The following is a 57,671-nucleotide window of genomic DNA, read 5'->3' on the forward strand; positions in this document are numbered from 1 at the left end:
TGGAGGGCCGGCCCTACCAGGGCGAAGGCGCTCTTCGCCCTGACCGCGCGCGGGTGATCAGATCTCGCCCTGGTCCGCCGGCGAGACCAGCAGCTTGTCGATGCGCCGGCCGTCGAGGTCGATCACCTCGAAGCGCCAGCCGTCGGCGATGAAGCTCTCGCCGAGCTCGGGGATATGCTTCAGCACGTCGATGACGAACCCGGCAACCGTCGTATAGTCCGGGTCTTCCTCCACGCGGACGCGCACATGATCGACGAATTCGTCGATCGGCATCCAGCCGGAAACGAGGAAGGAACCGTCGTCGCGCTTGACGATCGCGCGTTCCTCGGTTTCGTCCTCCAGGAAAGCGCCCATGATCGCCTCCAGGATGTCGCCCGAGGTGATGATGCCTTCGAAATGGCCGTTCTCGTCGTAGACCAGAACCATGTGAGGCGCCGCCTTGCGCATCGCCGCGATGATGTCGATTGCGCTCGAGAAATCGGAGACGATCGGCACTTGAGTGATGATCGACCGCAGGTCGAAATCCTCGCCTTCGGCGATCACGGCGTTGTAGAAATCCTTGACGAAGAGAACGCCGATGATCTCGTCCGACGTGCCGTCGCGCACCGGCAGGCGCGAATGCTGGGTGTGACGAAGATGTTCGCGGATTTCCTCGATGCTGTCTTCGAGGTCGAGAACCTCGACGTCGCGGCGTGGCGTCATCAGCCCGCGGGCGGTCCGGTCGGCGAGGCGCATGACACCGGAGATCATCGCTGATTCCTCGGTTTCGATGACACCGGCGCTCTGGGCCTCGGCGAGAACCGACTTGATCTCCTCGTCCGTCACAGTGCCGGCGGCCATTTCCTTCTGGCCGAGCAGGCTCAGAACCAGCCGGCCGGAATTGTCGAGCAGCCAGACGAGCGGCGCCGAAACCTTGGAAAGCACCAGCATCGGGCGGGCGATCCGCGCGGCCATCATTTCGGGATTGTGAAGGGCGATCTGCTTCGGCACGAGTTCGCCGACGATCAGCGACAGGTAGGTGATGAGGACGACGACCGAACCGACGCCGATGGCGTCGGAAAAGGCCGGCGACACACCCTGCGACAAGAGCCAGCCCGCGAGCCGGTTGCCGAGCGTCGCGCCCGAAAAGGCACCGGACAGCACCCCGACCAGCGTGATTCCGATCTGCACCGTCGACAGGAAGCGACCCGGTTCCTCGGCCAGCCGTATGGCGACGGTCGCGCCGTGATTGCCTTGTTCGGAGAGCACCTTGAGCCGCGCGGGGCGGGAGGAAACGACCGCCATTTCCGACATTGCGAGGACGCCGTTCAGGACGGTGAGCAAAATCACGATGATGATTTCTATGGCCAAGGCAGTTCGAGAGCTCCGTTGATCGACGCACCGCGAGGGCGCATCAGCGAACCACTAGCATACATTGAAGACGCTTTTCAAAATACCGTAGGAAAATTGAGCGTTTCCGAAGAAGGGCAAATGCGGTGAAGGGGAAAAAATTCCCTCAGCAGGTCCTGAGACCGAAACCCTGCATGAGCCGCCGGGTGGAAAAATCGGGATTGCCGGAGGTGAATACGGCAAAATCATACTGTTCCGGGTGTTCCGCATCGAGCGCCGGCGGCACCAGACGCCGCGCCTGCCGCGCGATCGCTTCCGCCGGATCCAGCCAGTCGACGGGCCAGGGCGCGAGGCGGCGGAAGATGTTTGCAAGGAACGGATAGTGCGTGCAGGCGAGCACGACGATGTCGGTGCGCCGACCGTCCATCTCGACGAAACACGGCATGATCTCCGAGAGCACGAGCTCGTCGGAGATCGATTCGCCACGAATATAGGCTTCCGCCATGCCGGCAAGGTTCTGCGAGCCGACGAGCCGGACGTGGCACTGGCCGGCGAAGGACTGGATCAGGTCACGGGTATAGGCGCGCTTGACGGTTCCCGGCGTCGCGAGCACCGAAACGAGGCCGGAGCGGGTGCGCTCCGCCGCCGGCTTGATCGCCGGCACCGTGCCGACGAAACGCATGTCGGGAAAGCGGGCGCGAAGATCGGCGCCGGCGAGCGTGAAGGCGGTATTGCAGGCGACGATCACCGCCTCCGGCTCATAGGTTTCGATGAGTTCGGCCATCAGGTCGAGGATGCGCGACTTCAGCGGCCCTTCCTCCCATGCGCCATAGGGAAAGCCGGCATCGTCGGCGACATAGACGAAGCCCCTTTCGGGCATCAGCACGCGCGCCTCGCGCAGCACGGTTAGCCCGCCAATACCGGAATCGAAGACCAGTACGGGTTTCAGATCAGTCCGTGTCGCCGCCATCGTCGCTTGTGTCCCCAGCCGTTTCCCGCCATCCGCCGCGCGGGTTCTGGCGGCTGTAACGGTCGAATGTGGCGAAAACCCCGCGCAGCACGCTGATTTCCGGCTCCGTGAAGGCGCGCCGCGACAGCACGGCCCGCAGGTTCTCCACCATGCGCGGCTTTTTGCCTGCCGGGCGGAAATAGCCCCGCGCGTCCAGCGCCTCCTCGACCTGATCGAACAGGCCGAAAAGCTGCTCCTTGGTCGCGGGCCGTTGTTCGACCGCCTGGAAGCGCGTCTCCGACACATCCTCCATGCCGGACTTCATCCACTCGTAGGACATCAGCAATACGGCCTGGGCGATGTTCAGAGAGGCGAAGGCTGGATTGACCGGGAAGGTCACCACTTCGTCAGCCAGCGCCACTTCTTCGTTGGTAAGGCCCCAGCGCTCGCGGCCAAACAGGATGCCGGTCTTCTCGCCCGCCCCGAATTTCGTCCTGAGCGTTGCGGCAGCATCCATGGGCGCACGCACCGGCTTGAAGCCGTCGCGCTCGCGTGCCGTGGTCGCATAGAGGAAATTGAGGTCGGCGACGGCCTCCTCCAGCGTATCGAACACGCACGTCGCATCGATCACGTGGTCGGCCTTCGATGCCGCCGAACGCGCCTTCTCGCTCGGCCAGCCGTCACGCGGCTTGACGAGGCGCAGTTCGGAGAGGCCGAAGTTCGCCATCGCGCGCGCCACCATGCCGATGTTCTCGCCGAGTTGCGGCTCGACCAGAACGATCGCCGGCCCCTCCGCCAAAAGTTCGCGCTCGCTGTTGGTGCCTGCCATCTCGTACCCTTCCAAGGAATTCGGCGTTTCCTTGGCACAAAATCGGGCGGAGGCAAAGACCGTGGCTATTCGGGAGGGAACCGGCTCGTCAGCATGTCGTCGACATACCGCTTGGCAAGCGCTGCGAACTTCGCCTTGACCGAGGTCTCGAGCCGGCCGCCGTCATAGTCGCTGTTCCAGAAGTTGTCGATGACGTAGCGGCCGTTCTCCGAGACGACGTGGACGGTCAGGGACGGCTGATCGAGGTGCGGATCGTTCCCCCAGCAGGACGAGACGTCGAAATAGACGTCGACCGGCGTCACCTTGTCCTTCGCCGGTCGGGGAACGATCTTGAGTTCCTTCATCTCGCAAGGGTCCTGGCTGACGACGACTTCGTCCTGGCCGGTCATCTCCCCTTGCAGATCGAGCAACTGGTCGCCGAGCACTGCCATCCGATAGACCTGGGCGAAGCTCGCGCTGTAGATGGACGTCAGGAGAACCTCGCCGAAATAGTCACTCGCCTCGCTGTTGCCTTCGATGCCGTCGGCGACAGCCATCAGGGCGACGACCGGATCCTGCGGTTCGTTTGCGAAGGTGGAGCCGGCGCTCGCGACAAGGAGCGCCATGGAAAGAACAGCGGCCCTCCTCACTTCGCCAGCTCCTGGAGCTCGACGCGCAGCGGCACGTCGTTCGCGAAATGGATGTCGTCGATCACGAAGCGCTTTTCACCCGTTTCGTCGCCCTCCTCGACGAGGCGATAGGTCACCTGGGTGACCTCTTCCTTGGTCTCGGCGTCACCCTCGTAGCACCAGCTGCGCTTGAAGCCGACAAGCACCTCGGTGACGGCGCCCTTCGTCTCCGGCTTGCCGTAGGTGACGTCCTTGGGCGCGCAACCGTCCTGACCGCCGATCACCGGATCCCAGTCGATCAGGACCTGGCTGCCTCCTTCCTTCTGCTTGAGAAGGGCAGTGGTGAAGTCGCGAACGAAGCCGTCGCTGAAATACATGAGCAGCATGCCCGGCGCGAAATAGTCGGCATAGACTGCGTTCGGGCCGGGCTCGACGGCGGCGTTGCTGGCAGCCATATCCATCAGCGCCTTCACCGGCTCGTCGGCGTCGGCGGCGAAGGCCCCGCCGGCGAGCAGCGACATATATGTGGCAACAACAATTCTCTTCATTTCGATGTCTCCCTTCCGGCGTTACTGCGCGGCAATTTCCTTGAGCTCGTCCTTCAGGGACTTGCCCGACTGCCCGTCCTCGACGCGGTACATGTCGTCGATCACCGCGCGCCCCTGCTCCTCGACCACATGGAAGATCAGGACCGTGTCCTCCTTGTAGGCTGGATCGTCCCCGAGGCACTTGCGGTTGTTGAAAAGCGCCGTCACCTGGCCTTCGCCATCGTCCTCGACGCGGATGTTCTCGAAGGCGCAGCCCTCCTGGCCCCCGGCGATCGGATCGTAATCGAACGGGCTCCCGGTCGTTTCGCCTTCCGGTGGATCGTAGGCAGGGTGCTTCGACGCCTCGCGATAGGTTTTCGCGAAGTCGGCGCTGAAAAACTGTCCGAGACGCTCCTTGTCGAAGACATCGTTTGCAGTCGGACTGGTCTCCGACCAGTTGCCGGCGGCAACCTCGATGATGGTCTTGACCGGGACGGTCGGGTCGGCGGCGAACGCAACGACAGGCGCACCAGCCAGCAGGGCCAGCAGCAAGAGGGATTTGGGTGTCTTCATTGAACATGTTCCAAGGGAAGGAAAAGCCCCGCCACTCTATCTCGCAGATGACGGACGGCAATCGGCGAACCCTCGGGAATCGTGGGATATGTGCGTCCAACTTTGGTGATAAAAGCCCCGATATTCTTAGGCCCGCGCCTTTGCCTGACGAGCGCACAATGCTATAGCGCTCCGGATTTTCGCTTTAACCACCCTCAGGATTTCGATCCGCAGCGCTCAAGAGGCATTCATGAAGAAGATCAAGGTTGCAAACCCGGTCGTCGATCTCGACGGCGACGAGATGACCCGCATCATCTGGCAGTTCATCAAGGAAAAGCTGATCCTGCCCTACCTCGATCTTCCGATCGAATACTACGACCTCTCCGTCGAAAACCGCGATGCGACCAACGACCAGGTGACCATCGACGCCGCCAACGCCATCAAGAAGCATGGCGTCGGCATCAAGTGCGCCACGATCACCCCGGACGAAGCCCGCGTGAAGGAATTCGGCCTCAAGGAAATGTGGAAGAGCCCGAACGGCACCATCCGCAACATCCTCGGCGGCGTGATCTTCCGCGAGCCGATCATCTGCAAGAACGTGCCGCGTCTCGTTCCGGGCTGGACCAAGCCGATCGTCGTCGGCCGTCACGCCTTCGGCGACCAGTACAAGGCGACCGACTTCAAGTTCCCGGGCAAGGGCACGCTGACCATCAAGTTCGTCGGCGAAGACGGCCAGGTCATCGAGAAGGAAGTCTACCAGGCTCCCGGCGCCGGCGTCGCCATGGCGATGTACAACCTCGACGAGTCGATCCGCGAGTTCGCCCGCGCCTCGATGATGTACGGCCTGATGCGCAAATGGCCGGTCTATCTCTCGACCAAGAACACCATCCTCAAGGCCTATGACGGCCGCTTCAAGGACATCTTCCAGGAAGTCTACGAGGCCGAGTTCAAGGCGCAGTTCGACGAAGCCGGAATCACCTACGAGCACCGCCTGATCGACGACATGGTCGCCTCGGCACTGAAGTGGTCCGGCGGCTATGTCTGGGCCTGCAAGAACTACGACGGCGACGTGCAGTCCGACACCGTCGCGCAGGGCTTCGGCTCGCTGGGCCTGATGACCTCGGTGCTGCTCACCCCCGACGGCAAGACGGTGGAAGCCGAAGCCGCCCACGGCACGGTCACCCGTCACTACCGCCAGCACCAGAAGGGCCAGGAAACCTCGACGAACTCGATCGCCTCGATCTTCGCCTGGACCCGCGGCCTCGCACATCGCGCCAAGCTCGACGACAATGCCGAACTGGCCAAGTTCGCGACGACGCTCGAAAAGGTCTGCGTCGACACCGTCGAAAGCGGCTTCATGACCAAGGACCTGGCGCTGCTCATCGGTCCCGACCAGCCGTGGCTCTCCACAACGGCCTTCCTCGACAAGGTCGACGAGAACCTCAAGAAGGCCATGGCCGCCTGAGCCATCGGCACCGGAAAATGACGAAAACCCGGCCTCGTGCCGGGTTTTTTGTTGCGTGTGCTCGCGTTGAGCGCTCAACTTCCGTCCACGCGAAACCGCGATATCAGCACAGAGGAGGATTGCGCATGACGGAACTGACCTTCTACACCAATCCGATGTCGCGCGGACGCATCGTCCGCTGGATGCTGGAGGAGACCGGGCAACCGTACCGGACCGAGATCGTGCCCTTCGGCGCACCGATGAAGTCGCCCGAATATCGCGCCGTCAACCCGATGGGCAAGGTGCCTTCGATCCGCCACGGCGAGACGGTGGTCACCGAATGCGCGGCCATCTGCGTCTATCTCGCCGACGCCTTCCCGGACGCGGGTCTCGCGCCGCCGGCGAACAAGCGCGGCAGCTACTATCGCTGGCTCTTCTTCGCGGCAGGTCCGCTGGAGGCTGCAACGTCCAACCGCGCCCTCGGCTTCGAGGTTCCCGCTGACAGGCGGGGCATGATCGGTTACGGCTCCTTCGAGGACGTGATGGACACGCTCGAATATGCCGTTTCTCGAACGCCCTTCGTCGCCGGCGACCGCTTTACCGCCGCCGATGTCTATGTCGGATCTCAAATCGGCTGGGGTCTGCATATGGGGTCGATCGAACGGCGTCCCGCCTTCGCGGCCTACCTTGCACACGTGACCGATCGGCCGGCCGCCGCCCGCGCCGCGGCGCTCGACGAGGCTGCCATGCAGGCCATGCAGAAGGCCTGATCCGCAACGGATATCGAGTCGCCGTCGATCAGGAAGACGCCTGATGCTCCGCAGACGATGTGCTGGTCTGGCAGGCCGCCTCCGCTGGCCCGACGCGCGGGAGAAGCTCACCCTGTCCTTCCGAACCATCGGCAAATGCGATCCGGTTGCGGCCGTTTCGCTTTGCTGCGTAGAGCGCGCGGTCGGCCAGGCCGAGCACGACGCCGAGATCGACGCCGGCGGGAACATCCCCACAAAGGCCGATACTGACGGTCAACGTGAGCCGGTTCCCCTTCCAGTCGACGGGAAGGGCCTCCGCCGCCCGCCGAAGCCGCTCGCAGACGGCATGGGCCTCGCCCCGATTGCGCGCCGGCAGGTAGACCGCGAACTCCTCGCCACCCAGCCTCCCGAAGACCGCATCCTGCGGCAGGATGTCCTGAACCATCGCGACGAAGGCGCAGAGCACCTTGTCGCCCGCACCATGGCCGTAGGTGTCGTTGACGCGCTTGAAGTGGTCGAGATCGAGAAGTGCGATCGCGCCTCCCACGCCGCGACGGCGGCAACCATCGACGTGGTCGCTGAAGGCACGGCGATTGAAGACTCCCGTCAGCGCGTCGATCTGGGATGCCCGCTTGTATTCCGCCGTCACCCGCTCGCGGCCGAGCGAAAAGAGCGCCATTCCGCAGAAGAGTGTGTTGACGACGATCTCAAAGGTGAAGACGCCGTGCCAGGCGGAAAGGGCAATGCCTCCCTGTTCCATGACCGGGGCGACCACCACCAGCGGCAATCGGACGGCGTTGATCACGCCGTGCACGGCCATTGTGCCCATCACCAGTTTGCGGGAGGGCAGCGGCTCGATCGCCTCACCCTGCCACATGCTGCGGATGAACATCACGCTGAAAACAATGATGATGACCGAAACGAGCGCTATTCGGGCGTTCACATCCTCACGGAAACCCGGCCAGAACAGGAACGCGCCGAACCAGATGACAGTCGGAACGACCGGTACCCAGAACTTGAGCGAGAGGCCGTCGAACGCCCGAATCCCGAGCCACGCAAGCCCTGTCGCCAGGATGAGCAGGCCGTTTCCGAGCCCGATCGTGAACCCCTCCGGCAAGATCGTCCGCAGCGACAAGAACAGGGCGCCGAGGGCGCCGAGCCAGAAGCCGACACTCCAGATCGCCAGTTCCGGACGCTGCCGTTCCAGAGACCAGGCCATCGTCAGCAATACGGCGAAGACCACCCAGATCGCCAGCAGGCAGGCCATCAATGTCGGCACGTGAAAGAGAGTGGCCACGGCATCCCCAATTCGTCTCGACCGCCTTATACGGCAAGCATGAAGATTTCGAAAATGCCGAGCCGATTTGCGCCCGTGACGCCGCCGCCTTACGCGGCGAGGGCCTTTTCGACGGCGGCGATCGCAGCATCCGCTTTTTCGCCATCCGGGCCGCCGGCCTGGGCCATGTCGGCGCGGCCGCCACCGCCCTTGCCGCCGACGGCAGCAGAGGCGAGGCGCACGAGTTCGACTGCGCTGTAGCGGCCGGTGAGATCATCGGTAACACCGACGACGACGCTCGCCTTGCCATCCTCGGAGACGGCAATCAGCGTCACGACACCGGAACCGAGACCTGCCTTGCTCTCGTCGACGAGCCCCTTCAGGTCCTTGGCTTCGACGCCCTTGAGCACGCGACCGAGGAACTTCACACCGCCGATCTCGCGGGCTCCCTCATCGGCGGCAGCCTGACCACCGCCGCCCATGGCGAGCTTGCGCTTGGCATCGGCAAGCTCGCGTTCCAGCTTGCGGCGCTCCTCGACAAGCTGCTCGACGCGCGTGACCACGTCCGCTGGCTGTACCTTCAGCGCCGTCGCGACCTGCTTCACGCGCTCGTCCTGCTCGGAGAGATAGGCACGCGCCGCCTCGCCGGTCACCGCCTCGATGCGGCGAACGCCTGCACCGACCGCGCTTTCCGAAAGGATGCGCACGAGGCCGATGTCGCCGGTGGCGGAGACATGCGTGCCGCCGCAGAGCTCGACCGAATAGGGCTTTCCGGCCTTCGGGCCGTGGATCGCAGTCCCCATCGACACGACGCGGACCTCGTCGCCGTACTTTTCACCGAACAGCGCCATCGCACCCTCGGCGATCGCATCGTCGACGCTCATCAGGCGGGTGGTCACCGGCGTGTTCTGGGTGACGATCTCGTTCGCCATCGCCTCGACGACCTTCAACTCCTCGGCCGACATCGGCTTTGGATGCGACACGTCGAAACGCAGGCGCTCCGGCGCGACCAGCGAGCCCTTCTGCGCGACATGGGTGCCGAGTACCTCGCGCAGCGCCTCATGGATGAGGTGCGTCGCCGAGTGGTTTGCGCGCAGCCGCGAGCGGCGGGCATGGTCGACGGTCATCACCACGGCATCGCCCGCGCGCAGCGTGCCTTCGGTCACCGTCGCGGTATGGACGAAGAGACCTTCGCCCTTCTTCTGCGTCTCGGAAACTTCGAGCTTCGCGTTGTCGCCGGCAATCACACCGGTGTCGCCGACCTGACCACCCGATTCACCGTAGAACGGCGTCTGGTTGACGACCACCTGCACGGTTTCGCCCTTGGAGGCACTATCGACGACCGCGCCATCCTTGACGATGGCCTGTACCTCGGCCTCCGCACTTTCGGAGGAATAGCCGAGGAATTCGGTCGCGCCGAACTTCTCCTTGAGCTCGAACCAGACGGCCTCGGTCGCCTTGTCGCCGGAACCCGCCCAGTGGGCGCGGGCTTCCGCCTTCTGGCGCTGCATCGCGTCGTTGAAGCCGGTGAGATCGACGCCGATGCCGCGGTTGCGCAGCGCGTCCTGCGTGAGATCGAGCGGGAAGCCGTAGGTATCATAGAGCTTGAAGGCGGTTTCGCCGTCGAGACTGTCGCCCTTCGAAAGATCGGCCGTGGCCTCCGACAGCAGGCTGAGGCCGCGCTCCAGCGTCTTGCGGAAGCGGGTTTCCTCGAGCTTCAGCGTCTCGGAAATGAGCGCCTCGGCGCGTGCGAGTTCGGGATAGGCCCGGCCCATCTGCTGCACGAGCACGGGTAGGAGCTTGTAGATGACCGGTTCGCGGGCACCGAGAAGCTCCGCGTGGCGCATGGCGCGGCGCATGATGCGACGAAGCACGTAGCCACGGCCCTCGTTGGACGGCAGGACGCCGTCGGCGATCAGGAAGGCGGACGAACGGAGGTGGTCGGCGATGACGCGGTGGCTGGCACGACGCTCGCCCTCGGCCTTGACCCCGGTGAGTTCGACGGAAGCCTCGATCAGCGCGCGGAAGAGGTCGATGTCGTAGTTGTCGTGCTGGCCCTGCAGGACGGCTGCGATGCGCTCGAGGCCCATGCCTGTGTCGATCGACGGCCGCGGCAGGTCGACGCGCTCCTCCTTGGTGATCTGCTCGTACTGCATGAAGACGAGGTTCCAGATCTCGATGAAGCGGTCGCCGTCTTCCTCCGGCGACCCGGGAGGGCCGCCCCAGATGTGGTCGCCGTGGTCGTAGAAGATCTCTGAGCACGGGCCGCAGGGGCCGGTATCGCCCATCGCCCAGAAATTGTCGCTAGTCGGGATGCGGATGATCTTCTCGTCGGCAAGGCCGGCAATCTTCTTCCACAGGCCGAACGCCTCGTCATCGGTATGGTAGACGGTGACGCAGAGCCGGTCCTTGGCAAGCCCGAATTCCTTGGTGATCAGGTTCCAGGCAAGCTCGATCGCCCGCTCCTTGAAGTAGTCACCGAAAGAAAAGTTGCCAAGCATCTCGAAGAAGGTGTGGTGACGCGCGGTATAGCCGACATTGTCGAGGTCGTTATGCTTGCCGCCGGCGCGCACGCACTTCTGCGCGGTTGCTGCCGTCTTGTAGGGACGCTGCTCGAGGCCGGTGAAGACGTTCTTGAACTGCACCATGCCGGCATTTGTGAACATCAGCGTCGGGTCGTTTTGCGGCACGAGCGGGCTCGACGACACGACTTCATGGCCATTTGCCTTGAAGTAATCGAGAAAAGTCGACCGGATGTCATTTACGCCGCTCATGTCACGCCCTTCATTGCTGCCGGATGCCGGCCAAAGCCTAAAAACCAAAGGCTTTTATCGTCCGTGACCGGCACTGTCCAGCCGCACGGAAAAAAACCGGCCCGACATCTTCCGATATCGGACCGGCGCTCTGTCGGTCGTTGAAATGATTGCGGATCACATGTCCGCGGAACCATCACCGTCGCCGGCGTCCGGACCACCATTCTGCAGGAAACGATCGGCGATCAGCCCGGCATTCTGGCGCAGCGCCATCTCGATCTCCTGGGCAAGCTCCGGATTGTCCCGCAGGAAAGTCTTGGCGTTCTCGCGTCCCTGACCGAGCCGCTGGCTGTTGTAGGAGAACCAGGCGCCGGACTTTTCGACGATCCCGGCCTTGACGCCGAGATCGACGAGTTCGCCGGTCTTGGAGACGCCCTCGCCGTACATGATGTCGAACTCGACCTGCTTGAAGGGCGGCGCCATCTTGTTCTTGACGACCTTCACGCGCGTCTGGTTGCCGACGACCTCCTCGCGCTCCTTGACGGCGCCGATGCGGCGGATGTCGAGGCGAACGGAGGCGTAGAACTTGAGCGCATTACCACCGGTCGTCGTTTCCGGCGAACCGAACATCACGCCGATCTTCATGCGGATCTGGTTGATGAAGATGACCATGCAGTTCGAGCGGGAGATCGAGGCGGTGAGCTTGCGCAACGCCTGGCTCATCAGGCGGGCCTGCATGCCCGGCAGGTTGTCGCCCATCTCGCCCTCGATTTCGGCGCGCGGCGTGAGTGCGGCGACCGAGTCGACGACGAGCACGTCGATCGCGCCCGAGCGCACCAGCGTGTCGGTGATTTCGAGCGCCTGTTCGCCGGTGTCAGGCTGTGAAATGAGGAGGTTCTGCAGGTCGACCCCGAGCTTACGGGCATAGACCGGATCGAGCGCGTGCTCGGCGTCGACGAAGGCGCAGATACCGCCCTTCTTCTGCGATTCGGCGATCGTCTGCAGTGCGAGCGTCGTCTTGCCCGAGCTTTCGGGACCGTAAATCTCGACGATGCGCCCCTTCGGCAGGCCACCGATGCCGAGCGCGATGTCGAGGCTCAGCGACCCGGTGGAAACCGTCTCGATCTCGACCACGCTCTCGTTCGCGCCGAGCTTCATGATCGAGCCCTTGCCGAAATTTCGCTCGATCTGCGAAAGTGCCGCTTCAAGTGCCTTGCTTTTGTCCACCGATTTGTCCTCTACGAGCCGCAAAGAATTTTGTGCCATTCGATCCACCTTTAGGTTATTGAAGCCGCATAGGCAATGAAGCAGCCGACGGACCATGCGTACACGTTTTGTTCTCATCTGGCAATCCCTGTTCAACCTGCTGAATAGACTTGCGACTTCGCAGGATGTTCACTTTATGTTTCAGGCGACGTACCGTGTACCGTCGCTCATGCCCCGCCGTGCTTTCGCCGCACCTGCGGCCGCTTGCGATTCGTCGCGCCCGCAATGCTCCGGGAAGCGCGCATGAGTGGTTCCCTTCTCGTCGTCGGCGGCGCCCACATCGACCGCCGCGGACGGATCGCCGGCACGACTGTCATGGGGGCGAGCAATCCCGGTCGCTGGTTTGAAGAACCGGGCGGCGGCGGCTTCAACGCTGCCCGCAATCTCGCCCGGCTCGGCCACGAGGTCAGGCTGATCGCGCCGCGCGGCGGTGACGCGGCAGGAATCGCCGTCTCGGCCGAAGCCCTCCGCGTCGGCATCGACGATTGTCCGGTCGTCTTTCTCGATCGCGCCACGCCGAGCTACACGGCGATCCTCGAGGCGGACGGTAATCTCGTCATCGCGCTTGCCGATATGGAGCTCTACGACCTCTTCGGGCCACGCCGTACCCGCACCCTCTCCTTCCGCGCCGCGCTCGGCGAAGCACGCCACGTGCTCTGCGACGCCAATCTGCCGGCGGAGACGCTCACAGCGCTTGCCGATGCCGCCGCCGCGCGTGGCCTGCCGGTCTTCGCGATCGCGATTTCGCCGGCGAAGGTCGTGCGTCTGCTGCCCTGCTTCACCGACCTCACCATGCTGTTCATGAACGCGGCGGAGGCCGAGGCCCTCACCGGCGCCCGCCCCGATGATCCCGCCGGCTGGCCCGCGCTTCTGCGGGAAAAGGGTCTCAAGGGCGGCGTCGTCACCTGCGGCGCCGAAGCCGTCGTCGCGTTCGACGAGACAGAAACAGCGATCCTTTCGCCGCCGCGGCTCGACAGCGTGGTCGACGTCACCGGCGCCGGCGACGCCTTTGCGTCCGGCGTCATCTCGGCCTGCATCGGAGGCTGCAGCCTCGGCGAGGCACTGCGTCACGGAGCCGCGCTTGCGGCCATTACCCTTCGCTCGCCGCACGCAACCGCGGAAAACCTCTCCCGCGATCTCGCCAATTCGTATATGCCCCTTGTGCCGGACGCGAAAATCCTGTCATGACCTGCAGTCTCGAAACCCGGAACCTCCCATGACCAAAGCCATTTCGCCCCTGCTGCCGATCGTCTATTCGAAGGAAGTCGCCGCCGCCAAGGTCCGCGGCGCGCCGATCGTGGCGCTGGAATCGACGATCATCACCCATGGCATGCCCTTCCCCGGCAATCTGGAGATGGCGCGCAGCGTCGAAGCGATCATTCGCGAGAAGGGCGCCGTGCCGGCGACCATCGCAGTCATCGACGGCATCCTGCACATCGGCCTCGAGGACGCACAGATCGCGGCGCTTGCGCAGATGACCGGCGTCATGAAGCTCTCGCGCGCCGACATCGCCTTCGCGCTCGCCGAACGCCGCAGCGGCGCAACGACGGTGGCCGCGACCATGATCGCTGCAAGCCGTGCCGGCATCTCGGTCTTCGCCACTGGCGGCATCGGCGGCGTCCATCGCGGCGCCGAGGAAAGCCTCGACATCTCGGCCGACCTCGAAGAGCTCGCCCGCACGCCGGTCATCGTCGTTTCCGCGGGTCCGAAGGCGATCCTCGACATTCCGAAAACGCTCGAATTCCTGGAAACGCGTGGCGTTCCGGTCGTCACCTACGACAGCGAGGAGTTTCCCGCCTTCTGGTCGCGCGATTCCGGCCTGCGTAGCCCGCTCTCGCTCTCCAGCCCCGCGGCCATCGCCAATTTCCAGCGGATGCGCGAGCAACTCGGCATCGAGGGCGGCATGCTGATCGCCAATCCGGTGCCGGAGGAACACGAAATCCCCCGCGAGGAGATGGAGATCTATATCGGTCGCGCGCTCGCCAGTGCCGAGCGCGAAGAGGTGACGGGCAAGGATGTGACGCCGTTCCTGCTCGACAACATCTTCCATCTGACCGCCGGCCGCAGCCTCAAGACCAATATCGCGCTGGTCGAGAACAATGCCCGCCTCGCTGCGGAAATCGCCGTCGCGATGAACGACTGAGCACCCTCGCGATCATAGCTAACGTAGCGGGAGATACATTCCGCTACGTCAGTCTTTCGCCGGCCTGATCCTCTTCTTCCCTTGTCATCTCGCACGACCTGCCGATGCGTGCGCGACACCGAAACGTCGCCGTTCAGTCGTCCCCGTCCAGCATTTCACGAACCGCAACGGCGAGCTGCTTCAGCGAGAACGGCTTCGGCAGAAAGCCGAACTTCGCGTCGGCCGGCAGGTTGCGGGCGAACGCGTCCTCGGCATAGCCCGAGACGAAGATGAATTTCAGGTCCGGATATTTCTTGCGTAGTTCCCGCAGCAGCGTCGGTCCGTCCATTTCCGGCATGACGACGTCGGAGACGACGATGTCCACGGCGCCGTCGAGCTCGTCCATGATGTCGAGCGCCTCGACGCCCGAGCCGGCCTCGTGCACCGTGTATCCGCGGGTCTCCAGCATGCGCTTGCCGCCGCGTCGCACCGCCTCCTCGTCCTCGACGAGGAGAACGACCGCCGACTTGCCTGTGAGGTCGGCGGGCTCCGAAACCGCCGCCGGACGAGCTTCGGTATCCGCGGCTCCGGCCTCGCCGCCGGCGGGAACAGGCGCGATCTCGGCCACGTGCCGGGGCAGGAAGATACGGAAGGCGGTTCCCTTGCCGACCTCGGATTCGGGATAGATGTAGCCGCCGGACTGCTTGACGATCCCGTAGACCATCGCAAGACCGAGCCCCGTCCCCTTGCCCACTTCCTTGGTGGTGAAGAAGGGCTCGAAGATCTTCTCCATGATCTCCGGCGCGATCCCGGTTCCGGTGTCGGCCACCTCGACCAGCACGAACTCTTCGGCAGGCAGTTCACGGTAGTGGTAGGCAGCGGCCTGCTCCGCCGTGATGTTGCGGGTGGAAATGGTGATCGTGCCGCCCTGTGGCATGGCATCGCGCGCGTTCACGCAGAGATTGATCAGCACCTGCTCGAACTGCGAAAGGTCCGTCTTCACCGGCCATAGGTCGCGGCCGTAGTCGACCTGGAGCTTCACCGCCGTACCCGAGATCAGGCGGTCGACCAGCATGCGCAGGTCGCCGATGACATCGGTGAGGTTCAGCACCGACGGGCGCATCGTCTGCTTGCGCGAGAAGGCGAGCAATTGCCGCACCAGCACGGCAGCCCGGTTGGCGTTGCGCTTGATCTCCATCAGGTCTGCGAAGCTCGCGTCCGACGGCCGGGCCTGCAGCAGGAGATGGTCGGAGGAAAGCAAGATCGCCGTCAGCACGTTGTTGAAGTCGTGGGCGATACCGCCGGCGAGCGTTCCGACCGCATTCATCTTCTGGGTCTGCGCCATCTGGGTTTCGAGCGCCTTCTGGTCGGTCACGTCGACCGCATAGACGATCGCCGCCTCTTCCGGCGCCTCGTCGCTCTGGTCGATGACCGCGTTGACGTAGAAACGGAAATGCCGCGTCTCGTTGTTCGGATGCCGGCTGTCGATCGGCGCGATATCCACCTGACGGTTCTTCGCGGCGGCAAGCGCTTGGCTGAAACGTTCGCGTTCGCTCTCGTGGAAAACCACGTCGAGGCTCGCACCGCGATCGACGTCGTCGCGACCGACGAGGTCCGAGAAGAGCTTGAGGAAGGGCGCGTTGGTCCGGAGAATTCGGCCCTCGCCGTCGACGGAGGCGATCGCCATCGGCGTGTTGTTGAAGAAGCGCGTGAACCGCATCGAGGCGATCGATGCCGACTGGTCGCCGCTGTGGTCGTCCCGCCGCGCCAGCACGATCGAGCGGCTTTCGCCCGGCGCACCGTCGCGGGCGGCACGGACGCGATGGATGAGCCGCACCGGCAGGCTTTGGCCGTTGGCGCAGCGCAGGTCGAGATCGAAGGTCTCCGTCTTGGTCGAGCCGGGCGCCGCCTGTACCGATTCGATGAGCGCCATTCCCTCGCCCGCGACCAGTTCGGCGACGGTGAGCGAACCCGGCGAGAACTGCGTGAGATCGATGCCGAGCCATTCGGCGAGCGTCGCATTGAGATAGTAGATCTCGCCCTTTCGCCCGGCCGAGAAGAAGCCCGCCGGCGCGTGATCGAGGTAGTCGATCGCGTGCTGCAGTTCCTTGAAGAAGCGCTCCTGGTCCTCGCGCTCCGACGTGATGTCGGTGATCTGCCAGATCTGCAGCACCTTGGCGCTGCCTTCGAGCGGCAGCAGCCGCGCCTTCAGCCGATACCAGTGGGCGCCGGAGCCGTTGCCGGTCACCGGACCGAGCGGCTTCAGGAGCCGAAACTCCTCATAGCCCTCGCGGCCCGTGCGCAAACCGTTGGCGAGCCGATAGAGTGCCTCGCTCGATTCGCGATGGCGCGAGAGCAGAGCCTCCAGCGTCTGTACTTCGGTCGACTTCCTGGCGCCGGTGATCCGCCCGTAGGCCGCGTTTGCGAAAACGATGCGGCCGTTGTCGTCGGTGATCAGCGTACCTTCTGGCTGGCTCGCGAGAAAGCTGCGGGCCAGCGTGTCGGACTGCGACTGCGGCATCACGGCGACGAAGCCGATCATCGCCGAGACGAGGAAGAATATTCCCATCATCGCCAGCACGCCGAGGATACCGAGGACGAATTCGTTCTCGAGCTGATCCTTGAAGAGGACGAAGGCGACCGCGGCGGCGAGCAGCACGACCGCCAACACGATGATGCGTATGGCCGCACCGGACCGGTTACCCCGGTCGACCAAGGGCGCATCGCTTTCGCCGGCCTGTTGCAATCTCGTCATGAACGCCTCGTCGTTACCGCCCGACAATCCGCCTACTCGTGAAGATCGGCAGAATCGGACCTTTCTGCCATGTTTAGCAAGTTGCAGGTACGGCAAAAAGCTCCGCCCCCACAGTTTGAGGTCTGCCATACACAGGCAATCCCACAGGAAAGCCGCATTTGACGCAGAACATCCGGGCAACCGGATTGTTCGCGAGCGCCTGCGGGAGGACGCTGCCCGGTGATCGCATTGCGCTGCCGGCGGTCTTCTGCCACAAAGCGGGAAAAAGGAGGGCCGACATGATCGAAGAACTCGTCGCCGCTTACGGCAATCGTTTCCTGGTCGCGGCACTGGGTGTCAGCCTGGCGCTCCTGTGCCTGTTCATCGTGCTCTGGCTGCTGCGCAAGCGGGCGCCCTCGCCCTTCGTGCGCGGCGGGCGCAACAGGCAGCCGCGCCTGCAGGTCCTCGATGCCGCCGCGGTCGACGCGCGCCGCCGCCTCGTGCTCGTGCGCCGCGACAATGTCGAACATCTCGTCATGATCGGCGGGCCGACCGACATCGTCATCGAAAGCGGGATCGGCGACGAACGCGCCTACCTGTCGGCCACGCCCGTGTCGCCGTCGCAGGCCGTCCCGCTCGCACACGAAGACCGGCCGGGTGATCGCGAGCCTGTGGCGATTCCCAAACCGGCGGCAGCAATCGCCGCCATCCGTCCCGAGCCCGAGCTCCCGGCAAACAGGCCGGAGCCGGTCGCAGCACCCATTCGTCGCGAACCGCCGCGACAGCCGCCGGCACCGGTCAAACCGGCCGCGGAGCCCATGCGTACCGTCACCGCGGCCGCGGCAATCGAGCCGGCGCTGAGAAAGCAGCCGGCGCCACAGCCGGTTCCGGCCGCAGACATAGCCGCGTCCGCACCGCCGCCGAGCCCGGCGCCCATCCAGCCTGTAGCCGCCCCTGCAGTCGTCAGGGATGACGCCCCGGTTACGATCGTACCGGTCGTCGCAGCAACGGAACCACCAAAGTCCGAAATAGCGACCGCATCACCGGTCGAACCTCCGCTGGTTCTGCCTCCGAGCCGCCCGTCGATGACCGCGGCGACACCTGCCGCGGTTGCGGCCCCCACCCAGCCTGTGGAAGCCGCCGCGCCGGCCGCCCCGACGCAAGACAGTGATGTTTCGCTCGCTTCCGCCCAGGCTGAGGATATCCTCGAAGCGGCTCGTGGCCGCGTCATGCCGGAATTGACGGAGACAACCGCGGCGGAGCCGGAACTCGCCCCCGAGCCGCAGCCGTCCCTGGAAGAACCAAAGGTGGACGAGGCACCGAAACAGCGAATCCCGAGCGATTTCGAACGGGTTCTGGAAGAAGAGATGGAACGCCACCTCGCGGCAACTGCGTCGGCGGCGCCTGTCCCTGCGACCGACACCGCCGCCGCACCCGCGATCAGGCCCGAACGCCCCGTCGGCATTCCGCCGGTCGTCGGCGCACCGAAGGTGGACATCGCCGGCAACCGCCCTTCCGATGCCGCTGAAGAGCCGAGCCTGCAGAAGGAAATCGCCCGCATATTCGGAGAGATGTCGGCGAGCCGCGACGGGTGACCTTCACGATTGGCGTCGCAGTCCTGCCCGCGCCGAACGGAGAAACGGCAGCGTGACAAAAAAGCCCGCTCCGAGGAGCGGGCTTCGAAATCCGGTCACTCGTCCCGGTAAACCTTTTCGCGTCGCTCGTGGCGCTCCTGCGCCTCGATCGACAACGTGGCGATCGGGCGGGCGTCCAGACGCTTCAGTCCGATCGGCTCACCGGTCTCCTCGCAATACCCGTAGGTGCCGTCCTCGATACGCTGCAGCGCCGCGTCGATCTTGGAGATCAGCTTGCGCTGCCGGTCACGGGCCCGAAGCTCGATGGCACGGTCCGTCTCCGACGATGCGCGATCGGCGAGATCGGGGTGGTTGGCACTTTCCTCGGCAAGATGGTCAAGCGTTTCGCGGGCCTCGCGAAGAATGTCGTTTTTCCAGGCTATAAGCTTTGCGCGGAAGTAGGCCCGTTGGTTCGCGTTCATGAACTCATCGTCTTCCGAGAGCACATAATTGCTAAGATCGATCTTCTCACTCAACGCGATTCTCCTGAAGAACATCTCAATGGGCGGCTGTATATCCTTTCGCTAAAGCGCATTCAAGCCTTACAACCGGCTTTAAACCATTTTTAATTCTGTCATATAATTAATCTAAATGTCTATTTCTTAAGCATTATTTCCAAATTCGAGACGCTTGCTGCCGGTCGCCCCCGCACTTCCCCTTGCGTAAGGGAGCACTACGGAAGCCCAGTTGACGGCCATCCCCCAGTGAAGCTAGTCAGAGGGCACGCGCAGTCGCAGAAAGCTGAACGGATGACCTCGGTGACGCCACCCCAAAATCGTATCTACCTGCTGCGGCATGCGAAATCCGGTTGGGCGCAACCGGGGGAACGCGACTTCGACCGGGCGCTGAACGACGCCGGTCGCCAGGAGGCTGCAAGCGTCGCCGAACAGGCAATCGAGCGCGGCTACCGCCCCGACCTGATCGTCAGTTCGACTGCCCGGCGGTGCCGCGAAACCGCCGATGCCTTCCGGGGCGCATACGCGACGCGGACCGAGTTTCGCTATCTCGACGAGCTCTACAACTGCCCCGCCGACAGCTATTTCGACATACTCGGCGCGCTGAAGGATTACGGCTCGGTGATGCTTGTCGGGCACAACCCTTCGATCGAGGAGGCGCTGTTCCTGCTCGCCGGCAGCGAGGCGGCGCAGGCGGCGGTACCCGAAGGCTTCCCGACGGCCGGCCTTGCCGTCCTCGATCGTGCGGCAGGGGTAACACCGGACAACAGCGCCTGGATGCTCGCGGATTTCCTGGCCGGATGAACGGCCTGAGGCGGCGAAAGGCCGCGGATATGCTGCGCTGCCCTTTCGCCTCGCCCCTCCGCTGCCTATATTTGCGCTCGGCCCGTCCTTCGGACGCTCAGCCGAAACCGTGACGCTGCCGCAGGGATACCCGACTTGCCGCCATCCATGACATCCTTCGCCGACGAGGCCGCGATCGCCTTCGACAATCTGGCAGACCGGGCGGCAAACCTCGTCAACCCGTCGATCCGTCTCGGCGTGACCGGCCTTGCCCGCGCCGGCAAGACGGTGTTCATCTCCTCGCTCATCCACAATCTCCTGCATGGTGGTCGTCTGCCGCTCTTCGAACCTCTGCAGGCGGGACGCATCTCCGCGACGAGGCTCGAGCCGCAACCGGACGACGCGGTGCCGCGCTTCCAGTACGAGGATCACATCCGCGCGCTCGTGAAGGACCGCATCTGGCCGGATTCCACCCGCGCAATCTCCGAACTGCGCCTGACGATCGCCTATGAGAGCGCCAGCGGCTGGAATCGCCTCTTCTCGCCGGGCCGGCTTTCCGTCGACATCGTCGACTACCCCGGCGAGTGGCTTCTCGACCTGCCGCTGCTTAGCCAGGACTATCGCGACTTCAGCGCCGCCACGGTGGGGCTTGCGCGGACCGGCATCCGGGCGGAACTTTCGCGCGAATGGCTGGAACGAACGGCGACGGTCGACGGCGACGCACCGGCCGACGAGACGCTCGCCCGGGAACTCGCCGAACGGTTCACCGCCTATCTCAGGGCCTGCAGGGCGGACGAGCGCTCGCTCTCGACACTGCCGCCCGGACGTTTTCTGATGCCGGGCGACCTCGACGGCTCGCCTGCCCTCACCTTCGCCCCCCTGCCGGACCTGCCGGACACCAGGGCGCCGAAAGGCTCGCTCCGGGCGATGATGGAGCGCCGCTACGAGGCCTACAAATCGGTCGTGGTCAAACCCTTCTTCCGCGAACATTTCGCGCGGCTCGACCGGCAGATCGTGCTGGTCGACGCCCTGCAGGCGATCAATCGCGGGCCGGAAGCCGTGCAGGACCTCGAACGCGCCCTCACCGACGTGCTCGCCTGTTTCCGTGCGGGTTCGAACTCCTTCCTCACGGCACTCGTTCGCCGGCGCATCGACCGGGTGCTTGTCGCCGCGACCAAGGCCGACCACCTGCATCACGAGAGCCACGACCGGCTCGAGGCGATCACCCGCCGTCTCGTCGACCGGGCGACGACCCGCATCGGCATGACCGGCGCGGGTATCGAGGTGATGGCGATCGCCTCCGTGCGTGCGACCCGGGAAGCGACCGTGAAGCAGAACGGCGACGAACTGCCTGTGGTGGTCGGCACGCCGATGGCGGGCGAGACCGTCGGCAAGGAACGCTTCGACGGCAACCGCAAGACCGCCATTTTCCCGGGCGACCTGCCGGCCGACCCCGAACGGTTCTTCCGCAGCGTGGACGATGCCAGCCACGGCGCCTACCTGCCGGAACTCAACATCGTGCGCTTCCGTCCGCCACAGATCGAGGAGACCGGAGGCGGAATTACCCTTTCCGTCCCGCACATCCGGCTCGACAGGGCCATGCAGTTCCTGCTCGGGGATAAACTGGCATGACGAAGAAATCACCGTCCCATCCGCCGGAAAACGGGCGTCGGCCGGCAGCCTTCACGGTCGAGCCACAGGAGCACGCGGCACCGGCGCAGCCGCAGGCCCGTGCGCCGCGCAGCTTCGATCACGAGGTTGCGGTGGTCGCCGAGGCGGACGATCCGTTTCTCTCGACGAACGACCTGTCGGAGATCGCGGACGCTCCGGTCGCGACACCTCGGCCCCGGCGCTTCTCCTTCGCAAAGCTGGCGCTCGGCGCTTTCTCGATCCTGCTGTCGCTGGCGCTCGGCCTTTGGGTCGACAGTCTCCTGCGCGATCTCTTCACCCGTTCCGACTGGCTCGGCTACGCCGCCCTTGCCGTGCTCGCCGTCGGCTTGGCTGCACTTGCCGTCGCCGTCGGGCGTGAAATACTCGGCGTGTGGCGGCTCGATGCCGTCCAGTCGCTGAAGACCGAGGCGGAGACGGCCGCTGCCGGCACCCGCCCGCGCGCCGCGCGCACCATCGTCGACCGTCTCGTCAAACTGGTCGCCGGACGCCCGGAGACCGCACGCGGACGTGCGACGCTGGAAGCGGCTCGCGACGACGTCATCGACGCGCCGCATCTCATCGCCCTTGCCGAACGCGAGCTGCTCGCCCCGCTCGACCTCAAGGCGCGCGCGCTGATCCTCGGAAGCGCCAAGCGCGTCTCGGTCGTCACCGCGGTCAGCCCGCGGGCAGTCGTCGACCTCGCCTATGTGCTGTTCGAGGTCGTCCGGCTGATCCGGGCGATGGCCGAACTCTACGGCGGTCGACCCGGCGCCTTCGGCATGATGCGACTCTTCAGGGAAGTCCTCGCCCATCTCGCCGTCACCGGCTCGATCGCCGTCGGTGACGGGCTCGCGCAGCAGATTCTCGGTCACGGCCTCGCCTCGCGGCTCTCCGCACGGCTCGGTGAAGGCGTAATCAACGGCCTGATGACCGCACGCATCGGCATCGCCGCCATGGATCTTTGCCGGCCCCTGCCGTTCAAAGCGTTGAAACGCCCAGGGATCAGCGATTTCGTCGCCGACCTCGCGCCCCGCTTGACTTCGGCTCCCGGTGCCCGCAAGGAATAACCGGATGGTTTCCGACTCGCTTTTCGTACAACAGGGTAAACGGCCCGCGGCCGAGGAAACCAAGCATTAACCAATTTCGCGTTAGATGCCAGACGGGTCTTTTTGTTGCTCGTGCCAGGGTGAACCGATGTCGTTTCGTTCCTTGTCCTTTATCGGCTCTCTCGCCGCTCTCACCGTTGCCGCCGCGGTTCTGTCCGCGCCGTCCGCCGAAGCGGCATCCCGCGACAAGCGTTTCTTCGATTCCGTGTCGGGTATCTGGAAAGGGCCGGGCGAGATCGTCGCCGGCAAGTACAAGGGCACCAAGTTCACCTGCAACCTGACCGGCATCTCGTCGAGCGGCGAGACCGGCCTGAAGCTCGACGGTACCTGCCGCGTCGGTGTCTTCTCGCAGCCGATGAACGCAGTCATCACCCAGGTCGGCAACACCTATCAGGGCAAGTTCCTCGATGGTGCAGGGGGCAAGGGTCTCGACATCGTGTCCGGCACGGTCAGCGGCGACAAGGTCGTCATGGGCATCAACCGCGCCAAGCTGAACGGCGCGATGGTCGCTCGCGTCCAGAACGAGACGGCGATGAACATCACCATCTCGGTCAAGGTCGAGGACCGTATGATCCCGGTCATCGGCCTGTCGCTCAACCGCGAGATGGACGCGGACGCCTCCGCCTCGCTCAAGAAGTAACTACCGCCGCCACCACTCGCCATTCTCGCTGGCAACCGTGATCCCGGTCTTGTCGCTCTCCTCGAGCCATGCGGCGACGGAACGTCCGTGGATGCGCATCGACGCGGCGATGTCGGCGAGCGGCATCAGCACAAAGGCTCGCTCGCTCATCCGCGGATGCGGGATTTCGAGCCGGTCGGTCCGGGATTCGACCCCGTCGTAAGTCAGCACGTCCATGTCGATCGTCCGCGGTCCCCAGCGCTCGAGCCTCACCCGCTTCATCTCCCGCTCGATCTCGAGGCAGGCGTCGAGCAACGCCTCGGGGGAAAGCCGCGTCTCGACCACCGCGCAGGCATTGTAGAAATCCGCCTGGTCGGTCTTGCCCCAGGGCGGCGTGCGATAGAGACGGGAGACCGCGACCACGCGGCAGTCGTCGCGCGCATCGAGCCGTTGCAGCGCAGCCGCCATCGCAGCGACAGGATCGCCGATATTGCCGCCGAGGCCGAGCGTCGCCCGGTGCCATTCCTGCGCAGCGTCCATATTCACCGTTTACCCGCCTTTGCCCGCCGTTCGGCCTCCAGAATGGCATCAGTAACCGCAAGCATGTCCCTGTTGATCGCGACATTATGGACCCGGAAAACGGCCGCCCCCTTCATGCGGAGCAGTACCGTCGTCGCCGCAGTCGCCGCATCACGCTCCGGTGTGCTGCGGCCGGTGATCGTCCCGAGGAAGCGCTTGCGAGAGGTCCCGACGAGAAGCGGCAAGCCAAAAGCCTTCAGTTCATCGAGGCGGGCCATGAGCTCGACATTCTCCGCTTCGGTTTCCTTGGCGAAGCCGAAGCCCGGGTCGAGAACGATCGCGCCGCGCGCAATGCCGGCCGCCTCCGCAATATCCAGCGAACGCGTCAGGAAGAGGAACTGATCCTCGATCATGTCTGGGAGCTTCTCGCGACCACGGCCCGTGTGCATGATGCAGAGCCCTGCCCCCGTCTCGGCAGCGACCTTTGCGATGTCGGGCTCACGCTGCAGCCCGTGCACATCATTGACGATGTGGGCGCCGGCGGCAATCGCGAGCCGCGCCGTTTCCGCACGGTAGGTATCGACCGAAATCAGCGCATCGCGCTCGCGTACCAGCCGTTCGATCACCGGCAGGATGCGATCCTGCTCTTCGGCGGGAGAGACTTCGACCGCGCCCGGCCGAGTGGATTCGCCGCCGATGTCGAGAATGTCCGCCCCTTCCTCAAGGCACCGTAGACCATGAGCGACGGCACTTTCGACGCCGAAATGCTGCCCGCCGTCGGAAAACGAATCCGGCGTGACGTTGACGATCGCCATCAGCCGCCCGCGCGAGAGATCGAGACGACGCCCGTGGGCGAGAAGCCAGTCCGTTCTGCCTGCCTGCATCGTCACGGCGAATCCTCCCGAAGCGAAAAAAGATACATGTTCGATATTGCACTTGCCGGGCCTATGCCCCAAGGTCCTATCGAATACAACATAGCGGATATCCAGCATGAAGATTGCGCGCCGCCCCCGGTATCTCGTTTCCGTCGCGTCAATCCTCGCTCTCCTGAGCAGCCAGGCGACCGCCGAGACGATCGTCCACAAGACGGTCAGCTATTTCCAGATCGGCGGCACGACCGCCCAGGATCTCGACCGCGAACTGGAGCGGCGGGGTCCCTATACGATGTCGACGGGCGCCCGCCATCCCGGCGCCACGCGCATCCGTTTCGGCGGAGACGTGACCTATGTCGAATCCGGCGGCCGTTGCCGCGTCGGCTCCGCCAAGGTGACGCTGAAGACCCAGCTCGTCCTGCCGAAGTGGAAAAACCGCAAGCGCGCCGGGAAGGACCTCGCGCTGATCTGGGATGCGCTTTCCAGTGATATCCGCCGACATGAGGAGCGGCACGCGGAAATCGCCCGTCAATACGCACGCAAGCTGGAAACGAGCCTGAAGGGCCTGCGCCCGCAGGGCAATTGCCTGGCCATGGAGATCAAGGTCGCCGAAACCACCGACCGGATCATCAACGCCCATGACAAGGACCAGTTGCGGTTCGACCGCGTCGAGGCAGCGAATTTCGAGAAGCGGATGATTCGCATCCTCAACTATCGATCGAAGCGGTAACCCCGACGCTTTCGGCCGTCCGCGCGCCCTTCACCGTCCAGAAAAGCCTGCTTTTCCCCGTCAAACTTGAGTGGAACTTGCGTTTCACCCTGTGAATAACCTGCTATTTCTAACAGTAGAACTTGCTAAAGAACAGAATTATACGTGTGATCAAAGAGAGTTTATCCGGCCAGATTCGGGTCTGTCAGGTTCTCCCCGGCGCATCTTCGGGTAGCAGGTGTCTCCTCCCTCGCCTGTTGGCGGTGCGCCCCCCTTGCCTCGCTCCTCGACGCACGACGAGCGAGGCTTTTTTTGTCTGCTTCTCAGCCCTGACGCTCGGGAACCTTCACGACGAGACCATCGAGCGCCGGCGTCACCTTGATCTGACAGGAGAGGCGCGAGTTCGGCTGAACGTCGACGGCGAAGTCGAGCATATCCTCTTCCATGGCCGAAGGTGCCCCGACCGCCTCGGTCCAAGCCTCGTCGACATAGACGTGACAGGTCGCGCAGGCGCAGGCGCCGCCGCACTCTGCCTCGATGCCGGGGACGGAATTGCGCACCGCATTCTCCATCACGGTGGAGCCGTCGGCGGCATCGATCTCGAAACGCGTGCCGTCGAACGCGATGATGTTCAGCTTGGTCATGGGGGCATCCAGATAGGCTATTGAAAGACGGCCGAAGTCATTCACGAAAATCCCGAACCAGTCAACATTTCCGGGCCGCTGGAATGGGTTCCTTCACGAGACTGTGTGTCGCACCGCCGAAATGCCGCGACGTGTGCGGCCGACTTTACGATACTCGCTTGCGCAATGCCCCTCAGCGACAAAGGCCCGAGACGAAGTTTTCCGCTTCGATGACGCGCGAGTAGACGGATTCGATCGCATCGGTGTCCGCACCGTCTCTCTCGACCGCTTCCGCCGTCGCCGACAGCGCGAAGGCGCCGACGGCAAGGGCCGCAGCCCTCAGTCGCGCCGCCGCCGTCCTGTTGGCGGCCGCGTCACCGCCCGGCACCAGTGATCGCAGGCATTGCCGGACCTGGCTTGCGAACGCCTGCAGGACTTCGGCTTCGGTCGCGCGGTCGGCGCGCGTCTTCGCGGCCAGATAGACGAGGTCGACCGGCCTCGCCCGCGACGGGCAGCGCCCGCCGCCCTGTCCTTCCTCCGAAGGAAGTTCCGATATCTCCGCATTTGCACTTGCCATGACGGCCACCTCCCATGCTTACACCCGGCGACGATCCTCGGTTGAAATACGGCGCCACCTGCTTAAGACGTCGCTCGTTTGGCGGGAAAACCTGTCGCTATGGTTAACATCTCCTAAATGCCCGGCATTGCAGGCTTTTCGCACGTGCTATCTGTAAAATAACTGTTAACAACAACGAGCTGTCCTGGGGATGCCGGGAGCGCTTAATTGTAACGCATACCCGAATGTGTCACTACGATACGGATATGAGGGGCATAGGCTGCAAAGCTTTGCCCGAAGGTCGGATGATGATAAGGAAGCTTTTCATCGACGCTTGAAGAAGCGGGCATTCCGGCCTTGTCTGCAAGGGGATTTCCCGTGGCGTGGCGGCAGCGGGAAGGTCCCGAGTTCGGCCGATCGGTGGCCCCTGGCGAAGTTGCGAGGGCAAGGCGACCGGATCGGCCTTGTATGCGTAGCGAGGCGTAACCCTATGGCGAACAAGAAGACCAACGAGTCGATTGACGAAAGCGCCTTCCAGGCTCTCGAAGCGGCATTGCGGATCGATTTCGACGAGGAAGAAACCTCGGCGCCGCAGCTTGCAAAGAAGCCTGACGCTCGGGAGAGCAAAGTGTCCGGCAAGACCCAGCAACGCCCCGCCCCCGCCAGGAAGGCGACCCGCTCCGCGGAATTCGGTTCAGAAACCGCGCCGAAGTCGCCGGCGTTCGAACCGGCCAACGACGCTTCACGCCGCAGCCCGGCCATGATCATGAAGTCGCTCGAAGGCGCTTCGATGCGCTCGGCGCTGCGCAATGCCGCGATCGTCTCGATCCTCTGGGTCGTCTGTGCGCTCGGGCTGGCACAACTTCTCTATGGCGACCAGCTCTGGGATACATCCGGCGCCCCCGGCACGACGGCGGTTCCCGGTCTCGTCGCCATTTTCCTCGGCACGGTCATCCCCGTCCTGCTGATCTTCGCCTTCTCGATCATGATGGCGCGCGCCCGTGACCTGCGCAACGCCGCCCGGTCGATGGCCGAAGTCGCCCTTCGTCTTTCCGAGCCGGAGACGATCGCCTCCGAGCGCATCATGACGGTCGGCCAGGCTGTTCGCCGGGAAGTCTCGGCGATGAACGAGGGCATCGAACGCACGATCGCACGGGCGACCGAACTCGAAACCCTCGTCCACTCCGAAGTGACGGCACTCGAGCGCAGCTATACCGACAACGAATTGCGGGTACGCGGCCTCGTCCAGGAACTGAGCGCCGAGCGCGATGCGATCGTCAACCACGCCGAGCGCATCCGCAGCTCGATCGTCGGCGCTCACGAACAGCTGAAGGAAGAGCTTTCGCTGGCGACCGAGGAGATCTCCGTCCGTCTTGCGACCTCCGGCGAGGCCTTCGCCTCCCTGATCGACACCCGCGCGGCAGCGCTGATGGAGAAGTCCGACGCGGCGGCGACATCGCTGGGAACACTCCTTTCGAACAAGACCGAAAACCTCGTGCAGACGCTGTCGGCCTCCGGCATTTCGCTCGCCAGCGAATTCGACACGCGCCTGCAGCAATTGACCAGCACGCTCGCGCAGCGCGGCCAGGACCTGCTCGGCGAATTCGAGACTCGTGCCTCGTCGCTCGACACCAACACCGAGAAGCTGAACGCCGCCCTCAATGAACGAGCCCGCCAGCTCAACGAAACGCTCGTCGAGCGCACCCGCGAGATCGCCGAGAGCCTGACGAGCGGCGAGCGCGGCATCACCAGCTCGCTCGACGAAGTTCTCGGCAAGCTCAACACGACCCTCGACGAGAAGGGCGCGAACTTCCGCCGGAGCCTGCAGTCCAGCGCTGACGACGCGATCGTCGACCTCGACCTGCGTTCGGGCCTGTTCGAGGACCGCCTCCAGGCGACCGTCGGCCAGATCAACGCGGCCTTCGACGAGCGCGTCGCGGAGTTTGCAAGCGCCTTCGACCAGCGCGCCGGCAGCCTCGACAGCAAGCTCATGGAGAGCCTCGCGCGGATCAACGAGACCGTCAGCGGCGGCACCGACGCGATCGACGGTATTCTCAACTCCAGCATCGAGCGCCTCGGCTCCACCCTGACGGATCAGTCCTTCGCGCTCGCGACCGCAATCGGCACTGGCCAGGAACTGATGGACGACGCCCTCGCCGGTCGCGCCAAGGAAATCGCCGATGCGCTGGCCAGCAAGGCCCAGGCGCTCGACGAGACGCTGAAGGCCGCGCAGAGCCGGATCGACGCGATCATGGAGGAGCGCAGCGGCGCACTTTACAATGCCCTTGCCTCCAACCAGACTCGTTTCGAGGACACGCTTTCGAGCCGCGCCGAATCCGTCATCAACGCACTCGCCGGCAACCAGGATCGCTTCGCCGAAACGCTGGAAAACCGTGGCCGCGAGATCGCCGAGGTCCTTTCGGAAGGTCAGCAGCGCCTCGATCAGGTTCTCGACGGTCGCGCCGAAGCATTGATGAGTGCGATTTCCGGCACCGAGAACCGCCTCGCTTCGACGCTCGAGGACAAGACCCATCAGATCGCCGCCGCTCTTTCAGAAGGCCAGCAGCGCCTGGATCAGACACTCGACGGACGCGCCGAAGCCCTCGTCGATGCGATCTCCGGCACCGAAAGCCGCCTCGCCTCCACGATCGAAGACAAGACGCACCAGATCGCAGCCGCCCTTTCGGAAGGTCATCTGCGGCTCGACCAGACCCTCTCCGGTCGCGCGGATGCCATCGTCGACGCCATCTCGGGCACGGAAGACCGCCTGTCGAGCGTTCTCGACCGCAGGGCGGCCGCGATCACCGAAGCGGTGGCCGATGCCGACCGGCAGATCGAGGCGACCTTCGCCGACAAGGCAGAGGCGATCCGCAGCGCCTATGCGGACAACCAGCAGCGGCTCGACGAATCCCTCGTCCGCCATGCCGAGCACCTCGCCTCCACCCTCGGCGGCGGCAGCAGCCGTGTTGAACGCGCGATCGAAGATGGCGCCACCCGTATTTCCGACAGTGTTGCCACTGGTGTGGCACGCCTCGACAACGCGCTCGGCGAGAACCACGATCGCATTCGCGCGACCCTCGAGGATCGTACCAATTCGATCAGCCTCACCCTGCGGGAAGCCCGCGAGCAGATCGAGAACACGCTCGTCGAACAGGGCACGTCCTTCGGCGCATCCATCGCGGCGAGCACCGGCATGCTCGAAATGTCGCTGGAGGAGCAGGAGGCATCCCTGCGCCGCACCATCGACGAAAGCGGCAAGGCTCTCGAAGAGCGGCTCCGCGGGACAGCGGGGTCGATCGCGGGCCAGTTCAGCGAAGCCGCCGGCGAGATCACCAGGACGGCTGCCGACTTCTCCGATCGCGTCGAACGCTCGGTCGGTGGCATGACCGCCCGCCTGGACGAAACCAGCAGCAAGATCGAGACCAGCCTCGGCACGCTGGAGGATCGCATCCGCGACGGCCTCGACGGCGTCGACAGCCGCGTGGGCGATGCCGGCGAGAAATTCGCTGCACAGCTCTCGGAAAAGATCGAGGACATGGAGCGGGTCGGTTCGCAGGCCGCCGAGCGTGTATCGCGCGTGCTGGAGGAAGGCACGAACCGCGTCGCGGAATCCTTCGACAGCCGTACCGCGGTCATCGACGACCGCCTGTCGACCATGGACCGTGCCTTGAACATCGGTCTCGATGCTGTCAACCGGACGATCGAAGGCAAGGCGGCCGGCCTTGCCGCCGCCCTGCGCAGCGCCGTCGGGGAGGCCGCACAGGCCCTCGACACCGAAGCCATGCGCTCCGTCGAGCTCCTCAACCGCTCCGGCGCCGACTTCGCCGACACGATCGGCGCCCGCAGCGCCGAGTTCAGCCGTGCGGTAGAAGAACGCTCGGAAGACCTTGCCAACCGCATTACCGAAACCCAGAGCCGCCTCGCCGGACAGGCAGCGTCGGTCGCCCGCACCTTCTCGGAAGCCGGCGATGCGATCGCCGGCAAGATCGCGGAAGCCGAAGCGATTGTCGACACGCGGATCGCCTCGCTCGCCGATACGCTCGCCGATGCGGGCAGCACGCTCGAAGCGCGCGCCGCCGCCATCCGCGAAGCCCTCGCCGGCAACACCGAAGAACTCGCGACCACGATGAACTCGGTCGAGAAGGCGCTGGAAGCACGCGGCAACGCGATCCGCACCGTCCTCGACGAACGCACCCGCGAGCTGAACTCCATGCTCGCCGGCCGCTCTGCAGAGCTGTCTCGCATCATCGACGAGAAGGCCCTGCCCGTCATCGCCGACTATGCCGAGACCGGACGCGCCGCCGCCGAGCGGATCACCGAGGCCGCCCGCGAAAGCGCCGAGCGGCTGCGCGCGGAGAATGGTGCAGTCCTCGACGCCCTGACCGAGCGTGCGGAACATGCCGCCCAGGCGCTCGGCGCCGTCGAGGCAAGCCTTGCCGAAAAGGCCGGCACGCTCATCGACCGGCTTGCCGAGAGCAACTCCGGGCTCACCGAAATGGTCGAACAGGCAGCGTCGAACATCGCCGCCGCCGACGAGCGCTTCGGCCAGACAACCGCGCGCTTCATCGACACGACCGCGCAAGCCGCCGACCTCCTGCAGACTTCGGGCCGGCTGCTCGAAGGCAAGCTCGAAAAGCTCGCCTCCGTCTCCGACCAGACGCTCTCTCAGGTTTCTTCGATCGTCGGCCGCTTCGGCGAACACTCGAGGGTGCTGAGCCAGGCCTCCGAGCTTCTCGGTGCTGCGCAGTCGAACCTCGTCGGTACGCTGGAGGAACGCCAGCAGGCGCTGCGCGACCTCGCGGTCGGTCTCGTCAAGCGTTCGGAAGAGATCGAGACGACGATGCACGGTCTCGGCTCCATGGTCGAATCCGCCTTCGAACGCGCCGAACAGCGTTCCGGCCAGGTTGCAGGCAACCTGCGCCAGAGCATCCAGTCCTCCTTCGCCGATATCGGCAAGATCCTGTCCGACACCGAAAAGCAGGCCCAGTCGACAGCTACCAACATGCGCGACGCATTGCTCTCGGCCGGCGAGGAAGCCAACAAGTCGATCGAGAAGACGCTCTCGGAAGCCGAACAGCGCTCCGGCGAACTTGCCGACCGCCTGCGTGGCGGGCTCTCCGCCTCGCTCGGAGACGTCGAACGGCTGCTCGGCGAAGCCGGCCGCAAGTCGGATGGTGCCGCGAACCACCTGCGGGAGGTCATGCGCCAGGCCGTCGAGGAGGCGGTTACCCGCTTCTCCGGCGCCACCGACGAGATCCGCCGATCGGCCCAGGACATCCGCAAGGAACTCGATGCGACCCGCGGCGAACTGAAGCGTGGCGCCTTCGATCTTCCGGAAGAAGCCAAGGAGAGCGCGGCTGCGATGCGCCGGGCGGTGGCCGAACAGATCAAGGCGCTGCAGGACATTTCGCAGCTCGTCGGCCGGTCCACCCAGCAGCTCGAGATCGCCGAGCCCGTCGCGCGCAAGGCCGTGGAGACGCGTCCGGCCGAGCCGCCGCGGAAGGCCGCCGCCCCCGCAGCGACGCCTGCCGTCATTCCCGGGCCTCAGCCGGTGCCGCCGCGCCCGGTCGAAGCCCCTGCCCTTCGCGGCAGCTTCGGGCTGGAGCAGAAGCCCGTCGCCTCGACGACGCCGGCGAGGCAGGAGACCGGAGGCTGGATCAGCGACCTGCTGCGCGGCGCTTCCCGTGAGGAGCAGGAGCCGAGCGGATTGCAGGGTCGTGGCGTCCCGCCGAAGGCCTCCGAGCCGGCGGCGGCACCGCGCGCGACAGACGGTCGCAACCCGCGCCACATGGTGGAATCGCTGAACTCGCTTTCGGTCGATATCGCCCGCGCCATCGACCACGACGCCTCGGTCGAGCTGTGGCGGCGCTACCAGCGCGGCGAGCGCGACGTCTTCACCCGTCGGCTCTACACGCTGAAGGGCCAGCAGACCTTCGACGAGATCAAGCGCAAGTACGACCGCGAGCCGGAATTCCGCGTCGCCGTCGACCGCTACATCGCCGACTTCGAGAAGCTGCTCGCAGACGTCGCCCGCACCGACCGGGACAAGACGGTCACCCAGTCCTACCTGACCTCGGACACGGGCAAGGTCTACACGATGCTCGCCCACGCCGCCGGTCGCTTTGGCTGAGCGGCACGAGAACACGACAAATGAAAGCCCCGGAATGGTGAACGCCATTCCGGGGCTTTTTCATTTCCGACGAGCGGAAGAATGTCAGAGCTGTGCCAGCGTCCAGGCGACCATCTCGCCCGTGACCTGCGCAAAGGCACGGTCGAGCGCACGGACATAGGATGGGCTCGACATGCCTGCGGCGGGCACGCTTGCCGAGAAGACCTTCTGGGCCTTGACGGTGCCGTTGCGGTCGTTAAGCAGCTTCAGGGATATCTCGACGACGGCGCGGTCGCTGCCCGTGGTGTCGATCTCGAAGGCGCGGATGTCCGTGACGAGCTGATAGTCGATCGCCAGCCCCTGCCCCGGTTTGCCGACGCCGCCGATCCGGCCGGTATTTTCGAACGCCTCGACGAGCTTCGACTGCACCATGCGCGGAAGGCGGTCGCTCCACTGCGATTTCGCCAGATACTGGATCTCGGAAGCCGAGACGCGAACCATGATCTGATCGCTGTCCAGCGCCTTCAGCGCGGAGGGATCGGCAATCAGAATCTGTCGCTTCTTCGCCTGAGCCTTGGTCTCGACGGTCGCCGCCACCGACAGGTCGAATGTGTCGTTCTTCGCCGGCGCGGTTCCGCAGCCGGCAAGCCCCGCAGCCACCAGAGGCAGAACCACCGCGCCCCATAGAAGGCGCCGCCTGCGCAAATCGAATTCCGATTCTCCCATGCCCACCTTGTCCCTTCCGGCCTTCGAACCGTCAGCGCCGAGTCCGTCCGTCGTATTGCTTGACCGTTTCCCCGCCGAAAAGCAACCTCTGCGGGTTCTTGTCGAAATTGCTGATTGCGTCGTCGAGCCCGCGGACCGTCTGGCGCGTATCGTCGACGAGCGCCTGGATGTCGCGAAGTCCGGTGTTCGAGAAGCGCGCGAAATTGTCGGCGATCGGCCCGATCCGGGCGTTCAGATTGTCCGCGGCGTTGCGGATGGAGACCAGCGTCTTGCGCGCCTCGACGCTCAACGAGTCGGCTTCGCCCGAGCCGAGGAAGGCATCGACCTTCTTGAGGATTCCGTCGAGCTGGTCGGAGGCGTTGTTGAGCTTGTTTCCAAGCTGCGTGAAATCGGTGATCGCCTGGTCGATATCCTCCTGGCGCGCGGTGATCTTCTCGCTGAACTGCTGGAAGTTGGCAATGGCCGCACGGGCGTCCGCGGAGGCGACCGATACGTCGTCGACCACCTTCGAAACCTTTTGCCGGTCGACCGCGGCAACGAGTTCGCGCACCTGGGCGAGCGTCTCCCCGGCGGACACCCCGAACTTCTGGAAGGTATCGGCAGTCTCCTTGAAGCTGTCGATCGCGGGACCGATCTTGTCGGATGTCTCGGCGAGGCTGCCGGTGAACTTTTCGGTATTGGCAAGAATCGTGTCGATCTTCTCCGAGTTCAGTGCCCGGAAGAGGTCTTCCGCAGCCGACAGAGTCGAATCAAGCCGGCCGGAGAGGCTGGATACCGAGTCGGAGAGATCACCGACGCTCTTCAGGAACTTGTCGATGCCGTCGGCATTGTCGGCGAGCGACTTCGAAAAGATCTCGGCATTCTTGATCGTGTTGGTGAGCGGCCCGCGTGCATCGTTGACGAAACCCTGGAACTGACCGATCGCGTCGTCCGCGCGCTGCAGAATCTTGTCAGCGGTCGAAAGCAGGTTGGTCACGCTTGACTGCTCGGCGACCAGCACCGCCGGCTCGCCGGTCGCAAGCGCGCGCTGCAGAATGTTCTCGCCGCCTGCTGCAGTCCCGGAAAGTTCGATATAGGCAGCCCCGGTCAGGCCCTGGATCTCGAGAACGGCCTTGGTCGACTGGGTGACCGGCGCGTCCGCCTGGACCTCGGTGTTGGCGATCGAGAACGTCGGGTCGTCCTTGTCGATGAAGAGGCTGCGAACCGTACCGACGGCAATGCCGTTGAAGCGCACCGGCGAGCCGATGCTCAGGCCGTTGGCGGAGCCCGGTATCTTGATGGTCAGCGCGGCCACGGGGCCGCCCCTGCCGTACTCGGCCATCCAGTAGACGAATCCGAATGCGGCAGCGATGACGAAAACCGTGAAAAAACCGACGATTGCGTAATTGGCTCTGGTTTCCATGGAGACCTGTCACTTCACCGGATTGTCGCCGGAATGTCCCGGCCGTGGTATGGATCGAGCCCGCTTGCCCCTGAAATAGGTCTTCACCCATTCGTCGTCGCAGGCGAGCATATCGTCTAACGTTCCTTCGACCAAGACCCGCTTCTGCCCGAGTACCGCGATACGGTCACAGACGGAAAACAGGCTGTCGAGATCGTGCGTCACCATGTAGACGGTAAGCCCCAGCGTATCGCGAAGCCGGGCGATCAACTCGTCGAATTCGGCCGCACCGATGGGATCAAGGCCCGACGTCGGCTCGTCGAGGAAGACGAGGTCCGGATCGAGCGCAAGCGCACGTGCGAGTGCCGCGCGCTTGGTCATCCCGCCGGAAAGCTCGGAAGGATATTTGTCGGCGGCATCCCGATCGAGGCCGACCAGATTGATCTTCAGATAGGCAAGCTCATCCATCAGCCACTGCGGCAGGTCGAGATACTCCCGCATCGGAAGCTGGATGTTCTCCTTGACGGTGAGCGCCGAAAACAGCGCCCCATGCTGGAACAGCACGCCAAGACGGGTGTCGAGGTTCATCCGCTCCGCCTCGCTCACCTTGTCGTAGTCAGCGCCAAGAATGCGGATCGTGCCGGCGCGCCGCGGCAGGAGACGCAGGACGGTGCGCATCAGCACCGACTTGCCTGCGCCGGAGGCCCCGACGAAGCCGAGGATTTCGCCGCGGTAAACGTCGAGGTCCAGGTTGTCGAGAACGACCTTGTCGCCGAAGGCGACGGTGAGGCCACGAACAGACAGGACCGTCTCCCTCTCCTGTGTCACCGGTGCTGCGGAGGCTTCGTTCATCGTGCCCTCCGTCAGAAATCGATCGCGGCGTAGAACATGGCGAACAGCCCGTCCACAAGGATGACGACGAAGATCGACTTCACCACTGAGGTCGTCACGTGGCGACCGAGCGACTCGGCGCTTCCACCGACCTTCATGCCTTCGACAGCCGAAACAATTCCGATGATCAGCGCCATGAAGGGTGCCTTGATCATGCCGGAGGCGACGGTCGAATAGTCGATCGCCTGGTTGAGGCGCGTCGTGAACACGTCGAAGGTAATCCCGGAATAGCCCCATGCCACCAACGCCGCCCCGTAAAGGGCCGCGAAATTGGCGACGACCGTGAGCAGCGGCAGCGCCACGACCAGCGCGACCAGCCGCGGAAAGACGAGGACGCCCACGGGATTGAGGCCGATGACCTTCAGCGCGTCGATCTCCTCGCGCATCTTCATCGAGCCGATCTCGGCGGTGATCGCGCTTCCCGAGCGACCGGCGATCATGATCGCCGTCAGCAGCACACCGATCTCGCGCAGCTGCAGGATGCCGACGAGGTCGACCACGAAGATTTCTGCCCCGAAGTAGCGCAACTGGAAGGCCCCCTGCTGGGCGATGATCGCGCCGATCAGGAAGGACATCAGCACGATGATCGGAACGGCGCGAACTCCCATATGGTCGAGCTGGTTGACCACGGAAGCCGGCGACACGCCCGACCCGCGGCCGAGCTTCATCTGCGCACCCCGAACGGCCGAGCCGAGCACGTACATCATCGCGACGGTGTCCTGCCAGAGGTGCGCCATCATGACGCCGACTGGCCCGAAAGCGCGGATGAAGAGCGGCTCCTTTTCCTCGGCGTGATGGGGCGCCTCCACCGTCTCGGGCAAAGCCCGGATGAGTTCCTGCATGGCCGCGGTGCCACCCGTGAGACTGACCGTGCTTCCCCCTGCCTCGCGGCCGGTGACGATGCGTCGCACGAGCCAAGCCCCCGCCGTGTCCATCCCGTCGATGCCCGAGAGGTCGAGTTCGACCGGGGCACCTCCGTCGGAGCCCAGGCGCTCGATGCTCGGCAATACGCCGGCGAGCGTGTTGTTGCGCCAGGTCCCGGACAGGATCAGCCGCCGCCCGCCGCCCGGCAGGCCGCCTTCCTCGATGGCAGCGGTTCCTGGATGATCATTCAAGGTCAGACGTCTCTCACAGGCTGACGGTTCTCGTGCGAAGATTCGCGACTGCAACGGGCTTACACCAGATGAGGCGGCAGTATAACCTGAGGTGCCCTCATTGGAATCCGTATCGCGGAGTTTGACGGCCTGCGTAGCCGCGAAACCACATCTTTCTCAGAGAACCCGGCCTGTCAGTGTCCGACGGAAGGCACCAGAGCGGCTTCCGCGTCTGCTTCGGCCGGGTTTGCGACACGGAGCGGGATCGCAAGCGTGTTCGCGGCACGGGTGATTCCCTTGGCCGTCGGGGTCTGGATCAGATGATCCCAGGAGATGAGTTCGAAACGGCCGTCGTGATGCTCGGCGATCGCCGTGCAACTTTCCACCCAGTCTCCGGTGTTGATGTAGCGAATGCCATCGATCTCTTCCATCACCGCATGATGGATATGCCCGCAGATCACGCCGTCGACGCCGTTGCGGCGCGCCTCCTCGACAACCACCTTCTGGAACTCGCCGATGAAGTTCACCGCCTGCTTCACCTGCAATTTCGCCCAGGCGGAGAATGACCAGTAGGGCATTCCGAGACGGCGCCGGACGGCCGCCAGGAGAATGTTGATGGCGATCGCCGTATCATAGGCCCAGTCGCCGAGATAGGCGAGAAGTCGTGCGTTGCGAACCACCACGTCAAATTCGTCACCATGGAGCACCAGGTATTTCTTGCCGTCCGCCGCCTCGTGGACGATGCGCTCCGCCACCTCGATGCCGCCGAAATGGCTGCCGGGGAAACCCCGCAGGAATTCGTCGTGATTGCCGGGGATGTAGATGATCCGCGTCCCCTTGCGTGCCTTGCGCAACAGCTTCTGCACCACGTCATTGCAGTCCTGCGGCCAGTACCAGCTGCGCTTCAGCCGCCATCCGTCCACGATGTCGCCGACCAGTACGATCGTCTCGGCCTCGTGGTACCGGAGGAAATCGATCAGGAAATCGGCCTTCGCGGCCTTCGAGCCGAGATGCACGTCCGAAATGAAGAGCGTCCGGAATTGGCGGGTATCCGCGTGTGTACTCACGAGGGTCATCCTCTGGGTATTGGCGTTATCAGCCTCTAAAACCAGAGTCTTGTTTCAGCTTGATGACATGCGTGGGGGATTGAACTCCCGCAAATGCCGTCGTTCCGGCATGGCGCATTCAGTCGGAAAGCGGCGGTAGCTTCCGGGTCGCGATCGCTCTCGCTTCCTCCCGATCCACCCCGAGCGCCGCCAACAGCAGTTCGGCCGCCTCACTGCCGGCCTCCCGCCAGGTCTTGTGCCCCTCCTGGACGAGAAGCATGGCGGCAAGCGTCGTTCCGCCGATCATCGCCACCACCGAAGTGAAGTGCTCCTGCGGCACGACGTAGCGCCCCTGTTCGATCCCCTTCAGGATGTCCGCCGTCGAGGAGCCGGTCAGCAATCCGTGCAGCGCGCGGTTGGTGAAACTGAAGCGGACGAGGAAACGTCCCCAATGCGGCTCTTCATGGGCTCGCCGAATGAACAGGCGGACCCCACAGGCCAGCCGCAAAGCAGGGTCGGTGAGGTCGGCCATGCTCGCCACCACCCGGTCCTGCATCTCTCGCGCGAGGTCACCGGCGATGTCCTCGAAGAGCGCACCTGGATCGGGAATGGTGTTGTAGACGGTGCCACGCGCGACACCGGCCTCGTCCGCCAGCTCGCTGACGGTGACCCGATCACCGCCCTTCCTGGCAAAGAGGCAGATCGCCGCATCACGGATCCGGGTTTTGATACTCAAGACGTCCTTCCTTTCGACGCTCCCCTGCTCCCGTAAAATTGCAGGAATTCCGGCTGCGTCAATTCATCTCGTTCTTTCTATCGCATTGCCGTTGAAATTTGAACATTGATGTTCAATATAAGACTTGCAAGTTCACTCAACGGCGCGCGGATCCTCCGCGGCGGCCGACACCAGGAGCCAAGAAAATGAAAAAGATCGTCCTCGCCACGTTCGTCGCCGCAGTCCTCGCCGGATGCTCGCAGACCACCGGCTCGATCGAGAAGACAGAAGCCTGCCAGCAGACGGCGGACGGCAAGTGCACCACCTCCAAATACGGCGTGCACGCCACCTCGCTTCCGCCGCTCTTCACGCCGGGTGTCTAAGAAGCGACAGGGAGGCGCCGGAGAGCGTCCGAAGACACTTCCCCCCGAGGACTTTTCGTGTATTCAGGAGTCTCGACTTTAGAGACATATGTTAGTGGGCACGATGAATTCTCAGGACAAGACGAAGCCGCAACCGGCCTCCGGCGATCTCGACGAGCAGGCGCTCTTCTACCATCGCTATCCGCGACCGGGGAAACTCGAAATCCAGGCGACCAAGCCGCTCGGCAACCAGCGCGACCTGGCACTCGCCTATTCCCCGGGCGTTGCGGCGCCGTGCCTCGCCATCCGTGACGAGCCGGATACAGCCTTCGACTACACCGCGCGCGGCAATCTCGTCGCCGTGGTTTCGAATGGCACCGCGGTGCTCGGGCTCGGCAATATCGGTCCGCTCGCCTCGAAGCCGGTGATGGAAGGCAAGGCCGTCCTGTTCAAGAAGTTCGCCGGCATCGACGTCTTCGACATCGAGATCAGCGCCCCGGCGGTCGACGAAATGATCTCGACCATCTCCGCGCTTGAGCCAACCTTCGGCGGCATCAATCTCGAAGACATCAAGGCGCCGGAATGCTTCGAGGTGGAGCAGCAGCTCCGCGAGAAGATGAACATTCCCGTCTTCCACGACGACCAGCACGGCACCGCGATCATCGTCGCCGCGGCAATCCTCAACGGGCTCGATCTCGCCGGCAAGAAGATCGAGGACGTCAAGATCGTTGCCTCGGGCGCCGGTGCGGCCGCACTCGCCTGTCTCAATCTTCTCGTCACGCTCGGCGCCCGCCGCGAAAACATCTGGGTCCACGACATCGAAGGTCTGGTCTATGTCGGCCGCGAAGCCCTGATGGACCGCTGGAAGTCCGTCTACGCCCAGCCCTCAGACAAGCGCACGCTGTCGGAATCGATCGAAGGCGCGGATGTCTTCCTCGGCCTGTCGGCCGCCGGCGTCCTGAAGCCGGAGCTCCTCGCCCGCATGGCGGAGAAGCCGCTGATCATGGCGCTTGCCAACCCGACGCCGGAAATCATGCCGGATCTCGCACGTGCGGCGCGCCCGGACGCCATGATCTGCACCGGCCGTTCGGACTTCGCGAACCAGGTGAACAACGTTCTCTGCTTCCCCTACATCTTCCGCGGCGCGCTCGATTGCGGCGCCACGACCATCAACGAAGAGATGAAGATGGCGGCGGTTCGGGCAATCGCAGCACTCGCCCGGGAAGAAGTGTCGGAAGTGGCGGCGAAGGCCTATTCCGGTGAATCGCCGACCTTCGGCCCGAACTACCTCATCCCCTCGCCCTTCGATCCCCGCCTGATCCTGCGCATCGCTCCGGCAGTTGCGAGGGCAGCGGCCGAAAGCGGTGTCGCCCGCCGCCCTATCGCCGATTTCGACACCTATCTCGACCAGCTCAATCGCTTCGTCTTCCGCTCCGGCTTCGTCATGAAGCCGATCTTCACGGCGGCCAAGAAGGCGCCGGCCAAGCGCGTCATATTCGCCGAAGGCGAGGACGAGCGTGTGCTGCGGGCCGCGCAGGTGCTGCTCGAGGAAGGGATCGGCCAGCCGATCCTGATCGGCCGCCCGCCGATCATCGAGAACCGCCTCCAGCGCTTCGGGCTGCGCATTCGCCCCGGCACCGACTTCGAGGTGGTCAATCCGGAAGACGATCCGCGCTACCGCGACTATGTCGAGGAATATTTCGGGCTCGTCGGACGTGCCGGCATCAACCCGGAAGCCGCCCGCACGATCGTGCGCACCAACAACACGGTCATCGGCGCACTCGCGGTTCGCCGCGGTGATGCCGATGCGCTGATCTGCGGGGTCGAGGGCCGTTTCGACCGGCATCTGCGCGACGTCGGCCAGATCATCGGCAAGAAGCCCGGCGTCTGCGCCTTCTCGGGCCTCAGCCTGCTGATTTCCCAGCGCGGCGCGATCTTCTTCACCGACACCTTCGTGACCTACAACCCGACGGCCGCGGAAATCGCCGAAACGACGGTGCTTGCCGCAAACGAGATCCGGCGCTTCGGGATCACCCCGAAAGCGGCCCTTCTCACCCACTCGAACTTCGGCTCGCGCGATTCCGAAAGTGCCCGCAAGATGCGGGAGGCCCTGCGCCTGATCCGCGAGCGGGCTCCCGACCTCGAGGTCGACGGCGAGATGCAGGGCGGTTCGGCGCTCTCGGAAGCATTGCGCAAGCGCGCCATGCCCGACAGCACGCTCACCGGCGAAGCCAATCTCCTGGTCTTCCCGAATCTCGATGCCGCCAACATCTCGCTCGGCCTCGTGCGCACCATGATGGACGCGCTTCACGTCGGCCCGATCCTGCTGGGTGCCGCCCTTCCTGCCCACGTGCTCTCGACGTCGGTCACCTCGCGCGGCGTCGTCAACATGGCCGCGCTCGCCGTCGTGGAAGCCACCCAGCCCGCGTGACGATAACGCCCGTCGCGTCGGCACTGCCCTCGCGACGGATGCTCCCTGCATCAACGAACGGGCACGATCAGACCTCCTCCCGCGCATGAAAAATGCGCTGGACAAGCCATTTGCGCTGGACGATCCTATCCCATAGATTTGTCAGGGTCAGATAATGATTAACCAGAAGGGTTATTTTGACCTGCTGGACTGGCTGGAAAGCGAAGAGGTCGTTCGACCGCAGCCGTTTTTCAAAAGGATGCAGGCTGAGTTCGGTATCTCGAACATCCTCTACATCGATGCCATCCCTGCTGCGACCGGTGTAAGGTTGCATCGTATTCACCACACCTATGCACCGCATGTGGTCCGGGCCGTCACCGCGCTCGGTCCGCACGTCCTGACCCCGCTGCTCAAGCACGCACTCACCTCGGTGCGACCGCTCGACTGGTCCATGCTGCCGGAAACGATTCCGAGCGCACAACTCCTGTTGTCCGTCGCGCGCGAACTTTCTCTCTCCACCACCGGCGTCTGCTATCCGCTCGCCTCCCGCGAGGGCCACGCGGCCCTTTTCGCGATCAACGTCGCGGACGCACGTGACTGGCGTCAGTTTCGTCGCCACTGCGACCGCGACGTTCACGCTCTCGCGGCGAAGTTCCACGCAGCGGTGCTGGAGACGGCCGACGAAGGCCGGCATCGCGAGAGCATGCGCTCCATTCTGACCGGCAGGGAAAAGGAAGCGCTGACCTGGGCAGCCGCCGGGAAGAGCTACTGGGAGATCGCCGTCATCCTCGGCATCTCGGAGCGCACCGTCCGCTATTTCATGTCGAACGCCCGACGAAAACTGAACGTCGTGAGCAATACACAGGCCGTCGCCGAGGCGGTCTGGCAGGGCCTTATCTCCGGGCCCGACAACCGTTCTGAATAGAGTTCGCGCCCACCGCACGTTCTACATGCGGTCCCGACACTGCAGGATGGGCAAGCGAGAATAATCGCAAATTGCAATGACTTAAACTGTCCCTACCGCCAGTTTCAATTTCTAGATGAAAAAGCGAACGTTTCTCCCTGACCTTAGAAGGGAGACCGGCATGATCAGGATTATCAACGGAGCCAATCGCGACCGCTACTCGAAAGAAATGGCGGACGTATTCAGCCTGCGCAAGCGGGTCTTTCACGACCTCCTGAAATGGGATGTCAAGGTGGAGGGAGACTGGGAGATCGATCACTACGACGATGCCAACCCGATCTACGTTCTCTCCTATTCACCCGAGACGGGGCGCCTGCGCGGTGCGCTACGGCTGCTTCCCACCCTCGGTCCGAACATGCTCGACGACACGTTCCCCGTCCTGCTCGGTGACAATCCGCCGATCCGCAGTGCCGAGATATGGGAATCGAGCCGTTTCTGCATCGACCCGGAAATCTCGCAGGACCGCGCGTCGAACCAGGTAACGATCGCCGCTGCCGAACTGATGTGCGGCGTCGGCGAACTCGGGATCGCTTCCGGGCTCACGCACATCGTGACGGTGACCGACGTATTCCTCGAGCGCATGTTCCGCCGCATGGGTTGCCCCGGTGAGAGGATCGCCGACCCCCAGAAGATCGGCTCGGTCTACGCCGTCGCGATCGCCTGGGAGGTCAGCGACGACCTGCTCGAGCGGATGAAGGAAGTCGCCGGCATCGACCACCGCGTACTGGCGGAGCCGATGACGCTCGAACAGGCGCGGGCCGCCTGACGACGACTAGGCTCACTGGTCTGGCACCGGCCGGAGGCAAACCTTCGGCCGGGGCGCCGTCTGTTAAGCCAAAAACGAGCTTCCGGTTGGCGGAATGACGCTCGCCATCTATGATGATTGGGCCTATAGGCAAGTCGATCCGAGCAACGCCTGTCATTCGCCGATCGGGAACGCCAATTGCCGTACCGCCGTAGCCTCGTCCTGCTGTCCGCGATGGTCCTTGCGACCCTTCTTGTTCCCGCTGTCTCCCATGCGTCGATGATCTGCGACAGGTTGCGGGCGAGCCTCGTCAGCGAACCGGAAGTGGTCGGAGACACCGCCGCGATGCGGCGCTTCTCGAGCGCCATCGCCAGGCAGAACTTCGAGATCCGCAAGGCTCGGCAGCGCTTCTTCGACCTGCGTTGCGGCTCGCCGAGCGTCACCGATTACGCAGCGATGAACCGTCCCGAATGCGCCGCGCTTTCCGCCGACATCAAGCGGCTGGAGGCCGAGAAGCAGCAGCTTGCCGAGAGGCGCGATGCCGCGCGAACCGGCGGCACGCAGCGCAACGAGGTCCGCGGGAAGATCCTCGCCATGATGGAAGCCAACCGCTGCGACGAAGAACCGATGGAGGCGGACGTCACGCCCGCCGAGCCTCCGCGCACCCCCTATCTCGACATGGTGGCGCCGCGCCTCGGCCCGGATGGTTTCCCGGCAGGCGGCTGGCAGAACGGCGCCGGCGACCTGCAGACGCTTTGCGTGCGCAGCTGTGACGGCGCCTTCTTCCCGATCTCGTCGAATACCACGCCGCTTACCTTCCGGCGCGATGCCGAGCTATGCCGGCAGATGTGCCCCGGCATCGAGACCGAACTCTATTTCCGATCGGTCACCGAGCCCGAAAGCGGCGAGATGATCTCGACCGTGACTGGCAGGCCGTACCGGCAATCGCCGACTGCCTTTTCCTACCAGAGCCGGCGCAAGGGCGACCAGCCCTCCTGCACCTGCAATCTCACGGAGTTCTATCGCAAAATGAAGGCGCAGGCCGCGAGCGCGAACGTTCCCGACTACGGCTCTTCCGTCATCGATCTGAAGACCGCCGGCAAGCCGGCTCCCGAAGACGTCCGGCCATCCGCGCCCGTCGAGAGGCCCTACGACCCCACGGAGAAGAAAGTGCGTCAAGTCGGCCCCGTCTTCCTCCCCAGCGAAACGAGCGGAATCGACCTCAGGCATCCTGCGCTCTCCGGTCCGCAGCCGGTCCAGAAGTAGACCGCGTATGCGGTCCGTCTGATCCGGCGGGCTTCAGTCGCCCGGACCCTCCTGCCAGGTTTCGGAGAAGACCAGCTCCTCGAGCGGCAGCCGCTGCCGCCAGCCCTTTACCGCCAGTTCGGGCTCTCCGTAGAGCGTATCGACATAGCCGAGACAGAGCCAGCCGATCACCTCGACATGCTCCGGGATCCCGAGAATCCGCTTGAGGTCGGTCTCGTGGAAGATGCTGACCCAGCCGACGCCGACGCCCTCGGCCCGTGCCGCCAGCCAGAGGTTCTGGATCGCGCAGACGGTCGAGTAACGGTCCATGCTGAAATTGTGCGTGCGGCCGAGCACGACCGGGCCGCCGCGCGTCGGATCGCAGGTTACGCAGATGCCGAGGGGTGCTTTGCGGATGCCTTCGAGCTTCAGCGCGCGATAGTCGTCACGCGTCTTGCCCGAGAACATCTCGGCCGCTTCGTCGTTGGCGCGGCTGAAGGCCCGCCAGACCGCCTCCCTTCGCTCGGCGTCGCGCACGAGAATGAAATTCCACGGCTGCATGAAGCCGACCGACGGCGCGTGGTGGGCAGCGGAAAGCAGCCGCCAGACGAGATCGTCCGGCAGCGGGTTCGGCAGGAACTGGTCGCGCACGTCGCGGCGGGTTTCTATGGCTCTGTAGATGGCGGCGCGTTCCTCAGCAGAAAACGCACCCGCCCGGACCATGTGGTCCATCGGTTCGTCCGGCATCGTCAAATCCCCAACAATGCAAAGGACCGCCCGCCGTCCGCGCGGGCCAGGTCTATCTTGCCAGGCCGGTCTTCTGACTCGGCTTCCGCTGCCTGTCGCCGCCTTCCCGGCCGAAAGGCCAGTGACGCGAACCGAGAGACCGGTTCCTTGCGACAGGCATCCGCCACACAGCGTTGGGCACGTTCCGGATTGTCACCGGATTCCCGATTCTCCCACCTTGCCGGCGGGCACCTGACGCGTCCGATTGTTCACAGTTCGCCGCCCGTGGCAAGACCAACGGCGTGCAATCCGGTTCTACTCGACGGGGAAATAGCGGACATAGGCGAAAGCATCGCCATCGGGAGACCAGCTCGGCACGTTCAGCGAGCCCTGCCCGCCAAAGAGGTCCAGGAGCGTCTCGACCGTGCCTGTCGCGACGTCCATCCGCCGGATCGAAACTTGCTTGTCGCGCGGATGGCCTTCGACATCCCCTGCGTAGGAGAGGAAGACAAGCACGTCACCCCTCGGCCCGGGATGCGGAAACCAGTTGGAAAAACCGTCGTCGGTCACCTGCGCGAGCTCGCTACCGTCCGGGTGGATCTTCCAGATCTGCATCAACCCGCTGCGGTCGGAGTTGAAGTAGATCCACTGCCCATCCGGCGAATAGTCGGGGCCGTCGTTGTGCCCGCCGCCGCGGATCAGCTCCCGCTCCTCTCCGCCCTCGACGGCGATCGTGTAGATGCCGAATTCATCGTCGCGGATTCCGCAATAGGCGAGTTGCCGCCCGTCGGGCGACCAGCCGTGCCAGTAGGACGGCAGCCTTGCGGTCACCTGTCGCGGCACGCCGCCCGCCGCCGGCAGGACATAGATGCAGGATTTTCCGTGCTCGGTCTTGTCGGAGATCGCAAGCATCGTGCCGTCGGGGGAAAGCCCGTGGTCGTTGTTGCAGGCGCCGGCAAACCCTGTTTCGATCCGTTCAGGAACCGCGCTCCCGTCGATCGGCACACGGTAGATGAGGCCGTCGCCATTGATCACAAGATGTCCGCCGTCCGGCGTCCAGTTGGGGGCCTCGACCAGTGCCTCCGTCTGCCAGACGACGCGAGAGGTGCGGGCCTCGCAGTCGAAGATCTCTACGGAACTGCGCATGCTCGCCTCCTTGCAGGGATTGGCGGGATCAGCGGTCCCGGAACCGGTTGGTGATCGGGTAGCGCCGGTCGCGACCGAAGTTCTTGCGGGTGATCTTCACGCCGGGCGCCGACTGTCGGCGCTTGTATTCGGCAAGATAAAGCAGATGTTCGATCCGGTGCACGGTCGCCACATCATGGCCGCGCGCGACGATCTCTTCCACCGACATCTCCTGCTCCACCAGGCATTCGAGGATATCGTCCAGCACCGGATAGGGCGGAAGAGAATCCTGGTCGGTCTGGTTCGGCCGCAACTCCGCAGACGGCGCCTTGGAGATGATGTTGGCCGGAATGACCTCACCCGATGGCCCGAGCGCGCCTTGCGGCACGTTCTTGTTGCGCCAGCCCGAAAGCGCGTAGACCTGCATCTTGTAGAGGTCCTTGACCGGATTGAAGCCGCCGTTCATGTCGCCGTAGAGCGTCGCGTAGCCGACCGACATTTCCGACTTGTTGCCGGTAGTCACGACCATGGCGCCGAACTTGTTCGAGATCGCCATCAGGATCGTGCCGCGCGTGCGCGCCTGCAGGTTCTCCTCCGTGACGCCCGGTTCGGTTCCCTCGAAGAGTTCCGAAAGCGCGGAGATGAAGGCGTCGACCGGCTCGCCGATCGGCACGATATCATAGTGGCAGCCGAGCGCCTTGGCGCAGGCTGCGGCATCCGAGAACGAGCTTTCCGAGGTGTAGCGGTAGGGCAACATGACGGTCCGCACCCGCTCGGGGCCGAGCGCGTCCACGGCAATCGCCGCGCAGAGCGCGGAATCGATGCCGCCCGAAAGGCCGATCACCACGCTCTTGAAACCGTTCTTGTTGACGTAGTCGCGCAGGCCGAGCATGCAGGCACGATAATCCGCGTCCTCCTTCTCCGGCACATGGGCGATCCGCCGCTCGTCGCAACGCCAGCCGTCGGCGCCGCGCTTCCATGTGGTGACCAGGAGTTCCGCGTCGAACTGGCTCATCTGGAAGGCGAGCGACTTGTCGCTGTTGAAGGCGAAGCTCGCACCGTCGAACACCAGTTCGTCCTGACCTCCCACCTGGTTGGCATAGACAAGCGGCAGCCCGCACTCGATCACCTGCTTCAGGGCGATCTGGTAGCGCACGTCGATCTTCGCCCGGAAATAGGGCGAGCCGTTCGGCACGAGGAGAATTTCCGCCCCTGCTTCGGCGAGCGTCTCGCAGACGCCGAGATCACCCCAGATATCCTCGCAAACCGGGACACCGATGCGAATGCCCCGAAAATTCACCGGACCCGGCATCTCGCCGGGAACGAAGACACGCTTCTCGTCGAATTCGCCGTAGTTCGGCAGGTCGATCTTGTCGCGGGTCGCAATGATCTCGCCGCGATCGAGGATCGCCACCGAATTGTGCCGGCCTTTCTCGCCCTGCCGCGGGAAACCGATGACAACGCCGGGCCCGCCGTCGGCAGTATCCGCCGCCAGTTGCTCCACAGCCGCAAGGCAGTTCCTGAGGAAAGCGCGCTTCAGCACCAGATCCTCCGGCGGATAGCCCGAGAGGAAAAGCTCGGTGAAGAGCACGAGTTCGGCACCGGCAGCCGCAGCCTGACTGCGCACCTCGCGTGCCTTGGCGAGATTGCCGGCGACGTCGCCGACAGTCGGATTGAACTGCGCGATTGCGATACGGAGGGTGTCGGGACGGGTCATGGTGTCGCTCATATCTCTCGTTTAGCGCGAGCCGGACCCAGCCGCAACGCCGCAAGGCCCGATCGAGCACGGAAAACAGCGTGGAACCTTCCGATGAACGGCCGGTTCATCTGGTGTTCATGACAGTTATGTGACAGAGAAACGACAGTTTTCCGACATACCTTTCAAAATCCGGAGAGTGCCTTGGTTGAGATCGCTTCCGATCCGGCTAGTTCCATCACGCCCCGCGCCACCGTCACGTCCGCCGCTGCGGCAAATCGACGGGACGGCTATGCCTGGGCCACGGTTCGCCTCGGCAACCTGCTGATCCTTGCGATCCTCACGGTTCTCGCGACGGAATGGATCGCCCGCGGCAATCTCCACGAAGCCTTGCGCTTTCTGATCGCTTCGGATCGTCCGGGCCTGGCAGCCGTCGGCATCCTCTTCCTGCTTTTTACGGCAACCGATGCGCTCCTCGGCCGGGCCTACCAGTCCGCACTGATCCTGGTGCCGCTCGCCGTCATTCCCGCGTTCATATCGGCGCAGAAGCAGCTCTTCCTGTCGGACCCGCTCTATCCGAGCGACATGCTGTTCGGCCGCCAGATCCTGCAATTGCTGCCGGTCATGGTGGCAGCACGGCCCTACCTTGCGGTGGCAATCGGCTGCTGCCTGGTCGCCGCGCTGGTCGCCCTGGTCTATCTGTGGTTTTTCGCCTGGCGCCGGTTCCCGTCGCTCTCCCGTCCGGCGAAACTGTTCCGGCTGCTGGTCGGCCTGCCGCTCATCGGCGGCTTCCTCTCGCTGATGGACTACGCCGAATATTCGCCGCTGCGCGACCGCCTCAACATCATCCCGATGATGTGGGACCAGCGGGAGAACTACCTGCACAACGGCTTCCTGCTGGCCTTTGCCTTCAACCTGCCGATGGCGAACGTTACCGCACCGGAAGGCTACGGTGCGGAGGCGATCGACAGCATTCCCGCCGGCAATACGTCTGTCGCCGGCTCCGGCACGACCAGTCATCCCGACGTGATCATGCTGATGAGCGAGTCTCTCTGGGACCCGACGCGGCTCAGCAATGTCCGGCTCTCGCCCGATCCGATGCCGACGATCCGAAAGAATGCGTCCGGCAACGTCTTCTCGCCCGAGTTCGGCGGCATGACGGCCAATGTCGAATTCGAGGCGCTGACGGGCTTCTCGAACGCCTTCCTGCCCTATGGCAGCATCCCCTATCAGCAGTATGTCCGCAGGCCGCTGCCGTCGCTCGCCACCTTCTTCCGCTCGAAGGGCTATGTCGCCAAGTCGTTCCACCCCTTCCAGAGCTGGTTCTGGAACCGCGCCAACGTCTACGAGGCCTTCGGCTTCGAGAGCTTCCTCTCGGAAGAGAACATGCCGGTGATGGACAAGCGCGGCATCTTCGCCTCCGACCAGGCCCTGACGAAGGAGATCATGCGCGCGGCGGACAACACCCGCGAGCCGTTCTTCTTCTTCGGCGTGACGCTGCAGGGTCATGGACCCTACGAGCCGCACCGGTACGGCAAGAACACCATCGCGATCGACGGACCCACGCTTTCGGCCTCCAGCACGCAATCGCTGGCGACCTACGCCCAGGGTGTCCGCGAGGCCGACCAGAGCCTCAAGATGCTGATGGACTGGGCGAAGAAGCGCCGCCGCGAGACGATCGTCGTCATCTTCGGCGACCACTTGCCGCCGCTCGGAAGCGTCTATCCGGAGAGCGGCTACATGCCCGACCAGGTCGCGACCCGCTCGGCTCCGGTCGACATCATGAAGCGCGAACACGAGACCCCGCTGGTCGTGTGGTCTTCGAAGCGCGGGGTACAGAAGGACCTCGGCTCCATCAGCCCCGCCTTCCTGCCCTATCACGTGGTGAAGCTCGCCGGCTACGAACATCCCTTCTATACCGGTGTGCTCGGCGCCGTGCACGACCGCTACGACGCAATCGACCGCTATCAGCTCGTCGACGGCTCCGGCGGAGCCACGCCCGACTGGTCGAAGACCGGCAAGACGGTAGATCCACTCGTCCGCGACTACCGCTACCTGCAACACGACGCGATCTTCGGCGACGGGTTCGGCACTGAACGCTTCTTCCCCGAACAGGTCGAACGCCTCACCGCACCGGCCTCCTGACGGGACGCCTGCGGAGCGGCGTTTTTCCCAAACCAGAAAAACGTTGACACACAAAGGATCTATAAATCTCTTAGGAGGTGAAGATGACCTTCTTCGGGCCTTACGGCGCGTCCCCAACGCAAGGTACGGCCCACGTTTTCTGATGACGCGCTGATTTTGTTTTTGAGCATCCCATGCGAGCCCTTACCCGTGCCGAAATCGTTGGCCACCCGCTGTTCCCTGCTATCGAAAAGCAGATCGCAGACCATTTGATCGGCATTCACCTGCGTACGCCGCGGCTCTCGCGGCTGAAGGCGTCCCATCGAAAGTGGCTGATGACGCAGTCCCTCTACGCGCTCAACCTGCAGCGCACCGATGATGATCCGCTCTCGGGCCTCACCGCGACGCGCTTCGTGGAGGTCGTGATGAAAGTCGGGGCGGCGAGCCGCAACACCGCAACCGCCTACCTGGCGGAACTCGTCGCCTACAAGTTCCTGCGCGACGTGCCCGGCGTGCCGGACCGCCGTGTGCGGGTTCTCGAAGCGACCGAGCCCAGCAATGCGGGCATGATCAGCTGGTTCACGGCGCATATGGCCTGCCTCGACCGGCTGGACGGTGGCGACCGCGAGGCAACCAGCATCGCCGACCCGCGCATCTTCCGCATTGCCCAACCGTACGCGGCTGCCAAGCTCGTCGAACACCCGGACTGGCGCGACCCGCCGGAGACGATCGGACACTTCTTGTGGTCCGATCTCGGCGGCATTGTCCTGCACGACCTGATCTCGCGTATCGGTGAATACGATCCGGCGGCCGAGAGAACCTTCGTCGGACCGACGACGCTGGCGGAGCTCGGAGAAAGCTACACCGTCTCGTCGACGAACCTGAAGCGCATGTTCAAGAAGGCCGAAACGGACGGTCTGCTCGGCTGGGAACTGCCGCGCCGCCGCGGCAGCCTCTGGCTTTCCCGTCGCTTCACCGGCGACTATTTCCACTGGCAATCGACCAAGTTTGCGGCACTGGAGGAGGCTTTCCACTACGCCGTGGAAAAGCTCCGGCGAGAGGACGAAAGCCTCGCCGGAGGCGGTCAGCCTCCGATCGGTTGCGACGTCGAGCCGACGGAGAATTTCGGCGCGGCGTCCGCCACGTCGTAGTAGTCGCCCTTGTCGGCACAATAGATGTGGTAGCCGAAACGGAGCCCCGTCGGCTGATCGAAAGCACCCGCCATCACCGACACGTAGTCAGCGCCATCCGCTTCCCAGAAGAGAGCCGAGCCGCAGGTGCGGCAGAAGCCCCTGCGCGCCTTGTCGCTGGAACGGTACCACGTGACGTTGTCCGCGCCTTCGATCTCCAGCCGATCCTTGTCCACATTCGTCGCTGCATAATAGAGGCCGGTCTGTCGGCGGCATTGCGAGCAATGGCAGCCGATGAGATCCTCCAGCTCACCCTTTGCGCGGAAACGGACAGCGCCGCAATTGCAGCGCCCGGCGTGGACTTCAACCATGAAAACCTCCAGAAACAAAGACCGGGCCAGCTTCGCCAAGCCGGCCCGGTCCGTCAACTTCAGTCTTCTTCACCTAGCGATCAGCCGAATTCATCGACCTCACGCCGCAGCGGTCAGGCATTCGCAGCCATCATCCGCTTCTCGTCACGTCCGCCCTTCATCCGCTCGGCGAGCAGGAAGGCGAGTTCCAGCGCCTGGTCGGCGTTGAGCCGCGGGTCGCAGTGGGTGTGGTAGCGGTCCTGCAGATCGTCGGCCGTGACCGCACGGGCGCCGCCGGTGCACTCGGTCACATCCTTGCCGGTCATCTCGATATGGATGCCGCCCGGATGCGAGCCTTCGGCGCGATGGATCTGGAAGAAGCTCTCGACTTCCGACAGGACGCGCTCGAACGGACGGGTCTTGTAGTTGTTGAGCGTGATCGTGTTGCCGTGCATCGGGTCGCACGACCAGACGACCTTGCGGCCTTCCCGCTCGACGGCACGAATGAGGCGCGGCAGGTGTTCCGCAACCTTGTCGTGGCCGAAACGGCAGATCAGCGTCAGACGGCCGGCTTCGTTCTGCGGGTTCAGGATGTCGATGAGGTTCAGCAGATCGTCGGCCTGCAGCGACGGACCGCACTTGAGCCCGATCGGATTCTTGATGCCGCGGCAGTATTCCACATGCGCGTGGTCCGCCTGGCGGGTGCGGTCGCCGATCCAGATCATGTGTCCGGAGGTTGCGTACCAGTCGCCCGACGTGGAATCGACGCGGGTCAGCGCCTCCTCGTAGCCGAGAAGCAGCGCTTCGTGGCTGGTGAAGAAGTCGGTCTCGCGCAGGCTTGGATTGTTCTCCGACGAGATGCCGACCGCCTTCATGAAATCCATGGTTTCGGAAATGCGGTCGGCGAGCTTGCGATAGCGCTCCGCCTGCGGGCTGTCCTTGACGAAGCCGAGCATCCACTGATGCACGTTCTCGAGGTTGGCATAGCCACCCATCGCGAAGGCTCGCAGCAGATTGAGCGTCGCAGCCGACTGCCGGTACGCCATGATCTGGCGCTCCGGATTGGGAATGCGGGCCTCGCTGGTGAACTCGATGCCGTTGATGATGTCGCCGCGGTAGCTCGGCAGTTCGATCCCGTCCTGCTTCTCGAAATCGGAAGAGCGCGGCTTGGCGAACTGGCCGGCAATGCGGCCGACCTTGACCACGGGCAGCTGGGCGCCGAAGGTCAGGACGACGGCCATCTGCAGGAAGGCACGGAAGAAGTCGCGGATCGTGTCGGCACCGTGCTCGGCGAAGCTCTCGGCGCAGTCACCGCCCTGCAGCAGGAAGCCGTTGCCTTCGGCAACGTTGGCGAGCGCCTTCTTCAGGCGACGGGCTTCACCGGCAAAGACGAGCGGCGGATACTTGGCAAGACGAGCTTCCGCATCGGCAAGTGCTGCCGCATCCGGATAGGCCGGAACCTGCTTGATCGGCTTCTGCCTCCAGCTGTTCGGGGTCCAATTCTGTGCCATGATCGTAACCTAACCTGTTCACGCAGTGCGACGGCCTCCTGCCGTCGAATGGGCGGCTTATAGACTCTTATCATCGACTTGCAAAGCCGAACTTCGGGCGCGACCCGGACCTTCCGCGCTGCCCGTTGCGCCGGTTCAAACTCCTCCACGTGATCGCGGCATTGCCGGCCGCCGCAGGTCGGCGCACTGCAGACAGACGCGCCTCGCAAAAAACTTACATTGACGTAAACGTTAGTATCGGTGCATATCGATGGCCGCGTAGCGCCGAACGGGAGGAGCCAATGTCGAGCGATGCCGCAGTGATCGGGAAGGACATCACATTCGAGGCCGCTGACGGCTTTCCGCTCAAGGGAACTCTCTTCGCCGGCACCGGCGAAGGCCCCCTCGCCCTCATCTCGTCGGCCGCAGCCGTCCCGCGCGGCTTCTACAATCGCTTTGCCACCTATCTCGTTCAGGACCGCGGCTTCCGCGCCGTTCTCACCTACGACTATCGCGGCGTCGCGGCATCGAAGGCGCCCTCGGGCTGGAAACGCGAGCCGCTGATGGCGGACTGGGCGGAACGGGACATGCCGGCAGCCGTCGACGTCCTCGACGCGGTCGCGCCCGGTCATCCGATGGTCGGCGTCGGCCAGTCCTTCGGCGGGCAGGCACTCGGCCTCTGCGGTCGGCACCGGCGCTTCCTGCGCTACCTGATGGTGGCGGTGATGTCGGGTCACTGGCGCTACACCAACGTTCCCCTGAAGGTCTTCACGGCGATGAACCTCATCGGCGTTCCCCTTGCCACGGTGACCGGCCGGGTACCTGGCTGGATCGGCCTCGGAGAGACCCTTCCCGGGAGCGTTTTCCGTCAATGGGCGCGCTGGGGCCGCAATCCCGAGTATTTCTTCGCCGACCCGTCCATGGATGCGGCCCGCCGCTATGGCGAGGTCGAAACGCCGATCCTTGCCATCGGGCTCACCGACGATCCCTGGGGAACGCCACGGGCCCAGCAGGCGATCCTGAAACACTATGTTCGCGCACCGCTGCAGACCGCGTGGATATCGCCGGAGCCTTCGCAGGCGCCGATCGGTCACCTCGGCTTCTTCCGCTCCGCCCATCGCGAACGACTGTGGACGCCTGCGGCGGACTGGCTGGAGGTCGGTGCTGACGGCGTACCCTCCGTCGGAGGCTGATGCCCCTGCATCGACATATCGTCATTAATCGATTTTTAGGTATACCTTTCGAAGGCGACACACTGCCAAGGCACAATTAACCCCAAGATAATCAGGGAGGCGCAAGAAGGGTTATGCCCGAAATGTTGCTCGGGCGGATTGCAACGCCATGAAGGCGTGCAGATCCGAAAGATCAGGTAGACTGAAATGTATGTTTCACTTGCGCAGTACTTCAGGGATCGTTCCGGAAATTTCGCGACAACGACAGCCCTTCTTGCCCTCCCACTCCTCGGTACGATCGGCATGGCCGTCGACGTCGGCTATGCGATAGAACAGCGGGCGGCCCTGCTTGCCGCCGCCGATGCCGCGGCGATCGGCGCGCTCTCGACCCAGTCCGTCGGCGTGCTGGCAGCGATCAACTCCTCCGCGAACGGCACGATCGTCGTCGCAGAGAAGGACGCACGCAAGCTCTTCGAGGGACAGTTGCCCGAGGGCATGGTCACGAAAGTGACCGATCTCGCCATCGACATCACAAAGAAGGACGACACGATGAACTCGGTCGTCACGTTCAAGGCGCAGGTGCCGACGAGCTTCCTGAGGCTTCTCAGCCACGACACCATCGAAGTGACCGGAACGGCGACGGCGACCTACAATACCGGCACCTTCATGGACTTCTACATGCTGCTCGACAATACCCCGTCGATGGGTGTCGGCGCGACGATGGCGGACATCGACAAGATGGAGCGCAACACCACGGACAAATGTGCCTTCGCCTGCCATGAAGAGATAAAGGGCTACGACTATTACGACCTCGCCAAGGATCTCGGCGTCGCCATGCGGATCGACGTGGTTCGCGAAGCCGTCCAGCAGCTCACCTACAGCGCTGCAGAAGCGGCACGCTATCCGGGCCAGTACCGGATGGGCATCTATACCTTCGGCGAGACCATGCGGGATATGAAGCTCGACGAAATCTCGACGCTCTCGTCGGACATGAAGGCTGTACGCGCGGCGGCCGATGCGATCGATCTTATGACGACGCCCAAGCACCACTACAAGAACGACCAGGGAACAGATCTCGATAACGCCTTCAAAAACCTTGAGAAGATCATCAAGAAGGGCGGCAGTGGCAAGAACAAGACCGACCCAGAAAAGGTGATCTTCTTCGTTTCGGACGGGCTGACGGACACCCCCAAGGGGTCGTCCTGCACCAAGAAGACGTCTGGCGAGCGCTGTCAGGAGCCGATCGACTATTCCGTCTGCGAGCCGCTGAAGAAGAAGGGCATCAAGATCGCGGCCCTCTACACCACCTACCTGCCCCTGCCGCAGGATTGGTGGTATAATAATTGGATTAAGCCATTCCAGAGCGAGATTGCCGACCGGATGCGCTCCTGCGCCTCACCAGGCCTCTATTTCGAGGTCAGCCCGACCGAAGGGATCGCCGAGGCGATGGAAGCCCTCTTCCAGAAGGTCATCGGCACGCCGCGGCTCGCCAGTTGACCAGAGGAGCGGCTTGACCAACGGGAACGCGTCGTCAGACGCGCTCGCCGTTCCGGACACGGTAGCTCGGCGTGTACATGGTCACGAACTCTTCTGCCGCGGTCGGATGTACCGCCATCGTCCGGTCGAAATCGTCCTTGGTGCAGCCCGCCTTGAGCGTGATGCCGAGAAGCTGCGCCATCTCGCCGGCATCGTGGCCAAGCACGTGCGCCCCGATAACCTTGCGGTCGGCGGCGTTGACGATCAGCTTCATGATCATCTTCTCGTTCCGACCCGAAAGCGTTGCTTTCATCGGCCGGAACTGCGCGCGGTAGACCTCGATCTCCGGATAGCGCCTGGCGGCCTCCTCTTCGGAGAGACCGACCGTGCCGATCTCCGGCTGCGAGAATACCGCCGTGGCGATGAGGTCGTGGTCCGGGCGGGTCGGATTGTTCTTGTATTCGGTCTCGATGAAGCACATCGCCTCGTGGATCGCGACCGGGGTGAGTTGTACCCGATCGGTGACATCCCCGAAGGCGAAGATGCCCGGCACGTTGGTCCGCGAATACGCGTCGACGACGATCGCACCGCGCTCGTTGGTGACGACACCGGCCGCCTCGAGGCCGAGCCCGCTGGTGTTCGGATCGCGGCCAAGCGCCAACATCACCTGATCGGCGGACAACGTGCCGTTGTTCTTCGTCGTCACCCTGAGCCCGTCAGCCGGAGTCTTTTCCACCTTCTCGATGACGTCGTGGCAGAGGATTCGAATGCCCTTGGCCTCCATCGCCTCGTGCAGGCCGCGCCGCATGTCCTGATCGAAGCGCGAAAGGATCTCCTTGCCGCGATAGATGAGTGTCGTGTCGACACCGAGGCCGTGGAAGATGTTGGCGAACTCCACCGCGATGTAGCCGCCGCCGGCAATCACGATCGAGCGCGGCAGTTCCTCGAGATGGAAGGCCTCGTTGGACGAGATGCAAAGCTCGTGCCCCGGCAAAGAGGCGTGCGGATTGGGTGCGCCGCCGACGGCGATGACGATTCGCTCGGCAGTGACGACCCGGCCGTTCTTCACCAGTCGCACACTGTTCGGTCCGGCAAGTTCGGCCCGCGTCTCGAGGATTTCCGCCCCTGCGCTCTCCAGCCCCTTGCGATAGAGGCCTTCGAGCCGGGCGATTTCCCTGTCCTTCGCGGCGATCAGCTTCTTCCAGTCGAAGCTGGTTTCACCGACGGACCAGCCGTAGCCCACGGCATCCTCGAAGTGCTCGTGATACTGCGAAGCGTAGACGAACAGCTTCTTCGGCACGCAGCCGCGGATGACGCAGGTGCCGCCGAAACGGTATTCCTCCGCGATCGCCACGCGCTTGCCGAGCGAGGCCGCGAGCCGTGCGCTGCGCACGCCGCCGGAACCGCCGCCGATCACGAACAGGTCATAATCGAAATCCGCCATCAGAAACTCCTGGAGAACAACAAAAGGCCGGTGAAACCGCCCCCGATATAGGGCGGGTACCGGCCAAAAGAAAAGCCCGGAAGAGCTTCCGGGCTTTGCGAAAACGAATTCGTGATCGCCTTACGGCTTCGGTGCAGCGGCGGGAGCCTGCTCACCGACGACGCTCAGAAGGGCATCGTTGGTCTGCTTTTCGAGGTCACGCGCAACGCCGGCGGTCCAGATGTCGGCGGCCTTCATCAGTTCGCGGGTGGCAATCGGTCCGTCCTTCAGGAGCTTCTTGCCCGCATCGCTGCTGTAGAAGTCGGAAATCACCTTCAGCTCTTCGGCCGTGAAGGCCTTGGCATAAACCATCGCCGCCTCCTTCTCCAGGTCACCGCGGCGGGCGGCCAGCGAAAGCGCCTGCTTGTCGACCTCACCGTAAATCTGGTCCTGCAGGTTCGGATAGGCCTGGATCAGCTGCGTCTTGAGGCGATCAGCGACAGCCGGAAGGATGCTGTCGAAGCGATCGGTCACACCGAGAACGGTGATCGCGGTCCGCGCGGCCTGCAGATGCTCAGGAGAAATGTCCTGCGCACTGGCGGAGGCG

General features: G+C 64.1%; 48 protein-coding genes and 1 riboswitch (1 of these 49 only partly in view). Of the genes, 20 read left to right on the top strand and 28 right to left on the bottom strand.

From position 1 onward, the window contains the following. Positions 1-57: 57 nt before the first annotated feature. The 6 genes from NHF53_RS10690 to NHF53_RS10715 all read right to left on the bottom strand — a co-directional run bounded on the left by NHF53_RS10690 (position 58) and on the right by NHF53_RS10715 (position 4,815). Positions 58-1,329, bottom strand: a complete 1,272-nt coding sequence (locus tag NHF53_RS10690) for a hemolysin family protein (protein WP_374591061.1) — start codon at positions 1,327-1,329, stop codon at positions 58-60. Between the two features lie 166 nt (positions 1,330-1,495). Next, complete coding sequence (gene murI / locus NHF53_RS10695) at positions 1,496-2,299, bottom strand: glutamate racemase (protein ID WP_252834160.1); 804 nt, start codon at positions 2,297-2,299, stop codon at positions 1,496-1,498. Continuing rightward, positions 2,280-3,107: an RNA methyltransferase gene (locus tag NHF53_RS10700; RefSeq protein WP_252834161.1), complete on the bottom strand. Its 828-nt coding sequence runs from the start codon at positions 3,105-3,107 to the stop codon at positions 2,280-2,282. The genes murI and NHF53_RS10700 overlap by 20 nt, the downstream gene beginning before the upstream one ends. A 65-nt stretch (positions 3,108-3,172) precedes the next feature. Next, complete coding sequence (locus tag NHF53_RS10705) at positions 3,173-3,736, bottom strand: hypothetical protein (protein ID WP_252834162.1); 564 nt, start codon at positions 3,734-3,736, stop codon at positions 3,173-3,175. Then, a complete protein-coding gene (locus NHF53_RS10710) occupies positions 3,733-4,263 on the bottom strand; it encodes a hypothetical protein (RefSeq protein ID WP_252834163.1) in 531 nt (176 codons plus the stop codon). The genes NHF53_RS10705 and NHF53_RS10710 overlap by 4 nt, the downstream gene beginning before the upstream one ends. 21 nt (positions 4,264-4,284) lie before the next feature. Further along, positions 4,285-4,815 carry a hypothetical protein gene (locus NHF53_RS10715; protein ID WP_252834164.1) on the bottom strand — a complete coding sequence of 177 codons (531 nt, stop codon included), beginning with the start codon at positions 4,813-4,815 and terminating at the stop codon, positions 4,285-4,287. Between the two features lie 229 nt (positions 4,816-5,044). On the opposite strand from NHF53_RS10715, the gene NHF53_RS10720 reads away from it, so the two are divergent. Beyond that, positions 5,045-6,259 (top strand): NADP-dependent isocitrate dehydrogenase, encoded by a 1,215-nt coding sequence (locus tag NHF53_RS10720; protein WP_252834165.1) that lies wholly within the window; start codon positions 5,045-5,047, stop codon positions 6,257-6,259. A 125-nt stretch (positions 6,260-6,384) separates the two neighbouring features. Beyond that, entirely contained in the window at positions 6,385-7,008 is a 624-nt protein-coding gene (locus tag NHF53_RS10725; protein ID WP_252834166.1) for a glutathione S-transferase family protein, read from the top strand. Positions 7,009-7,036: 28 nt separating this feature from the next. Here the strand turns inward: NHF53_RS10725 and NHF53_RS24180 are convergent, their stop codons facing one another. The 3 genes from NHF53_RS24180 to recA form a co-directional block, all read right to left on the bottom strand. Then, entirely contained in the window at positions 7,037-8,284 is a 1,248-nt protein-coding gene (locus NHF53_RS24180) for a GGDEF domain-containing protein (protein ID WP_252834167.1), read from the bottom strand. An 89-nt stretch (positions 8,285-8,373) separates the two neighbouring features. Beyond that, entirely contained in the window at positions 8,374-11,037 is a 2,664-nt protein-coding gene (alaS, locus tag NHF53_RS10735; protein ID WP_252834168.1) for an alanine--tRNA ligase, read from the bottom strand. A gap of 156 nt (positions 11,038-11,193) precedes the next feature. Then, positions 11,194-12,282, bottom strand: a complete 1,089-nt coding sequence (gene recA / locus NHF53_RS10740) for a recombinase RecA (protein ID WP_112685073.1) — start codon at positions 12,280-12,282, stop codon at positions 11,194-11,196. A 243-nt stretch (positions 12,283-12,525) separates the two neighbouring features. Between recA and NHF53_RS10745 the strand changes: the two genes are divergently transcribed. After that, entirely contained in the window at positions 12,526-13,470 is a 945-nt protein-coding gene (locus NHF53_RS10745; RefSeq protein WP_252834169.1) for a carbohydrate kinase family protein, read from the top strand. A 28-nt stretch (positions 13,471-13,498) separates the two neighbouring features. Continuing rightward, positions 13,499-14,425, top strand: coding sequence for a pseudouridine-5'-phosphate glycosidase (locus NHF53_RS10750; RefSeq protein WP_112685077.1), 927 nt, complete (start codon positions 13,499-13,501; stop codon positions 14,423-14,425). Positions 14,426-14,558: 133 nt separating this feature from the next. Here the strand turns inward: NHF53_RS10750 and cckA are convergent, their stop codons facing one another. After that, entirely contained in the window at positions 14,559-17,159 is a 2,601-nt protein-coding gene (cckA, locus tag NHF53_RS10755) for a cell cycle histidine kinase CckA (RefSeq protein ID WP_252834170.1), read from the bottom strand. 278 nt (positions 17,160-17,437) lie between these two features. On the opposite strand from cckA, the gene NHF53_RS10760 reads away from it, so the two are divergent. Beyond that, a complete protein-coding gene (locus tag NHF53_RS10760) occupies positions 17,438-18,733 on the top strand; it encodes a flagellar biosynthetic protein FliO (protein WP_252834171.1) in 1,296 nt (431 codons plus the stop codon). Between the two features lie 95 nt (positions 18,734-18,828). Here the strand turns inward: NHF53_RS10760 and dksA are convergent, their stop codons facing one another. Then, a complete protein-coding gene (dksA, locus tag NHF53_RS10765; protein ID WP_112685083.1) occupies positions 18,829-19,248 on the bottom strand; it encodes an RNA polymerase-binding protein DksA in 420 nt (139 codons plus the stop codon). Between the two features lie 273 nt (positions 19,249-19,521). Between dksA and NHF53_RS10770 the strand changes: the two genes are divergently transcribed. From NHF53_RS10770 to NHF53_RS10785, 4 genes are all read left to right on the top strand, one after another. Beyond that, entirely contained in the window at positions 19,522-20,031 is a 510-nt protein-coding gene (locus NHF53_RS10770; protein WP_252834172.1) for a histidine phosphatase family protein, read from the top strand. Positions 20,032-20,166: 135 nt separating this feature from the next. Next, positions 20,167-21,642, top strand: coding sequence for a YcjX family protein (locus NHF53_RS10775; RefSeq protein WP_252834173.1), 1,476 nt, complete (start codon positions 20,167-20,169; stop codon positions 21,640-21,642). Continuing rightward, the gene (locus NHF53_RS10780; RefSeq protein ID WP_252834174.1) at positions 21,639-22,727 is read left to right on the top strand and encodes a YcjF family protein; all 1,089 of its coding nucleotides are present in this window, start codon (positions 21,639-21,641) and stop codon (positions 22,725-22,727) included. The genes NHF53_RS10775 and NHF53_RS10780 overlap by 4 nt, the downstream gene beginning before the upstream one ends. A gap of 127 nt (positions 22,728-22,854) precedes the next feature. Continuing rightward, positions 22,855-23,406: a hypothetical protein gene (locus NHF53_RS10785; protein WP_252834175.1), complete on the top strand. Its 552-nt coding sequence runs from the start codon at positions 22,855-22,857 to the stop codon at positions 23,404-23,406. Here NHF53_RS10785 and folK read toward each other — a convergent pair whose 3' ends face one another. Beyond that, positions 23,407-23,925: a 2-amino-4-hydroxy-6-hydroxymethyldihydropteridine diphosphokinase gene (folK, locus tag NHF53_RS10790; RefSeq protein ID WP_252834961.1), complete on the bottom strand. Its 519-nt coding sequence runs from the start codon at positions 23,923-23,925 to the stop codon at positions 23,407-23,409. A gap of 2 nt (positions 23,926-23,927) precedes the next feature. After that, a complete protein-coding gene (gene folP / locus NHF53_RS10795; protein WP_252834962.1) occupies positions 23,928-24,788 on the bottom strand; it encodes a dihydropteroate synthase in 861 nt (286 codons plus the stop codon). Positions 24,789-24,894: 106 nt separating this feature from the next. On the opposite strand from folP, the gene NHF53_RS10800 reads away from it, so the two are divergent. After that, entirely contained in the window at positions 24,895-25,506 is a 612-nt protein-coding gene (locus NHF53_RS10800; RefSeq protein WP_252834176.1) for a DUF922 domain-containing Zn-dependent protease, read from the top strand. A 302-nt stretch (positions 25,507-25,808) separates the two neighbouring features. On the opposite strand, the gene NHF53_RS10805 is transcribed toward NHF53_RS10800, so the two are convergent. Further along, positions 25,809-26,129 (bottom strand): 2Fe-2S iron-sulfur cluster-binding protein, encoded by a 321-nt coding sequence (locus NHF53_RS10805; protein ID WP_112685344.1) that lies wholly within the window; start codon positions 26,127-26,129, stop codon positions 25,809-25,811. A gap of 172 nt (positions 26,130-26,301) precedes the next feature. Beyond that, positions 26,302-26,685: an Hpt domain-containing protein gene (locus NHF53_RS10810; RefSeq protein WP_114361579.1), complete on the bottom strand. Its 384-nt coding sequence runs from the start codon at positions 26,683-26,685 to the stop codon at positions 26,302-26,304. Between the two features lie 469 nt (positions 26,686-27,154). Here NHF53_RS10810 and NHF53_RS10815 point away from each other — a divergent pair, with 469 nt between their 5' ends. Further along, complete coding sequence (locus tag NHF53_RS10815; RefSeq protein ID WP_252834177.1) at positions 27,155-32,794, top strand: hypothetical protein; 5,640 nt, start codon at positions 27,155-27,157, stop codon at positions 32,792-32,794. Positions 32,795-32,878: 84 nt separating this feature from the next. On the opposite strand, the gene NHF53_RS10820 is transcribed toward NHF53_RS10815, so the two are convergent. From NHF53_RS10820 to NHF53_RS10845, 6 genes are all read right to left on the bottom strand, one after another. Further along, a complete protein-coding gene (locus NHF53_RS10820; RefSeq protein WP_252834178.1) occupies positions 32,879-33,499 on the bottom strand; it encodes an ABC-type transport auxiliary lipoprotein family protein in 621 nt (206 codons plus the stop codon). A 31-nt stretch (positions 33,500-33,530) separates the two neighbouring features. Beyond that, complete coding sequence (locus tag NHF53_RS10825; RefSeq protein WP_252834179.1) at positions 33,531-34,901, bottom strand: MlaD family protein; 1,371 nt, start codon at positions 34,899-34,901, stop codon at positions 33,531-33,533. A 9-nt stretch (positions 34,902-34,910) separates the two neighbouring features. After that, positions 34,911-35,732, bottom strand: coding sequence for an ABC transporter ATP-binding protein (locus NHF53_RS10830; protein ID WP_114361575.1), 822 nt, complete (start codon positions 35,730-35,732; stop codon positions 34,911-34,913). Positions 35,733-35,743: 11 nt separating this feature from the next. Further along, a complete protein-coding gene (locus NHF53_RS10835) occupies positions 35,744-36,892 on the bottom strand; it encodes an MlaE family lipid ABC transporter permease subunit (RefSeq protein ID WP_374591175.1) in 1,149 nt (382 codons plus the stop codon). A 167-nt stretch (positions 36,893-37,059) separates the two neighbouring features. After that, positions 37,060-37,941, bottom strand: coding sequence for a UDP-2,3-diacylglucosamine diphosphatase (locus tag NHF53_RS10840; protein WP_254007838.1), 882 nt, complete (start codon positions 37,939-37,941; stop codon positions 37,060-37,062). A 109-nt stretch (positions 37,942-38,050) separates the two neighbouring features. Further along, positions 38,051-38,647, bottom strand: coding sequence for a TetR/AcrR family transcriptional regulator (locus tag NHF53_RS10845; protein WP_252834182.1), 597 nt, complete (start codon positions 38,645-38,647; stop codon positions 38,051-38,053). Positions 38,648-38,832: 185 nt separating this feature from the next. On the opposite strand from NHF53_RS10845, the gene NHF53_RS10850 reads away from it, so the two are divergent. The 5 genes from NHF53_RS10850 (at position 38,833) to NHF53_RS10870 (ending at position 44,373) form a co-directional block, all read left to right on the top strand. After that, a complete protein-coding gene (locus NHF53_RS10850) occupies positions 38,833-39,009 on the top strand; it encodes a lipoprotein (RefSeq protein WP_252834183.1) in 177 nt (58 codons plus the stop codon). A 103-nt stretch (positions 39,010-39,112) separates the two neighbouring features. Continuing rightward, complete coding sequence (locus NHF53_RS10855) at positions 39,113-41,419, top strand: NADP-dependent malic enzyme (RefSeq protein WP_252834184.1); 2,307 nt, start codon at positions 39,113-39,115, stop codon at positions 41,417-41,419. 154 nt (positions 41,420-41,573) lie between these two features. Beyond that, complete coding sequence (locus tag NHF53_RS10860) at positions 41,574-42,323, top strand: LuxR C-terminal-related transcriptional regulator (RefSeq protein ID WP_114361572.1); 750 nt, start codon at positions 41,574-41,576, stop codon at positions 42,321-42,323. A gap of 160 nt (positions 42,324-42,483) precedes the next feature. Beyond that, complete coding sequence (locus tag NHF53_RS10865) at positions 42,484-43,128, top strand: acyl-homoserine-lactone synthase (protein WP_252834185.1); 645 nt, start codon at positions 42,484-42,486, stop codon at positions 43,126-43,128. A 177-nt stretch (positions 43,129-43,305) separates the two neighbouring features. After that, complete coding sequence (locus tag NHF53_RS10870; protein WP_252834186.1) at positions 43,306-44,373, top strand: DUF2865 domain-containing protein; 1,068 nt, start codon at positions 43,306-43,308, stop codon at positions 44,371-44,373. Positions 44,374-44,406: 33 nt separating this feature from the next. On the opposite strand, the gene bluB is transcribed toward NHF53_RS10870, so the two are convergent. The 3 genes from bluB to NHF53_RS10885 all read right to left on the bottom strand — a co-directional run bounded on the left by bluB (position 44,407) and on the right by NHF53_RS10885 (position 47,920). Then, positions 44,407-45,099 carry a 5,6-dimethylbenzimidazole synthase gene (gene bluB, locus NHF53_RS10875; protein ID WP_252834187.1) on the bottom strand — a complete coding sequence of 231 codons (693 nt, stop codon included), beginning with the start codon at positions 45,097-45,099 and terminating at the stop codon, positions 44,407-44,409. A gap of 45 nt (positions 45,100-45,144) precedes the next feature. Then, positions 45,145-45,349: riboswitch (cobalamin riboswitch) on the bottom strand. Positions 45,350-45,393: 44 nt separating this feature from the next. Beyond that, the gene (locus NHF53_RS10880; RefSeq protein WP_252834188.1) at positions 45,394-46,224 is read right to left on the bottom strand and encodes a hypothetical protein; all 831 of its coding nucleotides are present in this window, start codon (positions 46,222-46,224) and stop codon (positions 45,394-45,396) included. A 28-nt stretch (positions 46,225-46,252) separates the two neighbouring features. Further along, positions 46,253-47,920: an NAD+ synthase gene (locus tag NHF53_RS10885; protein ID WP_374591064.1), complete on the bottom strand. Its 1,668-nt coding sequence runs from the start codon at positions 47,918-47,920 to the stop codon at positions 46,253-46,255. 183 nt (positions 47,921-48,103) lie between these two features. Here NHF53_RS10885 and NHF53_RS10890 point away from each other — a divergent pair, with 183 nt between their 5' ends. After that, positions 48,104-50,044: an LTA synthase family protein gene (locus tag NHF53_RS10890; protein WP_252834190.1), complete on the top strand. Its 1,941-nt coding sequence runs from the start codon at positions 48,104-48,106 to the stop codon at positions 50,042-50,044. 173 nt (positions 50,045-50,217) lie between these two features. Further along, positions 50,218-51,174: a hypothetical protein gene (locus NHF53_RS10895; protein WP_252834191.1), complete on the top strand. Its 957-nt coding sequence runs from the start codon at positions 50,218-50,220 to the stop codon at positions 51,172-51,174. Here NHF53_RS10895 and NHF53_RS10900 read toward each other — a convergent pair. Both NHF53_RS10900 and NHF53_RS10905 read right to left on the bottom strand, forming a co-directional pair. Then, on the bottom strand, positions 51,108-51,524 hold the full coding sequence (locus NHF53_RS10900) for a GFA family protein (RefSeq protein WP_114361830.1): 417 nt from the start codon (positions 51,522-51,524) through the stop codon (positions 51,108-51,110). The two genes, NHF53_RS10895 and NHF53_RS10900, sit on opposite strands and share 67 nt — an antisense overlap. Positions 51,525-51,637: 113 nt before the next feature. Then, positions 51,638-53,014, bottom strand: a complete 1,377-nt coding sequence (locus NHF53_RS10905) for a class II 3-deoxy-7-phosphoheptulonate synthase (protein WP_114361566.1) — start codon at positions 53,012-53,014, stop codon at positions 51,638-51,640. A 302-nt stretch (positions 53,015-53,316) separates the two neighbouring features. Between NHF53_RS10905 and NHF53_RS10910 the strand changes: the two genes are divergently transcribed. Next, entirely contained in the window at positions 53,317-54,186 is an 870-nt protein-coding gene (locus tag NHF53_RS10910; protein WP_374591178.1) for a hypothetical protein, read from the top strand. Positions 54,187-54,372: 186 nt separating this feature from the next. Continuing rightward, on the top strand, positions 54,373-55,662 hold the full coding sequence (locus NHF53_RS10915; protein WP_252834193.1) for a vWA domain-containing protein: 1,290 nt from the start codon (positions 54,373-54,375) through the stop codon (positions 55,660-55,662). A 34-nt stretch (positions 55,663-55,696) separates the two neighbouring features. On the opposite strand, the gene gor is transcribed toward NHF53_RS10915, so the two are convergent. Together gor and NHF53_RS10925 are read right to left on the bottom strand one after the other, a co-directional pair. After that, positions 55,697-57,085: a glutathione-disulfide reductase gene (gene gor / locus NHF53_RS10920; protein WP_252834194.1), complete on the bottom strand. Its 1,389-nt coding sequence runs from the start codon at positions 57,083-57,085 to the stop codon at positions 55,697-55,699. Between the two features lie 120 nt (positions 57,086-57,205). Next, positions 57,206-57,671, bottom strand: the 3' portion of a protein-coding gene (locus NHF53_RS10925; RefSeq protein ID WP_114361562.1) for a DUF2059 domain-containing protein. It continues 68 nt past the right edge of the window; only the last 466 of its 534 coding nucleotides appear in the window; its start codon lies beyond the right edge, outside the window; it ends in the stop codon at positions 57,206-57,208.

The organism is Ciceribacter sp. RN22 (assembly GCF_024054295.1).
Classification (GTDB): domain Bacteria; phylum Pseudomonadota; class Alphaproteobacteria; order Rhizobiales; family Rhizobiaceae; genus Allorhizobium; species Allorhizobium lividum.

Bases quoted from the DNA above. Each gene is read 5' to 3' on its own strand.
- NHF53_RS10805 (WP_112685344.1), bottom strand. From the start codon at position 26,129: ATGACCAAGCTGAACATCATCGCGTTCGACGGCACGCGTTTCGAGATC.
- NHF53_RS10860 (WP_114361572.1), top strand. From the start codon at position 41,574: ATGATTAACCAGAAGGGTTATTTTGACCTGCTGGACTGGCTGGAAAGC.
- NHF53_RS10785 (WP_252834175.1), top strand. From the start codon at position 22,855: ATGTCGTTTCGTTCCTTGTCCTTTATCGGCTCTCTCGCCGCTCTCACC.
- NHF53_RS10885 (WP_374591064.1), bottom strand. From the start codon at position 47,920: ATGACCCGTCCCGACACCCTCCGTATCGCAATCGCGCAGTTCAATCCG.
- gor (WP_252834194.1), bottom strand. From the start codon at position 57,085: ATGGCGGATTTCGATTATGACCTGTTCGTGATCGGCGGCGGTTCCGGC.
- NHF53_RS10850 (WP_252834183.1), top strand. From the start codon at position 38,833: ATGAAAAAGATCGTCCTCGCCACGTTCGTCGCCGCAGTCCTCGCCGGA.
- alaS (WP_252834168.1), bottom strand. From the start codon at position 11,037: ATGAGCGGCGTAAATGACATCCGGTCGACTTTTCTCGATTACTTCAAG.
- NHF53_RS10825 (WP_252834179.1), bottom strand. From the start codon at position 34,901: ATGGAAACCAGAGCCAATTACGCAATCGTCGGTTTTTTCACGGTTTTC.
- NHF53_RS10750 (WP_112685077.1), top strand. From the start codon at position 13,499: ATGACCAAAGCCATTTCGCCCCTGCTGCCGATCGTCTATTCGAAGGAA.
- NHF53_RS10780 (WP_252834174.1), top strand. From the start codon at position 21,639: ATGACGAAGAAATCACCGTCCCATCCGCCGGAAAACGGGCGTCGGCCG.
- NHF53_RS10770 (WP_252834172.1), top strand. From the start codon at position 19,522: ATGACCTCGGTGACGCCACCCCAAAATCGTATCTACCTGCTGCGGCAT.
- NHF53_RS10865 (WP_252834185.1), top strand. From the start codon at position 42,484: ATGATCAGGATTATCAACGGAGCCAATCGCGACCGCTACTCGAAAGAA.
- NHF53_RS10810 (WP_114361579.1), bottom strand. From the start codon at position 26,685: ATGGCAAGTGCAAATGCGGAGATATCGGAACTTCCTTCGGAGGAAGGA.
- NHF53_RS10815 (WP_252834177.1), top strand. From the start codon at position 27,155: ATGGCGAACAAGAAGACCAACGAGTCGATTGACGAAAGCGCCTTCCAG.
- NHF53_RS10760 (WP_252834171.1), top strand. From the start codon at position 17,438: ATGATCGAAGAACTCGTCGCCGCTTACGGCAATCGTTTCCTGGTCGCG.
- NHF53_RS10900 (WP_114361830.1), bottom strand. From the start codon at position 51,524: ATGGTTGAAGTCCACGCCGGGCGCTGCAATTGCGGCGCTGTCCGTTTC.
- NHF53_RS10745 (WP_252834169.1), top strand. From the start codon at position 12,526: ATGAGTGGTTCCCTTCTCGTCGTCGGCGGCGCCCACATCGACCGCCGC.
- bluB (WP_252834187.1), bottom strand. From the start codon at position 45,099: ATGCCGGACGAACCGATGGACCACATGGTCCGGGCGGGTGCGTTTTCT.
- NHF53_RS10905 (WP_114361566.1), bottom strand. From the start codon at position 53,014: ATGGCACAGAATTGGACCCCGAACAGCTGGAGGCAGAAGCCGATCAAG.
- NHF53_RS10840 (WP_254007838.1), bottom strand. From the start codon at position 37,941: ATGACCCTCGTGAGTACACACGCGGATACCCGCCAATTCCGGACGCTC.
- NHF53_RS10720 (WP_252834165.1), top strand. From the start codon at position 5,045: ATGAAGAAGATCAAGGTTGCAAACCCGGTCGTCGATCTCGACGGCGAC.
- cckA (WP_252834170.1), bottom strand. From the start codon at position 17,159: ATGACGAGATTGCAACAGGCCGGCGAAAGCGATGCGCCCTTGGTCGAC.
- NHF53_RS10710 (WP_252834163.1), bottom strand. From the start codon at position 4,263: ATGAAGAGAATTGTTGTTGCCACATATATGTCGCTGCTCGCCGGCGGG.
- NHF53_RS10915 (WP_252834193.1), top strand. From the start codon at position 54,373: ATGTATGTTTCACTTGCGCAGTACTTCAGGGATCGTTCCGGAAATTTC.
- NHF53_RS10725 (WP_252834166.1), top strand. From the start codon at position 6,385: ATGACGGAACTGACCTTCTACACCAATCCGATGTCGCGCGGACGCATC.
- NHF53_RS10700 (WP_252834161.1), bottom strand. From the start codon at position 3,107: ATGGCAGGCACCAACAGCGAGCGCGAACTTTTGGCGGAGGGGCCGGCG.
- NHF53_RS10820 (WP_252834178.1), bottom strand. From the start codon at position 33,499: ATGGGAGAATCGGAATTCGATTTGCGCAGGCGGCGCCTTCTATGGGGC.
- NHF53_RS10715 (WP_252834164.1), bottom strand. From the start codon at position 4,815: ATGAAGACACCCAAATCCCTCTTGCTGCTGGCCCTGCTGGCTGGTGCG.
- NHF53_RS10830 (WP_114361575.1), bottom strand. From the start codon at position 35,732: ATGAACGAAGCCTCCGCAGCACCGGTGACACAGGAGAGGGAGACGGTC.
- recA (WP_112685073.1), bottom strand. From the start codon at position 12,282: ATGGCACAAAATTCTTTGCGGCTCGTAGAGGACAAATCGGTGGACAAA.
- NHF53_RS10880 (WP_252834188.1), bottom strand. From the start codon at position 46,224: ATGCGCAGTTCCGTAGAGATCTTCGACTGCGAGGCCCGCACCTCTCGC.
- murI (WP_252834160.1), bottom strand. From the start codon at position 2,299: ATGGCGGCGACACGGACTGATCTGAAACCCGTACTGGTCTTCGATTCC.
- NHF53_RS10800 (WP_252834176.1), top strand. From the start codon at position 24,895: ATGAAGATTGCGCGCCGCCCCCGGTATCTCGTTTCCGTCGCGTCAATC.
- NHF53_RS10855 (WP_252834184.1), top strand. From the start codon at position 39,113: ATGAATTCTCAGGACAAGACGAAGCCGCAACCGGCCTCCGGCGATCTC.
- folK (WP_252834961.1), bottom strand. From the start codon at position 23,925: ATGGACGCTGCGCAGGAATGGCACCGGGCGACGCTCGGCCTCGGCGGC.
- NHF53_RS10895 (WP_252834191.1), top strand. From the start codon at position 50,218: ATGCGAGCCCTTACCCGTGCCGAAATCGTTGGCCACCCGCTGTTCCCT.
- folP (WP_252834962.1), bottom strand. From the start codon at position 24,788: ATGCAGGCAGGCAGAACGGACTGGCTTCTCGCCCACGGGCGTCGTCTC.